We start from the raw sequence: 49385 nt of genomic DNA on the forward strand, positions 1-49385 counted from the left end.
CTGTGCAGCTTCTTCAAGCGCTCCTACAAGAAGCTCGGCGGCGAAATCGTGGCCGACATGAAGTACAATTCCGGCGACCAGGACTTCACGGCCCAGCTTACCGAAATCATCAATCAGAAGCCCGACCTCGTGTTCATGCCCGCCTACTTTGCCGAAGGCGCCATCATCATGAAGCAGGCCCGGGAACTCGGCGGCACCTTCGTCATGATGGGCGCCGACGCCATGGACAACCCCGACACCATCAAGATCGCGGGCAAGGCCGTGGAAGGCTTCCTGCACACCACCTTCCCCTATGACGTGAACATGCCCAACATGAGCGACGCCGCCAAGGCCTTCACCGCCGAATGGAAGGCCGCCTATCCTGAAAAGGATCCCAACGTGAACTCCGCCCTCGGCTATGTGTGCTACAACCTCATTCTCGACGCCATCACCCGCGCCGGTTCCGACAACCCCGAAGCCATCACCAGGGCCCTTGCGGAAACAAAGAATTTCGCCACGCCTCTGGGCACCCTTTCCATCAACGCCACCCACGACGCCGAACTGCCCGTGGGCATCATCCAGTACAAGGACGGCAAGCGCTCCTACATAGGCGAAGCCATCGCCGACTGACGGCCTGAACGGCCGGATTCCCGGCCCTGAAAAAAACGCTGACGCGCCGCCCGCGCCCTCTCCCGCGCGGGCGGCGCAACGCGGAAAAAGCCCGCACCTTTTACCACGGCCGAATCCCCCGCTCCCGCCCTTCGGCCGGAAAGGGTTCCCCATGAGTCTGGAATTATTCCTGCAACACTTTTTCAACGCGCTTACGCTGGGTTCGCTGTACGGGCTCATCGCCATCGGCTACACCATGGTGTACGGCATCCTGCGCCTCATCAACTTCGCCCACGGCGACATACTCATGCTGGGCGCGTACTTCGTCTTCTACGGCACCACGCTCTTCTGCCTGCCCTGGCCCGTGGCCGTGGTGGTGGCCATCTTAGGTTCCGCCGCCCTCGGCGTGCTCATGGACAAGATAGCCTACCGTCCCCTGCGCGACGCTCCGCGCATTTCCGCCCTCATCAGCGCCATTGCCGTTTCCTTCTTCCTGGAAAGTCTGGCCGTGGTGGTCTTCACCGGCCTGCCCCGCCCCGTGCATCAGCCTGAATGGCTCATCAGCATCATCACCATCGGCGGCGCGCGCCTCATGCCCCTCACCCTGCTCGTTCCCGGCGTGACGGCCATTCTCGTGGCCGCGCTCCTCTATGTGGTCTACCATACCAAGCCGGGCCTCGCCATGCAGGCCATTTCCAAAGACATCGAAACCACGCGCATGCTCGGCGTTTCCGTGGACAAGATCATCGCCCTCACCTTTGCCATAGGTTCCGCCCTCGCCGCGGCCTCGGGCATCATGTGGGCGCTGCGCTATCCGCAGATCAACCCCTACATGGGCGTGTTCCCCGGCTTCAAGGCCTTCATCGCCGCCGTGTTCGGCGGCATAGGCTCCATTCAGGGCGCGGTCATAGGCGGCCTGCTGCTGGGCTTCATAGAAATCATGGCCGTCGCCTTCTTCCCGGAACTTTCCGGCTACCGCGACGCCTTCGCCTTCATTCTGCTGGTCGTTGTCCTTCTGGTGAAGCCCACCGGCCTGTTCGGTGAAAAACAGAAGGAGAAGATATGATGACCGCTCAAAGGGAACCCTTCTCTCCGGCCCGCAACCGCACCTTCAACGTCATTGCCGTGGCGCTGCTCTTTCTCTTTCTCTGGTGGGCCGACGGCAGCATGGCCGCGGATCTCGGCATCTCCTTCCTCCCCGAACCCCTCAACGGCTATGAAGTGCAGATTCTGAACCTCGTGGCCGTGTACGGCATTCTCGCCATTTCCCTCAACATCATCTACGGCTTCACCGGCATGTTCTCCTTAGGCCACGCCGGGTTCATGGCCATAGGCGCCTATGTTTCCGCCCTGTGCGTGCTCACGCCCGACCAGAAGGAAATCATGTGGATCATCGACGAGATTCTTCCGTCCCTTGCCACGCTGCACACGCCCTTCTGGTTCTCCGTCATCCTCGGCGGCGTGGTGGCCACGCTCTTCGCCCTCGTCATCGGCATTCCGGTGCTCAGGCTCGGCGGCGACTATCTCGGCATCGCCACCCTCGGCTTTTCGGAAATCATCCGCGTGCTCATCGTGAACGCCACCCCCATCACCAACGGTTCCCTGGGCATCAAGGGCATTCCCTGCCATACCGACCTGTTCACCAGCTACATCTGGCTGCTGCTGGTCATCTACTGCACGGTGAGGCTGCTTTCCAGCAACTTCGGCAACGTGCTCAAGGCCGTGCGCGACGATGAAATCGCCGCCCAGGTCATGGGCATCAACGTGTTCCACACCAAGCTCTTCTCCTTCTGCCTCGGGGCCTTCCTCGCAGGCGTGGGCGGCGCGCTGCTCGGGAACCTCCTCACCACCATCGACCCGAAAATGTTCACCTTCCTGCTCACCTACAACATCCTCATGATCGTTGTGGCGGGCGGGCTCGGCTCCATTACGGGCAGCATCATAGGCAGCGTCATCATCACGGTGCTGCTGGAATGGCTGCGCGTGGTGGAAGAACCCATGGATCTCGGCTTCATGGAAATTCCCGGCATCCCCGGCATGCGCATGGTGGTGTTTTCCGTATGCCTGCTGCTCATCATTCTCTACCGCAGAGAAGGCATCATGGGTATGCGTGAAATCACCTGGGACGGCATAGCCGCCTTCCTTTTCCGCATCCGCGGCAGAAAGGAGAACAAGGCATGAACGGGAAGAACATCATTGAAGTGAGAAACGTGACCATGCGCTTCGGCGGCGTCACCGCCGTGAGCGAACTTGACATGAACATTCCCGAAGGGGGCATCGTGGGGCTCATCGGCCCCAACGGCGCGGGCAAGACCACGGTGTTCAACGTCATCACCGGCTTCTACAAGCCCACGGAAGGCGACGTGGTCTTTGCGGGCCGGAGGATCACCGGCATGGCTCCCCACGCCATCTGCTCTCTGGGCATGGCCAGAACCTTCCAGAACATACGCCTCTTCTACAACGAAACCGCCCTGGAAAACGTGATGATCGGCCGCCATGTGCGCCGGAAGAGCCGCTGGTGGGGTTCCGTGCTCGGCCTGCCCGGCACCATGCGCGAAGAGCGCGAGATACGCGAAAGCTCCCGGCAGCTTCTGAAGCGCATCGGCCTTTCCGCCTACGCCGGGGAAATCGCCTCGGGCCTGCCCTACGGCGCACAGCGCCGCCTGGAAATCGCCCGCGCCCTGGCCACGGAACCGCGCTTTCTGCTGCTCGACGAACCGGCCGCAGGCATGAACCCTCAGGAAAGTCTGGAGCTCATGAACTTCATCCGCCAGATACGCGATGAATTCCACCTCACCATCCTGCTCATCGAACACGACATGAAGGTGGTCATGGGTGTGTGCGAACATATCTGGGTGCTGGAATACGGCAAGCTCATTGCCGAAGGCGACGCCGAGGCCATACGCTCCAACCCGCGCGTCATCGAAGCCTACCTTGGCGAGGAAGTGAACCATGCTGCAGATTAAAGACCTTCATGTACATTACGGCGGCATCCATGCCGTCAAGGGCGTGTCCCTTTCCATCCCGCGCGGGAGCGTGGTCACGCTCATCGGGGCCAACGGCGCGGGCAAGAGCAGCATCATCCGCTCCATAGCCGGTCTGGTGAAGGGCGCGAAAGGCGAAATTCTGCTCACCAGAAACGAAGGCGACAAGCCCGTGAACCTCCTCGGCCTGCCTGCCGAGAACATGGTGAGAAACGGCATTGCCCTGAGCCCCGAAGGCCGCCGCATCCTGCCCCACCTCACCGTGGCCGAAAACCTCACCCTGGGCGCGTGGTGCCGCAAGGATGAAGACGGCATCGCCCGCGACCGGGAACTTGTGTACGACCTCTTCCCCCGCCTCAGGGAACGAAGCTGGCAGAAGGGCGGCACCCTCTCCGGCGGCGAACAGCAGATGCTCGCCGTGGGCCGGGCGCTCATGAGCCGCCCCGACCTCGTCATGCTGGACGAACCCTCCCTCGGCCTCGCCCCCCTTCTGGTGCGGGAAATCTTCGGCATCATCCGCCGCATCAATGAAGACGGCAAAACCGTGCTCCTGGTGGAACAGAACGCCTACGCCGCCCTTTCCATCGCCGACTACGCCTATATTCTCGAAACGGGTTCCGTGGTGCTGGAAGGCCCGGGCAGGGACATGCTGAAAAATCCCAGAGTGCGCGAGGCCTACCTCGGCGGCTAGGCCGCAGAAAAACGCAGAACGACATGCAGGGGCCGGAGTATTCCGGCCCCTTTTTTGTGCCTCACGCATCCGGTAAAAAAGCCGAAGGATCAACGCGTGTCGGAAAAGCCTGTACAATGACAAACGTCCCTTCAGGGAAGGCGCGTCCGGCATACCTGCCATCCCTGAAGGGCAGGGAATGCTCAGTTCCGAAAACCGGGAGCGCCCTGCTCTCTAAGAGAGGTATGGTCAGTTCCGTCCTTTTTGCAGGCGCCGGGCCCGTATGCGGATGCGCGCTTCCGTCAAGGCCCTTTTCGTGCAGCCACTCTTCCAGCATGTCGGCAATGTCGAGATTGTTCCTGTCCGCAAAGGGCGCGTGCGTATTGCCCATGATTCCTTCTTCGGGGAGCACGAGCAGCGTGGCGTCACCGCCGTGCCGGTTGACCGCCTCCACGAAGGCACGGGCGCGGGCCCTGGAAATACGCCACACCTCGACGTTGAAGACATCGCTCAGTTCCGTACTGATATTGTCGCCGTAAACAACCAGTATGGGCATACGCGTCAGTTTTTGAAACTCCCGTGCGGGAACGGGTATGCCCTGAAGCAGCTCCCCGGCCAGCGCATTTTTGAAGGGCACGTCAAGCATGGGTTCATCATCGGGAAAAACGAACTGCCCCGGCTCGTAGGCCACGATGGCCCCGACCTTGTCCGGGGCGATCATGCCCGTGAACCAGCCGTACTGCCCGCTGTTGGAATGCGTGACGAGAACGGCCGGTCCCGTGCGCTCCAGAAGCGCGGCCATGGTTTCCCCCATGAAGCGCCGGTGCTCGTCGGTCCGCGGTTCGTCGCCGGTATTCGGGGCCTGCTGGCGGAAAAACTGCTCGATGGACGCGGCGTCGCCCGGAAACTGACTGCCGGCAAACAGGGAAGCAGGCGCAGGGGGTACCCACACGCCGTTGCGGAAGGCATTCCATGCCGAGCTTTCCCGCGCCGTCGTGGGGACATCGCCGCTTCCTGAAGGAGAAACCTGCGTATAGCCGGCCCTGCCCCGACGCGGCTGATCGATGATATAGGTGGCCCAGCCGCGCCGGGGAAGAATGGCCTGATAGCCTTCGCGCCCGTCGGGCGTGGATTCCCAGCTTCTGCCGGACTGCCCGATGCCGTGCCAGAGAATGACGGGATAATCCCTGGACTTTTGCGGAATGTAGAACTGGGCATAGCCGTGATCGCCGTGGAAGGTGTCGCCGTCCTTTGCGTGCGTCACCGTACCGCCGAAAAACAGACTGCCCATGGTTCTGAGCGTGATGGGCCGGCTGTCCTCCCTGCCTGCAAGTTGCCCGGGAAAAAGCAGCACTACTCCCAGAAACATAACGTAACATAATGATTCCATGTACTTTTTCATATTTTCTCCCGCATGGGAAACCAAGGGAAAGGTCGCGCTTCACACGCGGGCCCGCTGCAATGCGACCACTTCTTTGCTCTTTATGTAAACGCATTTTCCTTGACGCGGAATGACCAAAAAAGATACATGCTTTTACAAAAGGTAAAAGCCGGAGGGCCCATGCTGAGCCGCCAGTTCCAGATCTTCATGCGGGTCGTTGAGTGCGGCAGTTTTTCCAGAGCCGCAAAAATAACGTATATGACCCCCGCTTCCGTCATGAAGCACATCAATGCGCTGGAAGAGCGTCTGGGACTGGTGCTGCTCGAACGCAGCAGCAGCGGCGTCAGGGTGACTTCTGCAGGAAAATCCCTCTATGAAGACGGGAAAAAACTTTTTTCAGAAGCAAATAATGCCGTAAAAAAGCACAACACATAAAAAATGACGTGATTATGCTGAGAATAGGCTCTTCACTTCTGAATCCATGCGAAACGTTGACGGGCATATGCGCAAGATATAAAGAATACTTTAAAAAATATAAATTCAGCATTGTGCCCTATGACGACGACAAGGACAATATTCTCTCCGTCATCGCCTCATTGGGAGAACGCATCGACCTGCTCGTCGGTGCGTTCAATTCCAGAAAAATGCACGCCTGTGCACATTATTTCATTCTGGGCAGTTACAGGCTGTGCGCGGCGCTTCCCGCAGGCCATCCCCTGGCAGGAAAAAAAAGCCTGCATCTCAGAGACCTGCACGGCGAACGCCTCATGATGGTGAAAACCGGGGATACGGAGCTCCTCGACGACTTCGCAACCATGCTGAAGGCGGAACATCCGCAGATCACCATAGAGGAAACGGATTACTACTACGACATGGACACCTTCAATCAGTGCGGGCAGAAGGAAGTTCTGCTTCTGACGCTGGATGCGTGGAAGCATGTCCATCCCGGCCTCGTCACCGTTCCCCTTGCCGTGAAGAGCAGGATTCCCTACGGTATTCTACATGCCCGGACTCCCTCCCGGAACGTGTCGGAATTCCTGGAAATTCTGAAAACGGTGCTCCATGAGCGTGAGGCGCACTGACGCGCGGCGAAAACAGGCGGCACGAGCTTTCCCATGACGGGAAGCAACCCTGGCCTCCGCAGGCTGCGCCTCTCCGCACACGGCCTTCAGCTTCTTTGCCCAGCCGAAGCAGGGAGGCACTTTTCCCGCAAAACACCTGCCGCCCGTATTCGGGGAAGGCACGGCGCAGGCGCCCTCAAAAACGCCGCCGTCCGCTCCCGCCGGAGAAAGGGAGCTCATGCCGAAGATTCCACGGCCCCCGTCGAAGAGCGGCCGTTCCGAAGCATCGGCATGGCGGGACCGCAAAAAAGCGCCGCCCGCCCCGGCAGGGGACGAACGGCGCATTACGCGGAAACGCTCTTTCCGCTCCGCACGCAGGGCGAACACGCGCCCGAAGTCTACATCATATAGAAAATGACGGCCTGGCCTTCCTGTGCGGCGGCCTCGAAAAATTCCTTCAGTTCCTCCACGGCGTCCCACACATAGTCGAAGAAATCCTCCTCGTCATCGTCTTCCGTCACGGGGTAGATTTCGTTCTCCAGCATTTCCTCCATGCTGAAGCGCTCGCGGAAATCCTCCCTTTTGAGCGCAAGGAGCGCAGCGGAGAGCGCCTTCACATCCTCGGGGGAAATGAGCATGGCGGAATATTCCTCGTCGCCCTCGATGAGCGTGTTGCCGCTCAGCACAAGACGGCTGAAAATATTGTCGTCTTCGCCGCCGTAGGCATTGCCGGTAAGGGTGAAGTGTATGGCGTGCCAGGCATTGTCGATATCCACGATATTCTCTTTCTGGGACTTATCGTAGATGAAGTCAGAAAGCGCAACCGCGCCCCGGCGTATATCGTCGACAGTACTTTCACTGGTTCTGAAGTAATTTCCCGACATTCCCATACCTGTTCTCCTTATCCTGAACCATGAAACCATGCAGGAAACGCTTTCGTACACGGAAGAATTCTCTTCAAGCCGTCGCCGCACGCGCCTCTTGCCGCCCTGAAGGCGGATGCAGAACGCGCTTCACAGGGCAAGGCTCATGCGGAAACATTCCGGCTCTTCGCTTTCCCTGACCCTTTATTTTCAATAAAACACTTATGATTTTCCCCGTCAATGCCTGTACCCCGCTCCCATGTAAGGCCCTTGCCCGCCGCTCCCTCTTCCGGGAGGCGGAAAACACGGCCATGCCGGAGGAAAAAGAGAAGGTTACGGAGCACCGCGCCCCCTCTCCCTCCCCTGCCGGGGCGGGAGGAAGGCTTGACATATTCGCCTGTTAAAGCTCTGCTGTCTTGCCGCGCATTTCACCCTCTTCCCGCCCCTCCGGCGGGCACGGCCCATTTCAGGTGACGTATGAAAACATTCCTTTCCCTTCTTTTCTGCCTTGTTCTCGGCCTCTTCTCCCCGGCGGGAGCCGCCGCCCGGGACGTGACGGCCTCCGTGTTTCCCGTATGGCTTCTTCTGCGGGAGGTGACGCGCGACGTGCCGGATACCGGCGTGTCCCTGCTGCTGCCCGCGGGCACGGGCTGCCCGCACGACTATGCCATGACGCCGCAGGACCGGCGCACCCTTGCCCGGGCGGACATACTCGTCATCAACGGGCTGGGGCTGGAAAGCTTTCTCGGAGAATCGGGCCGCGCAGGGGAACTCATGAAGAAGGGTTCCCTCATCATCGACCTTTCCCGGGGCATGGACGGACTCATTCACGACGATGCCGGGCAGGACGAACACAATCATCAGGGCGTCAACCCGCACATTTTCGCAAGCCCGGCCATGATGGAGCGCATGGCGCTCTCCCTTGCCCGGCAGCTTGCCGAGGCAGACCCTGAGCATGCCTCCCTCTATGAGGAAGGCGGCAGGCGCACGGCCGCACAGTATGCAGCCCTTGCCGCAGAGTGCCGGGAAACGGGCGCGCGCCTCAAAGACAGGGGCGTGCTCGTGCAGCACGACATCTTCAGCTACCTTGCCCGCGACATGGGCCTGCGCGTGGACGGCGTGATCCGTTCCCAGGAAGGGCAGGAACCTTCCGCAAGGGACATGCTGAACATGGTGCGTGCCATCCGCGAAAAGGGCACGGCCGCCGTGATCACGGAACCGCAGTACCCCGACCGCACGGGCCGCACCCTGGCTGCGGAAACGGGCATACCCTGCCTCAGTCTCGACCCCGTCGCCGGCGGCCCCGAAGACGCCGCCCCGGACTATTACGAACATGTCATGCGCGAAAACCTGCGCATTCTGGAGAATGCCTTTGGAAACTGATACGCCCGCCATCATTTTCGACCATGTGAGCGTGACCAGAAGCGGGCTGAACATCCTCGACGAAGTGAACGCCACCGTGCCGAAGGGAAGCTGCACCGTGCTCATCGGCCCCAACGGCGCGGGCAAGACCACGCTGCTGCTGGCCCTTCTCGGCGAAGTGCACTACAGGGGCCGCATCACCCTCTCCGGCGGCAGGGGCCTGCGCATAGGCTATGTGCCGCAGAAGCTCAACCTCGACAGGGGCATGCCCTTCACCGTGGCGGAATTTCTGGCCATGGGCGTGCAGAAGCGCCCGCTGTGGCTCGGCATTTCCCGCGCGGCACGGGAACAGGCCCTGGCGCTTCTGGAGCAGGTGCACGCCGCGCACCTCATCAAGCGCCGCGTGGGCACCCTTTCCGGCGGGGAAATGCAGCGCGTGCTGCTCGCCCTCGCCCTGCAGCAGAAGCCGGAACTGCTCGTGCTGGACGAACCTTCGGCAGGCGTGGACTTCGAGGGCGGCCGCCTGTTCTGCGAACTGCTGGACGATCTGCGCCGCACCAGAAAATTCACCCAGATCATGGTGAGCCACGATCTCGGCATGGTGGCCCATCACGCCACCTGCGTCATCTGCCTGAAGCGCCGCGTGGTCGCCCAGGGCGCCCCCCGGGACGTGCTCACCGGCAAGGTGCTTCAGGCCCTGTTCGGCATGCACATGGGCCTCATCTGCGCCCAGGACCACACCCACGCCATGCCCGGAACCGCCCGCCAGAACAAGGGGGAACATCATCATGCCTGACCTTTCGTGGCTTTTTTCCCTCGCCTCCCATTTCCCGCTGGACGGCATGGACATGCGCTTCATGCAGCAGGCCCTCGTTGCCCTGGTGCTGCTTGCACCCATGACGGCCGCCCTCGGCGTGCAGGTGGTGCATTACCGCATGGCCTTCTTTTCCGATGCGGTGGGCCATTCCGCCTTTGCGGGCGTGGCCATCGGCCTTGTGCTCGGCGTGGATCCGCACCTTTCCATGCCCCTTTTCGGCCTTGCCGTGGGGCTGCTCATCATGTTCATGCAGCGCTTCAGCGCCCTGCCCTCCGACACCGTCATCGGCGTGGTCTTTTCCGCCGTGGTGGCCGGCGGCCTTGCCGTGGTCAGCCGCAACAACACCATAGCCCGCGACCTGCAGCAGTTTCTCTACGGCGACATCCTCACCATGACGGAAACGGACATCGTCTGGCTCTGCGGGCTGTTCCTGCTCTTCGTGCTCTTTGAGTTTCTGGCCTTCAACCGCCTGCTCTATGCGGGCACAAGCGGCATCATCGCCCGGGCGCACCGCGTGCCCGTGGCCTTCTTTGAATACCTCTTCTCCGCGCTGCTCGCCCTTGTGGTCATGTTCTCCGTATGGGGCGTGGGCGTGCTGCTCGTCACGGCCATGCTCACCGTGCCCGCGGCCTCGGCCCGCAACTTCGCCAGAACCGCCGGAGGCATGTTCTGGTGGGCCATCGTGGTGGGCACAAGCTCCGCCGTCGCAGGACTCGCCCTTTCCGTCCAGCCCTGGATGGGCACCGCCACGGGCGCCACCATCATTCTTGTTTCCTGCTTCTGGTTCCTCATGAGCGTGGTGGCCGCCTCCGTCCGCAACGAACGCCAGTTCTGAATTCTCTTCCTTCCACAGAAAAAGGCCCGGAAGCGCACAGCTTCCGGGCCTTTTTCCTTCTCTGCCCGCACGCGCAGGACAAGGCGCCGGGCCGGACGCCCCCAGACATGCTCCGTGCCACCCATGCAGCATTCTTGATGTTTCTCTGCAACGCGCTACACTGGCTCTGTCACGCCGTGGGACTGCGCCGCCCCGTCACAGAACACATGCAGGAATTTTCCCCTTTCTTCGTGAGAGTGATGAGAAAAAAGCGCTCCTTCTTCCCCGAACATTGCCCGCGGCCCTCTTTTCCTCTATCCGCCATACGCAAAGGAGACTCTTGTGGGACATCACCTTATGCTGGAAAAACAGTCCGCCTACGGCCGCATGGTAGACAGGCTCAACCGCTTCCCTCAGGGCGCCCCCGAATCGGAAACGCTCTATTCCATCCTTAAAATGCTCTTCACGGAAAAGGAAGCCGGCCTTGTGGCGCAAATGCCCATACGGCCCTTCACCGCGGCCGACGCCGCAAAGCGCTGGAACATGTCGGAAAGCGAGGCGCACCGCATTCTGGACAACCTCGCCTCCCGCGCCATGCTCGTGGACATGGAGGTGAAAGGGGAACAGCGCTACTGCCTGCCGCCGCCCATGGCCGGATTCTTTGAATTTTCCATGATGCGCGTGCGCAAGGACGTGGACCAGAAAACCCTTGCCGAACTGTTCCACCAGTACATCAACGTGGAAGAGGATTTCATGCGCGAGCTCTTCGTCACCGGCGAAACGGGCCTCGGCCGCGTGTTCGTGCAGGAACCCACGGTGAAGGAACCCTACGCCATGGAAATTCTCGACTGGGAACGCGCCACCCACGTCATCGAAACCGCCTCACAGTGCGGCATAAGCATGTGCTACTGCCGCCACAAGAAGCAGCACCTCGGCACCGCCTGCGACGCGCCCATGGATATCTGCATGACCTTCAACACCGCCGCCCATTCCCTCATCAAGCACGGCCATGCCCGCGAAGTGAGCAAGAGCGAATGCCTGGAACTGCTGCATCAGGCCTGGGAACACAACCTCGTGCAGTTCGGGGAAAACGTGCGCGAAGGCGTGAACTTCATCTGCAACTGCTGCGGCTGCTGCTGCGAAGCGCTGGGCGCGGTGAAGCGCTTCCAGATGACGCAGACCATCCATTCCAACTTCATCATGCACATGGATGAATCCGCCTGCGTGAAATGCGGCCGCTGTGCGGAACTGTGCCCCGTGAACGCCATCACCCTGGTGCGCGATGCGGACGGCACCCGCCGCATGGACTTCAACGCCGAACTGTGCCTGGGCTGCGGCGTGTGCACGCGCGGCTGCCCCAAGGGCGCGCTCACCCTCGTTCCCCGGCCGGAACGCACCATCACGCCCCTCAACACCACGCACCGCGCCGTGGTCATGGCCACGGAACGCGGCAACCTTCAGGATCTCATCTTCGACAACCGCATGCTCTTCAGCCACCGCCTGCTTGCAGGCGTGCTCGGCTCCATCCTGCGCATGCCCGCGGTCAAGCGCTCCCTTGCGCAGAAGCAGCTCAAATCCCGCTTCATTGAAAAAATCTGCGAAAAAATCTGACGCAGGCCTTACCTGCGCATCCTCAGTTCCCGAACACGCCGGGCTGAGGATGCGCCATGCGGGCCAAACGCGGCGGAAAAGCCCCTCTGCTCCCGGAAAAGCCTGTGAAGCACAAAAGGCCCCCGGGCGCGGGAAAATCCCCCGCCTCAGCCGCGCAGAGGGCGCCCCTTCCCGCACGAAGGATACAAAAAAACGGACATGGATGACACCATGTCCGTTTTCTTTTCAAGGTGGTGGACCCGGCAGGCTTCGAACCTACGACAATCCGGTTATGAGCCGGGGGCTCTACCAACTGAGCTACGGGTCCAACAGCGGGAATATGACTCCATTCTCTTCATTTGGCAAGAGAAAAGATCGTGGCTCCGCCCAAAATGTTCCCCCGGAACAGGGCGCGCCGCCGCGTGCATCAAAGGCCTGCAAGGGGCAGCACGCACCCTTTTCCCCTTCCCGGAAGCAGCCGGAGCAAGAGCATGCGCCGGAAACCATGCGCCGCGTTTTCCCGGACAGGGAGCGCCCCCTTTCCGGGCACGCCTTCCCCCTCGCTTCCTTTCTCCCCCGGCGTTTCCCTTCCGGCATAAAAAAATCAGCCCGTCCCTGGGGTGGACGGGCTGACTGAGAAGAGGAGAGAAAGTATGGAACCGTTTCTGTCGTATGACTTTCCACGCCCTCTTTCTACAAAATGCCTGAAAAAAGTCACGTTTCAAACTCTTTCCCGTCCCGCAACACTTCGCAACGAAAGGCCGGGGCAGGCGGGCCTGCCGCACAGGGCGCTCATGTCCGCGCAGGGCCATGCCACCCCAAAACCATGGAGAACAGGGCGCAAAAAGGCCGGGCCTGCGCCGCCGAACATGCGGCCCTGCCAGGGGCGCAGGGGCTTTTTCCCCTTTTTTGCGGAAAAAGCCCGGGAAAAGGGCGTTTTTTCCAAAAAACAGGGCAGATACATAAAAAAAGAGGACCCGCCCGCGTTTTCGCGGACGGGCCGAACAAAGAAAGAGGGAAAAGGAGGAGAGTTCCCGACCATCCGGGGGAAGGACGGCCTCGATGTTTCCTTTATACACCTTACGCGGTTCAAGTCACGTTTCAAACTCTTTCCGCGCTGCAATATTGTGAAAGCTTTCTTTTAACAAGCAGCGATCCGTGGGAATTTTCTGTAAAAAAACGCCCTTTCCTCCCCTTTCTGCCGCCGGAAGCCCCATCCCCTTGCAGGGAAGCAATTGCCTTTTCATGCCCTCGCGGCTATGATGGCTCATATTCCGGCCCATCCCCGGCTTTCCACGGAACCTGTCACGGCCGGAATCTTCTTTTCTGGAAACGACAAGCACAGGAAGGAACGTGCCATGAAAAAACTCTATACTCTCGGACTCATCGCCACGCTGATGCTCGGCAGCGGCTGCGCCGGCATCCAGAGCAACACGGGCCGCGGTGCGGCCTACGGCACCGCAGGCGGCGCTGCGGCAGGCGCCATTCTCGGCCAGATCATCGGCGGCAACACCAAATCCACCCTCATCGGCACCGCGGCAGGCGCCGTCATCGGCGGCCTGGCCGGAACGGGCGTGGGCGCCATGATGGACAAGCAGGAAAACGACATGCGCCAGGCTCTGGCCAATTCCGAAGCCGTGGCCGTGCAGCGTCAGGGCGACGCCCTTGCCCTCACCTTCAAGAGCGATTTCACCTTTGCCGTGAACTCTTCCTCCATTCGTCCCGGCATGTATGCGGAAATAGACCGCATCGCCCAGGTGCTTTCCAACTACCCGCAGACCACCATCAGCGTCATCGGCCATACCGACAGCACGGGTTCGGAATCCTACAATCAGCAGCTTTCCGAACGCCGCGCTGACAGCGTGAAGAATGCGCTGGTGCAGCGCGGCATTTCGCCCTCGCGCATCACCGCCATGGGCTATGGCGAAAGCGCCCCCATTGCCGACAACAACACCGAGTACGGCCGCCAGCAGAACCGCCGCGTGGAAGTACGCATCAACCCCATGCAGCAGTAACCTGAAAAAAAGGCCCGCGGAGCGTCCGCGGGCCTTTTCATGCCGGCTTTCCTGCCCCCCCCTTCCGGGGCATGCCCCGCCTCCGCCCGGGGCGGACAAGTCTCCCCTCTTCCCCTCCCATGAAGGAATACGCCCTCATGTTTGCCGTGGCCTTTCTTGCGGCCACGCTCCTTCCCGCCCAGTCGGAAGCCGTGCTCGTGGCCCTTGTGGCGGAGGGCGACCATTCCCCGTGGGCGCTTCTGGGCACGGCCACGCTGGGCAACAGCCTGGGTTCCGCCCTCAACTGGTATCTGGGCTCTCTGGCCCACCGCTTCCTTCATGCCCGCTGGTTCCCCATCAGTGCGGAAAAGCTCCGCAGGGCCGAAGGCTGGTACCATAAGTACGGCCGCTGGTCCCTGCTGCTGAGCTGGGCTCCCTTCATCGGCGACCCGCTCACCTTTGCGGCGGGCGTGCTCAAAGAACCCTTCCCCTCCTTCATGGCCATCACCTTCGCGGCAAAGCTCGGCCGCTACCTCGTTCTTGTGGGCGTGTATCTGGCGCTTTTCTAGCCCCGCCCGCGCACAGCTTTTTTCCCTCAATCGCCCGTGCGGCCCTCCGGGGGCGCGGCCTCCTTTTCCGCCGCAAGAACCTGCGCGGAATGCCGCCCTTTCTGCGCGGGACACGGGCTTTTTTGTGCACAAAAAAAGGCCCCGCCTCCTTTTCAGGAAGCGGGGCCGGATGTGGTCTGGTGTCTTGCCGGAGGGCTTACTTCACTTCGGTGAAGTCGGCGTCGACCACGTCATCGTCCTTCTTGTCACCGCCCTGGGCCTGCTGGGTGCCCTGAGCGCCCTGAGCACCCTGCTGGGCCTGAGCGTTCTTGTAGAGCTGTTCCGCAAGCTTGTGGGAAGCCTGGGAAAGATCGTCGGAAGCCTTCTTGATGGCGGCGGTGTCGGTGCCTTCCATGGCCTTCTTCAGAACTTCGGTCTTGCTTTCCACATCGGCCTTGACCGCGGGATCAACCTTGTCGCCGAGGTCCTTGAGGGACTTTTCGGTGGCGTAGATGAGGGCGTCGGCCTGGTTGCGGGCTTCGATGTTTTCCTGCTTCTTCTTGTCTTCGGCCGCGTTGGCTTCAGCTTCGCGCACCAGCTTGTTGATTTCTTCTTCGCTGAGGCCGGAGGAAGACTTGATCTGGATGGACTGTTCCTTGCCGGTGCCGAGATCCTTGGCGGACACGTTCACGATACCGTTGGCGTCGATATCGAAGGTGACTTCAATCTGCGGGACGCCGCGGGGAGCCGCAGGAATGCCCGTGAGCTGGAAGTTGCCCAGAGTCATGTTGTCCGCGGCCATGGGGCGTTCGCCCTGCAGCACATGGATATCCACGGCGGGCTGGTTGTCGGCCGCGGTGGAGAAGGTCTGGCTCTTGCGGGTAGGAATGGTGGTGTTGCGGTCGATGAGCTTGGTGAACACGCCGCCCATGGTCTCGATGCCCAGGGAAAGCGGGGTCACGTCGAGCAGCAGCACGTCCTTCACGTCGCCGGTGAGAATGGCACCCTGAATGGAGGCACCCATGGCCACCACTTCATCGGGGTTCACGGAACGGTTGGGTTCCTTGCCGAAGAATTCGCCCACCTTCTTCTGCACCAGAGGCATACGGGTCATGCCGCCCACGAGCACCACTTCGTCGATTTCGGAAGCGGACAGGCCGGCGTCGGCAAGAGCCTTGCGGCAGGGTTCGATGGAGCGTTCCACCAGATCCATGACCATCTGTTCCAGCTTGGCGCGGGAGAGCGTCATCATGAGGTGCTTGGGGCCGGTGGCGTCAGCCGTGATGAAGGGCAGGTTGATCTGCGTTTCCAGAGAGTTGGAAAGTTCCTTCTTGGCGTTTTCGGCCGCTTCCTTCAGGCGCTGCAGAGCCATGCGGTCCTGAGAAAGGTCGATGCCGTACTGACCCTTGAACTCGTCCACCATGTAGCGGATGATGCGCTGGTCGAAGTCTTCACCGCCGAGGAAGGTATCGCCGTTGGTGGCGCGCACTTCCACGACATTGTCGCCCACTTCCAGGATGGAGATATCGAAGGTACCGCCGCCGAGGTCGTACACGGCGATCTTTTCATTGGCCTTGCGGTCGAAACCGTAGGCCAGAGAGGCGGCCGTAGGTTCGTTGATGATACGCTTCACATCCAGACCGGCGATCTTGCCGGCGTCCTTGGTGGCCTGACGCTGGGCGTCGTTGAAGTAGGCGGGAACGGTGATGACCGCTTCGGTCACAGGTTCGCCGAGGTAGGCTTCCGCGTCCTTCTTGAGCTGACCGAGAATGACCGCGGAAATTTCCTGGGGGCTGTAGTCGTGCCCGTCCACGCGCACGGCCGCGTCACCGTTGGCGGAAGCCACGATGGCATAGGGGGCGTGCTGCATCCAGTGCTGCACTTCGGGAGCGTCCGCGCGGCGGCCCATAAGGCGCTTCACGGCAAAAATGGTGCGGTCGGGGTTGGTGACGGCCTGGCGCTTGGCGGTTTCGCCGACCAGACGTTCCTTATCGGTAAAAGCGACGATGGACGGAGTGGTCCGGCCGCCATTGGGATTGGAGATGCACTTGGGCTCCTTGCCTTCCATCACATAAACGCAGCTGTTGGTGGTGCCAAGGTCGATACCAATAATCTTGCCCATACTATATTTCCTCCTCGATTCTTGCTTGGTTGGGTAAGGGGCGCCGTGCGGCGCTCTCGCTTACAGGCAATAGGTAATTCCGTTTTGTTCCCCGTCTAGGGGGAAAAGACAACTTTTTTGAAAAAAACGCCGCACAGAGGGCCGTTCCGGGCCTCCGGAGCGCTCTTTTCTGAAAAAAAGCGCCTCCTGCGGAAGGCAGGCCGTCACGCCCCCGCAAGGCATCCTCTCCCGCAGATCCGCCAGAGAGCGCTCTGCCCCGGAAAGCCCGCAGAGCAGGCAGAAACGCGCAGGAAAAGACGCGGGCCGAGCAAAAAAAATGCGGCCCGGAGGCCGCAGATTCATCAATAAAGGTAAGGAAAGGGGCTTTGCCGCCTTCCGGGAAAAGAGAATCAGGCCGAAGCCTCCTCCAGACGACGCAGCACCGCATCAAGGGCGCAGACATCCATCTGACCGGGAGCACTGGCCCTTTCCGCCGCGCCGAAGGTGGCGGCGCTGCCGAAGAAGCCGCCGCTTACGCGGCTTATCACGCCGAGAGGCCCCATGCTCATGGTGATGAGCGGCACTTCCGCCCGGGAAAAGGCCTCCTCCGTGGCGGACATGAGGGTGAGCACATCGGCCCGGCTCTGCGGCATGACGGCCATCTTGGCCACGTCCGCCCCGAGTTCATTCTGCATGAAGAGCAGGCGGCGCACGATTTCCTCCCGCGGGGGCGTGGCATGAAAATCATGGTTGCTCGCCACCACGGGCACACGGCAGGCATGGGCGCGGGCAATGATGTTCCGCGCCTCGCCGGAACGGAAAAAGGCCTCCACGTCCAGCAGATCCACAAGGCCGCTTTCGCAGAGCATGGCGCAGAGCGAGGCATAGCCTTCTTCCGAAAGGGGGCGGCTTCCGCCTTCATCCACGGTGCGGAAGGTGGCCAGAAGCGGCACGGAAAGCACCCTGCGCAGCATGAAAAGGGCCTCGCGCACGGCCGACTCGTCCACCGCGCCCGGGGCGCCGAACATGTCCACCCGCCATTCCGCCATGTCCGCAGGCAGGGAGGAAAGGCGCGCGGCCTCCTCTTCCAGCTCCTTCAGAGAGGAGGAGGTGAGCGGAACGATGATGCGGGGGCGTCCCCCGCCGATGACCAGACTGCCGACACGAATGCTTTTCACAGGCATTTGCGACAATACCCCATACCCCCGGCGCAGAAAGGCCGGAAAAGAAAACACGCGACGAAACAACCCTTCCGGCACGCGCAAAAAGCACGGCACAAAAGGAGCCGTTCTCTGCACGAAAGATGCGCAGAGAACAGACAAAGGCCCGGAAAGCACCCGCCCTCTCCCGGCAATGCGGGAAGAAGCGAAAGCACAGAGCCGGAAAGGCGCGCGTCAGAACGGCGCGTTTTCCGCACAGGCAGATTCGGGGTGCAGAAGCGCGGAAGGCTCAGAGCCAGAGTTCGTTGTCGGCCTCATCGAGGAATTTGTAGGAACGCACATAAATCTGCCGCTGGCCTTCTTCCATGACCTTGCACAGAAGTTCCACAGGGGAACCGACCATTTCGGCCAGATCCGCGCCGGCGCCGCGCGGAAAAATGGGCCATTCCTGTTCTTCGCCGTCAAGGAGCGCTACGCGGCAGGGGCCGCCTTCAAGGGGAGAAACTGTACCTCTGAGTGTGAGCGGAGCGGAACTCATGCAAAAAGCCCTCAAAACATCATGAAATCGTTGGCCCGCAAGGGCCTGTGGCGCTCTGCCGCATGGCAGGCATTCCTTGTACTGTGTTTGTTACAGTTCAGTTTTCTTGTCAAGACGGATGCGGCATAAAAAGCTCCCGGGGAACAAAATCTTTCCCCGCGCGGGCCGCCCGGCATTGACCTTTGCGTTCAAGGCGCGCTAGGAACGGAAAGGGCCCAAGGCCCGATGAACACAACCATGCGAGGGCGTATGATTACCACACAGGGCATATCCTCAAACCTTTCCTCCCTGCGCGAACTGCCCATAGGGCTTTTCGATTCCGGCGTGGGCGGCATGACGGTGCTGCGCGCCATGCGGGAACAGCTGCCCAACGAATCCTTTCTCTACCTGGGCGACACGGCCCGCATGCCCTACGGCACCAAGGGCGTGGAAACCGTGCGCAAATACGCTCTTGAAGCCGCGGCCAGACTGGTGGAACGCGGGGTGAAGCTCCTTGTCATTGCCTGCAACACCGCCACGGCGGCGGCCCTGCCCCAGCTTCAGGCCGCGCACCCCGACATCGACGTGGTGGGCGTGGTGGAACCCGGGGCCGAAGCGGCCTGCCGGGCCACCAAAAGCGGCCATATCGCCGTGATTGCCACAAGCGGCACCATACGCGGCCGCGCCTACGAGGAGGCCATACTGCGCCGCATGCCCGACGCGCGCATTTCCGTCAAGGCATGCCCGCTCTTTGTCTCCATGGTGGAAGACGGCCTGCTGGAAGGGCCGCTGGCCGAAGCGCTGGCCGCGCGCTACCTCGACCCCATTTTCCGCAATCCGCGGGAACAGGGGCTGGAAGTGCCCGACACGCTGGTGCTGGCCTGCACCCATTTCCCCCTGCTCAGAAACGCCATTGCCCGCGCCGCAGGCGAAGGCGTGACCATTGTGGATTCCGCGGGCAACACCGCGCGGGAAGTGCGCGCCCTTCTGCAGGAAAAGCACCTTGCACGCGGCTCCGGGCCCGACGTGGGCATGCCCCTCTGCCCCGGTTCCGTGCGCTTTCTCACCACCGACGACGTGCCCCGCTTCACCCGCATGGGCGAGCTTTTTCTCGGCATTCCCATTGCCCCCTGTACCGTGGAACTGGTGGAACTCTGATGCCGCGCCTCAAGCTTACCCTTGCCTATGTGGGCACCCATTATCACGGCTGGCAGATACAGGCATGGAAGGACAGGGAAGACCCGCCCACGGTGCAGGCCTTTGTGGAACAGGCCGTTTCCCAGGTGGCGGGCAGGCCCACCCATGTGCAGGCCGCGGGCCGCACCGACACGGGCGTGCATGCCGACGCGCAGGTGGCCCACTGCGACATTCCCGAAGAGCGCGCCCATGTGCGCTGGAAGCTGGCGCTGAACACGCTCCTGCCCCGCGACATCCGCGTCATGGACGCCTGCCTTGTGCCCGACGACTTCGACGCCTGCTTCAGCGTGAAGCGCAAGATCTACACCTATTCGCTGTGGCTCGATCACACCTGCACGCCGCCCAAGCTCTACCCCTTCGTGTGGGCCTGCGGCCCCTTCGACATGGACCGCTTCGACGCGGCCATTCCCTACCTTGTGGGGGAACACGACTTTGCGGCCCTGCAGAATGCGGGCACCCCGCACAAGAGCACGGTGCGCACCCTTTATTCCATTACGCGCACCCCTGCGCGCACGAAGGAGGCCGCCCTGCCCGAAGGCTGCCTGCAGGTGGATCTGCGCTTTGAGGGCAACGGCTTTCTCAAGCAGATGGTCCGCAACCTCGTGGGCCTCATGGTGGCCTGCGGCCGGGGAAGGTTCGAGCCGGAGAACATACCTGCGCTTCTGGCCTCGAAGAACCGGCGCCTTGCGCCCTTCACCGCGCCGCCCCAGGGCCTGACCATGACGCGGATATGGTATGAGGGCGAACCCATGCCCGAAGGATGGGAGGCATGAAACGCATCACCGCAACCGCGCAGGACGAAGGCGCAAGGCTCGACCATGTGCTGGAGCGCCTTGCGCCGGACATGGGGCTCAGGGGCCGCCGCCGCTTCTGCGAACTCGGGCTTGTTCTTGTGAACGGCCGCCCTGCCGCCGCCGCGCGCAAGGTGAGGGAAGGCGACAGCATCGAACTTCAAGACGAACAGGCTCCGCAGAACGCGCAGGCCCTGCCGGGAGCCGATGCGCCGCGCCTTGTGGCGCGCACGGCGGCCTTTGCCTTTCTCTACAAGCCTGCGGCCATGCACACCGAATCGCTGGCAGGAAAGCCGGGGGAAAGCCTGCAGGATGTTGTGGAATCCCTTGCCGGAGGGAAGGCCCGCCTGCTGAACCGGCTGGATTTCGCCACCTCGGGCCTTGCGGCCGCCGCCCTGAACCGTGCGGGAGAAGAGGCCTATCACAGCGCGCAGGACAGGGGACTCACGGAAAAGCGCTATCTTGCCCTTCTGGAAGGAGCGCTCACCCGCCCCGTGCTGGCCGACCGCAGACTTCTTCTGAAAAACCGCAGCCGCGTACTCGTGGAGCTTGACCGCCACCCCGACGTGCGCCGGCACACCCGCATCACGCCCCTTGCCGTCATGCCTGCCGCGCCCCTGTGGGAAAAACTCGGCCTCACCTGCCCGGCAAAGGGGCCTGAGCAGCTCACCCTTGCCGGATGCGTCATTCTGAAGGGCGCGCGGCATCAGATACGCGCGCACTGCGCCTCCTGCGGCTTCCCGCTGGCCGGGGATGCGCGCTACGGCGCGCAGAGCCGGGCCGCGGGGGATACGGAGCGCTTCTTTCTCCATCACGGCCGCCTCATCCTGCCGGAAGCGGAGGCGCTGTGCCTGCCGCCGTGGCTGGATGAACTCGGAGAGGATGCCGCCTACAGGGCAAGGCGCTGGCTTGAGGCATAAGCTTGCCCGGAAAACGACAAAGGCCGCCGCGACATGCGCGACGGCCTTTTTTCATGCGGAAAACGCTCGGTTACTGGCGTTCCTTCTCCCATTCCTCCTGGCAGGAGAGGCAGAGGCCCACGCCGGGAATGGCCTTGAGCCGGGCCTCGGGAATGGGTTCACCGCATTCGCGGCAGCAGGGCTTGCCGTCAATCCACTCCGGGCCTTCCTGATAGCCGACATTGGCGGCCTGCCGCAGTGCGGATTCACGTTCAATTCTTTCCAGTTCCGTAGCCTGATCAAACACATCCATAACTATGCTCCTGAAAGACTCTCCCGCACAAAGGCGGGAAAAGAGCGTAAGGCAAAGCGCGCACAAGGCGCGCACGGGACCTCGGAAAACTCTCCCCGGCCGGGTTTACACGGAACGCGGAGCAGGAAGAGAGTTCGCCGGTATCTTGACCACAAGCTTCTTCACCCTGCCGCTGGAAGCTCTGAGGCAGGGCATGTGGGCCTCCCCGGGAGTGATCAGCGCGAACATGCCCGGCGTAAGGTGAACACGGGCCGCGCACCCGGGCTTGTCCTCATAAAAGGCAAGATCGCGCGCTTCATCGACCATGGACTTTCTTTCCTCTCCGCTGAGAAAGAACACATCGATGAATTCATCGCCGGAAAGCACGGCCTGCACGTCGGCCATGCGTTCATGGCTTTCGTAACGGGCCTGATCTTCCTGCCGGGGTTCGTAGCTTTCCACGGAAACCGCGACGCCGCCCTTCTCCGGGCCTCCGGCCAGAAGATAACGGCCGTCCGGCAGGTTTCCGCCCTGGCGGACAAGTTCCATGAGCTCGGGATACAGGGCGCTCCAGCACGCTCCCAGATCGTACTGTGCACCACGCTCAAAGGTATCAACAATCATCGGGGCAAACTCCACAAAAGAACATGTGCCGGATCATCCGGCCATGCCTGGTGATGGGCGAGAATGCCTTGTGCGGCAGGCAATGTCAAGAGCCGTACAGCGCTTTCCACAGGGAAATGAACCCCGGGAAAAAACCCTGTTCCGGCTCCCGCCCGCACCGCGGCGCAAAGGGCGTGAACGGCGTTCTTATACGCCCGCGCCCAGAAAGCGCAACACCCTGCCGCGCCTGGGGCGGGGAAAAGGCTCCCGGGCGCTTCTCTTCCACACCATGCATGATTTTACCAAACTGTTCCGGTATGTTACCTTCTTATTTCCCTGCCACGCCGAAAAACACGGCAGAAAAGGAGCCTTGAACGACAAGCCGACCGGACGAGTGGCCCGGCGCGACGGCACATCTGCAGGAGCAACACAGTATGGGAAACATCTACGGATACATCCGTGTATCGAGCACGGAACAGAATGAAGACAGGCAGATTCAGGCACTGAAAAAAGCCCCCCTGACCATGGACGACATCTTCATGGACAAGATATCGGGCAAGGACTTTCACCGCCCGCAGTACCGGGCCATGCTCCGCAGGCTCAAAGCGGGAGACCTCGTCTGCGTGACCAGCATCGACAGGCTGGGCCGCAACTATGAGGAAATACAAAGGCAGTGGCGCACACTCACCAAAGAAAGGTGGATATCATGGTGCTCGACATGCCCCTGCTCGACACCCGGCGCGACAAGGACCTGCTCGGCACCTTCATCGCCGACCTCGTGCTTCAGGTGCTTTCCTTCGCCGCCCAGAACGAAAGGGAGAACATACGCAGACGCCAGGCCGAAGGCATTGCCGCCGCCAGGAAAAAAGGCGTCCGCTTCGGCAGACCGCCCAAGCCCCTGCCGGCGGAATTTTCCTCCGCGCTCCGGCTGTGGAAGGAAGGAAAAATCTCGCTGGCCGACGCCGCAAGATCCTGCCGCATGGCGAAGTCTTCCTTCCGTTACAGGGCTAAGAGGGAAATGAACTTCCGCTGAGGCAGAAAAGTGTACTTTTTTGCCCCTCAGGTTGTACAGGAACTCCGGCATGACAGTAATAAAAAACTATATATATTTCCAGAAAAAAAATTCATCCTTCCCGTAAACGTGTCATATTTTCTCTTGTACAAAAAAGTACACTTTTTTGATCGCCCCTATCCATTTCGTATTTATGACGGAGGAAGGCATGAAAAAATCAATAAGACGTTAACAAAATTTATACCTTATAATAAATATCGAATAAAAAAATATTTCATGACATCATTTCTATTTTTCATCATTAATATACTATCCGCTTATTCTTCCATGTCAGAAGAATATGATAATAAATCAAAAACTCAAATATTTGACATAACGGAAAGCAATATGACTCTCGAAGAAGAGTTTGCTTATCTTGCATATGACATTACGGATACATGGGTTTATAATGGTTCATACAAAATTCCTTCTCTTCCACCGCGGACAATTATATCATCAATATTCATCAGAATACTTTTATCGATTCCACATCTTCACGCCTTATCGACATCACGGCGGATACGCAGACCTATGGAGACAGAAACTTTCCCTTCGTCACGATTCAGGGTTCTGAAGACGCGACGCTGAGCGCCTCCATTTCCTACACCCCCTACGCCTACATCACCGACAACATCTATGTCGTCGGCGCACAGAACGGCTGGCTCAACCTGGATGTGCCCCTTAAGCTTCAGATGAACTCCCCCGGGGAATCGAGAGCGACGGACTCGTCATGAAATGCCGTGGAAGCGTATGCCAGCGGCGGCGTATATCTGAAAAAAGATGTTGATATTTCAGCCTTCATGAAAAAATCGGAAGATTACGGCCTGCAGTTTTCCGGCCTGCGGGTTTTCGGGTGGCAGGACTACTCGGACGGAATCCCCTCGCGCATTCAGGCCGACGGCAACATCACCATCCACGATTCCCATCTGAGCAGCGATACGGGAACCCTGCGCTTTTACGGGCTGCATGCAAGCCTGGGCGAATACCTGGATGAGCCTTTGGAAATCACCGCTTCCGGCGATGTGACCATTTCCGGCAACACTCTGGTATCCAACGGGGGAGACGCGCTCGCCACCGGCATCAAGGCGGCGGAATATTCCAGCATTTCCCTGAACAATCTTTCCATGGAAGGCAACAGCGTCACCTCCGGGGGCAACGCGGGCTTCATCGGCATCCATTCCGCCACGGACAGCCTGGTGACGACTTCCGGGCTTGTCGACATCGCCGGCAATCATGCGGGACGACATTATTCTTTAAAAGCCGAAGGCGGCGAAATAGACATAGCTTCAGGCGCGCACCGCATCGAAGGCGACATGACGGCCGTTCTGGGCCGCCTGTACGAGGACAACTACGGAGATTTGTACCACGAAGCCAGCCCCATTCTCCCCGGAACGGTGGACATGAGCACCCCCCTTTATGAAAATGCGGGCGGCATCAGGGCATCATTCTCCGGTGCGGATTCCTTTTTTTCCGGCTTCACCAGCGACGGCGAAGCGCTGACCGATCCTTCGGGCACGGGGCAGTACGCCTCGCGTACGGTCAGCTCCATATCGCTGGCGTTCACCGATCATGCGGTATGGAATGTGATTCCCTCCAACATCGTCGCGGCCGATGCACGGGGCAGCTATGTAAGCCGTCTGACAGAGCTCAGCCTCGATGACGCCGACGTTTATGTGGGCACGACGGAAAACGCATGGCGGAACGCCTGGACGGAAAATGCAGGCTTCGCCTCATCGTTCGCCACGCTTTCCGCCACGGACAGGCCCGTGGAACTTCTTGTGCAGAACCTTTCCGGCTCCGGAAACTTTTATCTGCGCACCGACCTGCAGAAGGATATTTCCGACAGCGTCCGCATCACAAAATCCCTCTCCGGTTCCCACAAGCTGTGGGTGAAGGCCGGCGGCAGCGAACCTCTCGTCATGACGCAGACGGGAAGCTATCTTGCCAGAACGGAAAGCACCACAGCCGCCACGGGAAATGAATTCTCCCTGAAAGGCGGCGCCGTCGTGGACGGCCAGGAAGTCATCGACCTGGGCCTCTACCTCTACCACATGGAAAACTCGGAACGAAACAACGGCCGGGAATGGTATCTGGTACGCAATGTCACCCTGCCTGAGCCGGGGCCGGAAAATCCTGAAGACTCTGAGAATGAAACGGAAGAACCGGAGACTTCCGCCCCGCTTTCTCCCACCGGAGAAACGGAAGCCGCTCTTTCCGGCCTCGCAGGGCATTACGCCATGTGGTACGGCTATCAGACCGACCTGAGAAAGCGCCTTGGAGAAGTGCGCTACGGTACGCATACCGGGCTGTGGGTACGCGGCTTTGCCGATAAAACCCGTCTCAACGGTCTCGGCGGAACCGGACTTACGCAGAACCTTGTGGGCGGCTCCATAGGCTATGACACCATCATGGACGTGGACGAAATGTTCCTGTGGATTGCAGGCTTGCAGATCCGCAGCGGACATGCCGATCAGGACACCTGCGGCAGATGGGGAGGATACGGCGAACTGAGCAGCCTCGGCGGCAGCCTGTATTCCACATGGGTGCATGCGGACGGCTGGTATCTGGATGCCGTGGCCACTGCGGACTGGTTCCACCATGAAATACGCTCCGCCATGCTGAACGGCACGAAGATGTACGACGACCGCTCCACCTGCGGGCTCGGCACCTCTCTGGAAGTCGGCCGTAACATGGACTTCGCCTTCAGCAACAGGGGGCAGGATTACTGGTTCCTGGAACCGCAGCTCCAGCTTTCCTGGTTCTGGGTGAAAGGCGGCGACTTCACCAGCAGCAACGGCATGACCATCGAGCAGAGCGACATGGCCTCCCTCACGGGCAGGGCCGGACTTGTGCTCGGCAAAAAATTCTCTCTGGAGGAAAAAAACGGGGTCCGCTATGTGCAGCCTTATGTGAAGGCCGGCGTCAACCATGAATTTCTCGGCGATCAAAAGGCCCGCATCAACGGCGTGAACATGCGTTCCGACCTGGACGGCACCCGGGTCTATTACGGACTCGGCGCAGACTGGCAGGTTACGGACAATCTCCGCCTCTACATGCAGGCCGAACGGGAACACGGCGAGAACTTCACCCGGGAATACAACGTATCTGCCGGCTTGAAGTGGCGTTTCTGACGCTGCTCCCGCCCAAACGCCGCCTTCCTTTACGGCAGAGGGCCTTTCTGACTGCGTCCCCCGCAGGGGAAGGCCCTCCATCAGAACCCTGCAAAGGTTCGATGCCTTTCAGAGCGTTTTCCGCGGGAAACCCGAAAAAAAAGAGCCATGCCCGCCCTTCTGCCGGAGAAACGGACGCAGGCCCTGATCTTCCGGCCCCATGAGGAACAAAAACAACGCGGCAGGATGAAAGCGGCGGCCCTGCCGGTACATGCGGCGTTCCGCACCGGACAGGGGGGCAGCCTCCTCCTTCCGCAACAACAGATTTCGCCCCCGGCCTGACCGGGGCTTTCTTTTAACCAAAAGGGCGGGCACGCCTTGCGCATGCCCGCCCGAACAGAAGCTTTCCGACAGACTTTTCCCGGGCGGCCTAGCGCTCTACGGGAGTGCCGGAAAGAGGCCTGCCCTGAAATTCCCCGGTGAGGGTGCGCAGGAAGGCCACGATGAGGCGGCGGTCGTTGTCGGAAACGGGAATGCCCGAGAGATACCTGCCCATGACGGCCACGCTTTCATCCAGCGTGGCCACGGTGCCGTCGTGCATGTAGGGATGCGTGAGCTCCACGTTGCGCAGGTTCGGCACCTTGAAGCGGTGCAGGTCGTCTTCCTTGCCGGTAAAGCCCATGAGGCCCCTGTCGGAATTCAGCGGCGCGCCCCGGTCGGCAAAGTAGTCGGCCTTGAGATCCATGTATTCAAAGGACTGCCCGCCCGCGCTGCGGCCCACATGGCAGCTTGAGCAGCGGTACAGCTTGAAGAGCCGGTAGCCTTCCGCCTCCTCGGCCGTGATGGCCGCATCGTCGCCGCGAAGCCACTTGTCGAAGCGGCTGTCCGGGGTGATGAGCGTCTTTTCATATTCGGCAATGGCGTCGGTGATGTTCGCCGCGCTCCAGCCGTCGGGGTACACGGCAGAGGCCTCCGCCGTAAGCGCGGCATCGGCGGCAAGCTTGGCGATGATCTGATCCCAGCCGGTGGAGCCCATTTCCACGGGATTCAGGGGCGGGCCGCCCGCCTGTTCCTGAAGATCCGCGGCGCGGCCGTCCCAGAACTGACGGGTGTTGAACACGGCGTTGAACATGGTGGGCGCGTTGATGTCCCCGAACTGGCCGCGTATGCCCTCGGAGAAGCGCGCATTGTCCGTGCCCGCCTTCTCATAGGCATGACAGCCCGAACAGGCCAGCGTGTTGTCGGCGGAAAGGCGCTTGTCGTTGAACAGCTTTTCGCCGAGGGCCGCCTTTTTCCCATCCACGGCAAGGTGCGAGGGCAGAGGCTGCAGAGGCTCGTTCGCCCTCTCCGCCGAGGCCGTACCCGTGGCGTAATGCGCCGCGCGGGTGCTCCTTACCCAGTGCAGGATGTTTTCCCTGTCCTCGTCCGTGAGACGGCTGCCCCAGTGCACCACGGTGAACTTGGCCGGGGGCATGGTGTCGTTGAGTATCACCCACTCCATCTTCGCAAGAGCCACCTCGCCCACGGGCCTGTCCTTTGCCGCGCCCACCAGCTCCTGATTCAGATCCATGGCGCGCAGGCCGTCGCGGTAGTCCTGCTCGATGATCTGCCTGATGCCCGGAATCTTCGCATAGAAGGGCAGATCGTAATCCCGGCTGTGGCAGGCCATGCACTTGTCGAGCACAATATCCGACACCTCCTGAAACTTCTCCATGGAAGGAACGCCGTTCACGGCTCTTCTGGTTTCCGCGCCGTACGCGCTCTGTGCGTACGGCATGCCCAGCATGGCGGCCGCGCACAGCACGGCCAGGGACAGCGATGTCTTGTTCATGGTCTCTCCTCCGCGCGGCCGGAGCCGCGCCTTTTCGCCCCGCATGGACTCCCTGCCGCATGAAGAACGGGGCGCTTTCATGCGGCATGGGCGGCATGATAAAAAAGAACAATTTAATAGCAATAGGTATTATTACTATTAATAAACTTTCTTTCCATACTGAAGGGCGCGGAAGACGAAGGCGCTTTCCGGCAATAATGTTCCGTCATCACGGCATGTTGCCTTTCCGGGGCCGTGCCTCTGCAAACGGCGTCCCGGCCGCGCCGGAAGAGGCCGCACAGGCGCAGAAAGGCCGCGCCCCGCCCCTCCGGCCGCAGAAATCTTTGCGGAAGGCGGCCATCTCTGCCGCAGGGCACGGGCTTTTTGATGCACAAAAAAACGCCGCGACCTCTCGTTTGCGGTGTTTTTTCCGGGCCTTCGACCGGCAGGGCGTTCTTTTCCCGGAGGGGCGCATCTGCGGCCCGCTGCACGGCAAAAATCATGCTTTGCGCCCATGAAGGCCGCGCTTTTCCGGCAAAAGGCCCTGTTCCGACGCCTTCCGAAGGGCGGCGCCCCTCCGGCTGCGGGGAACATCCGGCTTTTTACGGTGTAAGACGTACCTGGGGGGCAGTTGATGTCGGCCGCGGGGAACATCCGCTTTTTTACCAGGGCATGACGAAGCGCAGGCCTGTTCCCCGCCTGAGCAGGCGCCCCCCGGCCCGGGCCTTTCCCGGAAAAAGGGCGTTCTGAACGGAGCGGAAGAGCTGAGCAATGTATATTGACGTAAACTTGCTGTCCGCATTCTCATGCCGGCTGGAAAAAAACCTTAACCCGCATGCCCAAAGAAAAAAAAGCTCCTCCGCCCCGGAGAGGAAAAAATATCTCTTTTCCTCCTGCTGCACCCAAAGACGGAAACATCCTTGGAAAGCGCAATAAAATCAGCAAGGAAGCCGGAAGGCTGCACCCCGGGAAACGCCGCTCTGCCCTCACTGCGGAAAAAAATGACCTTTTACGCACAGCGTAATTCCGTAAATGACGAAAACACCATTGAAGATGGAGGGTTGATCCATGTTTTCTCCTGTTTTTCCTGCGGGAAGGTGCATGCACTGGCTCAGAGCTACTGGCCTGCTCTGCTTTGTGGTGCTCGTTCTTGTCTGCGAAGCATCCGCCTTTTCCTTTTCCCAGATGGAACTGCACCACATCTTTCCCCGCCAGTATGCGGGCTGGTTCATGGAACGGGACATCAATCCCGATCTGTTCTGCCTTCCCCTCACCCGTCAGAAGCACACGGGAAAAGACACGGGGATTCATCATCATACCTTCATGGTATCCGGCGGCCTGTCCTACAACGACAGCTGGGGGAAGTTCTTCATCCGCAACTATCCCGACGCCTCAAGGAACGCCTGCTTCAACTTTGCCGCAACGCTGCTGGCGGAGTTCGGCATTTCCGCCACGAAGGCAACCTTTTATGATTACAAGACCAAAAATCCGTCCTCCGGGAAATTTCCCAGGACCGGATTTCTGCAAAAAGCAGCCCCCCTCCTCAATAAGGTCGTGAAAGGAGCGGGAACCTCCCTGAAGACCGCTGCGAAATATGCTCCCTGCCTCTGGACGGCCTGCGAAGTCTTTTCGTTCTTCTCCGACATGGATGACGTCTATCATGTGGAATATCTGGAGAAGGCCCTCGATTTCTCGGAAAAGGCTCTCAGCCTCGACATGACGGCATCCCCTGAAGCCGTTCTGGAAGAAACCGCCGCAAGCTATTTTTTCACGGGCATGTTTTTCTACGACAACATCAGAAGTCATGTGGGAAGCATGTCCGGGGAACTCGCCCTGTACATGGATTCCCAAAAGGAAGAAAAGCTCCGGCGCGCCATCCATGCTTTTGAACAGACCGCTTCCATCCATGAAAGACTGGGGATTCAGTATCCCGACGTCTATCTGTATCTCGCCCAGAGCTACCTGCTGCTGAAGGACAAAGAACCTGCCGTCTCGTACTATCGCAAGGCTCTGGAGGCCTTCCGCGAAAACAACGACATGAGCATGGAAGAAAGCGTACGACAGTCGCTGAACCTTTTACCCGGAGAATAACCTGTGCAGCGCATGATTTCCCTTGTTCTCGGTGTGTTTCTCATCCTCTCCTCTCCCGTTGCGCACGCCCTTGAGGCCAATGCGGAGCTGCTGGCCTTTGCGCAGGAAAAAAGGGCGCAGCTGCAACAGGATGTCATTAACATCCCCAGGTTCATGGAACTGTCCTTCTGGGACCGCCATAAATGGAAAATCATCGGCGGCGCAGCCCTTGTCGGAGCCGTTGCCGTGTCGGCAGTCACCATGGGCGCGGCCGCCCCTGCCGCCGGTGCGGGAGCATCCGGCCTGGTCGGCACTGCCGCAGCGGGTTCCGCCCTCAGTGAGGCCACCTTCGCCGGAGCTGTGAGCATGCTCTCGCTCTCGGAGGATGGGGAACTGAAGCTTACCGACGACATGCGCGCCAAGGTTCTCGATTATTACGACGAGAACTACCGAAGCTGGCTCTATCTGGCCTCCTCGGAAAAGGAGTTTGCGGAAATCGCATGGAAGAACATCGCCTCCTTCATGGATCGCAACAGCCGGTGATGACCTGTCCGGGCCATGCCCTGCAGGGTGGCGCGGCAGGTTCCGATCCCCCGGGAACCGGCCCGGAACGGCGATGTCATGCCGGTATGGCAGCAGGCCTTCTTCCGGGAAAGGCCGGAACTTTCCCCCGGAAGCCTGGGCGCCCGGCGCACGTCTTTCTGACAAGGCACGGACGAACTGCATATTAACCAGACATGTTCAACGGATATGATGCTCCGGCATCATTCCGTACGGAGAAGGACCTTGGCCCGCATACTTAAGGAAGAAAAGCTCCTCCGCCCCGGAGAGGAAAAAAATATCTATTTTCCTCTTGCTGCCCCAGACGACAGAAAAATCCTTGGAAAACGCAATAAAATCGGTGGGAAACCCGACTGGCTGCACCCCGGAAAAACGCCGCTCTGCCCTCACTGCGGAAAAGAAATGACCTTTTACGCACAGCTTGATTCCGTAAATGACGAAAACGCCGTTGAAGACGGAGGGATGATCTATGTTTTCTACTGTTTTTCCTGCGGGGAGGTTCATGCGCTGGCTCAGAGCTACTAGCCTGCTCTGCTTTGCGGCGTTCCTTCCTGCCTGCAAAGCATCTGCCTTTTCCCGGAAGAAACTGCCACGTCTTCATGATCCTGATGTCTCTCCATATCCCGCCCGGAGTTCCCTGCTGCTGAAGGACAAAGATCGTCTCGTACCATCGCAAGGCTCCGGAGGCCTTCCGCGAAAAAACGACATGAGCATGGAAGAAAGCGTACGACAGCCGCTGAACCTTTTAACCGGAGAATACCCTGTGCAGCGCATGATTTCCCTTGTTCTCGGTGTGTTTCTCATCCTCTCCTCTCCCGTTGCGCACGCCCTTGAGGCCAATGCGGAGCTGCTGGCCTTTGCGCAGGAAAAAAGGGCGCAGCTGCAACAGGATGTCATTAACATCCCCAGGTTCATGGAACTGTCCTTCTGGGACCGCCATAAATGGAAAATCATCGGCATCACAGTCATTGTCGGGGCCGTTGCCGTGTCGGCAGTCACCATGGGCGCGGCCGCCCCTGCCGCCGCAGCGGGGGCACACGCCTTTGTCGGCACTGCCACAGCGGGGGCACACGCCTTTGCCGGCACTGCCGCAGCGGGTTCCGCTCTCGGTGAGGCCGCGGTTCTCGGAGCCGTGGGCGTGGGCGCGGGCGTGGCCTCGCTCTCGGAGGATGGGGAACTGGAGCTTACCGACGACATGCGCGCCAAGGTTCTCGATTATTACGACGAGAACTACCGAAGCTGGCTCTATCTGGCCTCCTCGGAAAAGGAGTTTGCGGAAATCGCATGGAAGAACATCGCCTCCTTCATGGAGCGCAACAGCCGGTGATGACCTGTCCGGGCCATGCCCTGCAGGGTGGCGCGGCAGGTTCCGCTCCCCGGGAACCGGCCGGAACGGCGATGTCATGCCGGTATGGCAGCAGGCCTTCTTCCGGGAAAGGCCGGAGCTTTCCCCCGGGAGCCTCTTCCGGCGGGCAGAAACGCGCCCTCCGGCCGCGGGGAACATCCGCTTTTTTACCAGGGCATGACGAAGCGCAGGCCTGTTCCCCGCCTGAGCAGGCGCCCCCCGGCCCGGGCCTTTCCGGTCGGATATACCTTTTACGCGAAAGACGGGACGCGTTACCCCCGGCCGGCCTTTCCCGGAAAAAGGGCATGAAAAAACGCCATGGAAGTCCTTCCATGGCGTTTTTTTCCTTTTGAAGGAGGCGCTCTCCGGGAAAGGCGCACCCTTCAGGCCGGGACTAATCCGCGCCCTTGGCCCTGCTTTCGCAGTAGATGCAGCGGTAGACGCGGTTTTCCCTGTCGGTGAGCTTGAAGATGTGGGGCAGTTCCTGCTCCGTGGAGGTGATGCAGCGCGGGTTCTTGCAGCGGATGACGTTCACCACCCGTTCGGGAAGTTCCACGCTGAACTTGCGGTCGAGCTTGCCGTCGCGCACGATGCTCACGGTGATGCCCGGGTCCACATAGCCCAGCACCGCGAAATCAAGGTCGATGATCTCGTCGATCTTGATGATGTCCTTGCGGCCCATCTTGCGGCTGGTCACGTTCTTCAGAACGGCCACGGAGCACTGAAGCTTGTCCAGCTTGAGAATCTGGTACAGCTGCATGCTGCGGCCCGCCTTGATATGGTCGAGAACGATGCCGTTGGAAATTGCGTCGATGACCATTTATTCCACCCCCAGCAGTTTCATGATGAGCGCCATGCGCATGTATTTGCCGTTCATGACCTGCCGGAAGTAGGCCGCGCGCGGGTCGTCGTCCACAGCCACGGAGATTTCGTTCACACGGGGCAGCGGGTGCATGATGCACATGTCGCTCTTGGCGCCGCTGAGCTTCTCCGGGGTGAGGACATAGCTGTCCTTGAGGCGTACATAGTCGGCTTCGTTGAAGAAACGTTCCTTCTGCACTCGGGTCATGTACAATACGTCGAGTCCCGGCATGGCGGCCACAAGGTCGGTGGTCTCTTCGTATTCCATGCCGTTCTTTTCCATCACGTCCTTGCGGATGTAGCCGGGCAGGCGCAGTTCCTCGGGCGAGATGAGCACGAACTTCACGCCCTTGTAGCGGGACATGGCCGCAATGAGCGAATGCACGGTGCGGCCGAACTTGAGGTCGCCGCAGAGGCCGATGACCAGATTCTCAAGCCTGCCCTTCTCGCGCCAGATGGTGAGAAGGTCGGCCAGGGTCTGGGTGGGATGGTTGTGCCCGCCGTCGCCCGCGTTGATGACGGGCACCGGGGACTTCATGGAAGCCACGAGGGGCGCGCCTTCCTTGGGGTGGCGCATGGCGATGATGTCGGCATAGCAGCCCACCACCTGCACGGTGTCGGACACGCTCTCGCCCTTGGAGGCGGAAGAGCTCTGCGCTTCGGAAAAACCGAGCACCTGCCCGCCGAGTTCGTACATGGCGGCCTCGAAGCTCAGGCGGGTACGGGTGGAAGGTTCAAAGAACAGCGTGGCCAGCTTCTTTCCCGTGCACTTGTGGGCATAGGCCTCGGGATGGGCGATGATGTCCAGCGCCGTGGACAGAAGCTTTTCGATGTCCTGCGTGGACAGATCGCGGATGTCGATGAGGCTTTTCATGTTACGCACCGATCCAGCTTTCGTCGGAAGGATTGTTGCGGAAGGCGATGAGGCGCGCCACGTCTTCGCTGCGGATATAGCCGGTTTCCGCCGCCACGGCGGCAATGGTGTCGAAGTTGGTGAGGCTCACGTTCTTTACGGAAGCTTCGGCCAGACGGTCAAGGCCCTTCTTCATGCCGTAGGTGAAGATGCTGGCCACGCCGAGCACGTCGGCCCCGGCTTCGCGCAGAACCTTGACCACGTCGAGCACGCTGCCCGCGGTGGAGATGAGGTCTTCAATGACCACCACCTTCTGCCCGGGTTCCAGGCGGCCTTCAATCTGATTGCCGCGGCCGTGATCCTTGGCGCTGGAGCGCACATAGCCCATGGGCAGGCCCATGATGTGGCCCACGATGGCCGCATGGGCGATGCCCGCCGTGCTCGTGCCCATGAGCACTTCACATTCGGGGTATTCCTCGCGCACCACGGCGGCAAGGGCGTTTTCCACGTCGTTTCTCACTTCAGGCGCGGTGAGGGTGAGGCGGTTGTCGCAGTACACGGGGCTTTTGATGCCGCTGGCCCAGGTGAAGGGTTCGTCGGGGCGGAAAAACACGGCCCTGATGGAAAGCAGATCCTTGGCGATGAGTTTTTCGCGGGATTCCATGCTGGTGGCTCCTTCGTTATGTTGATGCTTGTTCATTGCTCTTGTACGCGGCCGGACCATTGCCGGAAGCGCGCCGGAAAAGACCGGTCTTTTTGCCTGAAGCGGCGCGCCGCCGCGTTTTTTCTGCCGGAAAAAGGGGAAGCATTCAGCCTCCCCTCGACATACCTCAGCCCAGAAATTCCTTCACACAGCGGCGGTAGGCCGCCACGGGATCGGCGGCCTGGGTGATGGGACGGCCCACCACGATGAAGTCGGAACCGAGTTCCCTGGCCCCTGCCGGAGTGGTCACGCGCACCTGATCGCCCTTGTCCCCTTCGGCAAAGCGCACGCCGGGAGTCACGGTAAGGAAGGAGGAACCGCACACCTCATGCACGCGGCCCGCTTCCAGCGGAGAACAGACCACGCCGTCCAGCCCGGCGTCGCGGGCGCGGGAGGCATAGTGCATGACCACCTCTTCCATGGGGCGTTCGATGAGCAGATCCTCGCGCATTCTCTCCTCGCTCGTGGAGGTGAGCTGCGTCACGGCAATGAGAAGAGGCCGCGTGCCGTCCGGCCGGGTAAGGCCCTTCAGCGCGTCCTGCATCATGGCCACGGTGCCCGCGGCATGGAGGTTGCACATGTCCACATCCAGTGCGGAAAGCACGGCCATGGCCTTGCGCACGGTGTTGGGAATGTCGTGCAGCTTGAGGTCGAGGAATATCCTGTGACCCCGGGCCTTGATGGCGCGCACGATGTCCGGCCCTTCGGCGTAGTAAAGCTCCATGCCTATCTTGACAAAGGGCTTCTCCTCGGTGAACAGGTCGAGAAAATCCATGACCTCGCGCTTTCCGCTGAAATCGCAGGCCACCATCACGTCTTTTTTCGGCAAGGTCATCAGTGCGCTCCTCCGATGATGTCTTTGAGGGACTCTATGCCGTACCGTTCCATGACGGCGGGCAGTTCTTCCAGAATATGCGGGCAGGCCCACGGGTCCACAAGGTTTGCGGAACCGATTTCCACGGCCGTGGCCCCGGCCAGCATCATTTCCACCACGTCGCAGGCGCTCGTCACGCCGCCCATGCCGATGATGGGCAGTTTCACGGCCTCATACACCTGATAGACCATGCGCAGCGCCACCGGGAAAATGGCGCTGCCGGAAAAACCGCCCATCTTGTTGGCAATGACGGGCTTTTTCGTGCGCAGGTCGATGCGCATGCCGAGCAGCGTGTTGATGAGGCTTATGCCGTCGGCCCCGGCTTCCGCCGCCGCGGCGGCAATGGGCACGATGTCCGTCACGTTGGGGGAAAGCTTCACATACACGGGCTTCGAGGTGGCGGCCTTCGCGGCCTTCGTCACGGCGGAAACCCCCAGAGGATCGGTGCCGAAGCTCATGCAGCCGTTGTGCACGTTGGGGCAGCTCACGTTGAGCTCGATGAGGCCCACCTGTTCCACCTTGTCGATCTTCGCGCAGCACTCGGCGTATTCCTCCACGGAAAAACCGCCGATATTGGCAATGACCTTCTTGTGGAAGCAGCGCGCAAGCTTCGGCAGTTCCTCGGAAATCACCTTGTCGATGCCCGGGTTCTGCATGCCCACGGCATTGATCATGCCCGAGGGCGTTTCCGCAATGCGCGGCGTGGGATTGCCGAAGCGCGGTTCCCTTGTGGTGCCCTTGAAGGAAAAGGAACCCAGCATGTTGATGTCGTAAAGCTCGGCGAATTCGTACCCGTAGCCGAAGGTGCCGCTTGCGGGAATAAGCGGATTGTCCAGTTCCCAGCCGCTCAGCGTGACTTTCAGATCTGCCATGCAAGCTCCTCCTTCTCAAAGACGGGCCCGTCCTTGCAGACGCGGCGGCTGCCCTTCTTCGTCATGATGCTGCAGCCCATGCAGGCGCCGAAGCCGCAGCCCATGCGCTCTTCCAGGCTGAATTCTCCCGCCGTGCCCTGCGTGGCCGCATACAGCGCCCGCAGCATGGGCATGGGGCCGCAGCTGTACACATAGCTGTATGCATCGGGAAGCGCTGCGGTGACAAAGCCCTTCACCCCCGCACTGCCGTCCACCGTGGTGACGGTCACCCCGGCGCCGAGAGCGGCAAATTCCTTTTCGTAGAAGATTTCCTCCGCCTTGTTGAAGCCGAGGATCACCTCGGGCCTTGCGCCCTGCGCCACAAGGCGCTTTGCCAGGTGATACAGCGGGGGCACGCCCACGCCGCCGCCCACGAGAAGCGGCTTTTCCCCGCCCTTTTCCGGCGAAAAGCCGTTGCCGAGGCCGGTGATGACATCGAGCTTCTCCCCTTCCTTCATGGCGGCCATGGCCTCCGTGCCGCGACCCACCACCTTGTAGATGATGACGAGCCCGGAAGCGTCGTAATCGCACACCGAAATGGGGCGGCGCAGGAAAAAGCCCGGCAGGCTTATTTCCACGAACTGCCCGGGCGCGCTCATGGCCGACGTGTCGCCGGCAAGGGCCATGCGGTACACGTCCTTCGTGAGGGCTTCATGCCCGGTTATGGTGAATATTCCCTGTTTCATGCTGGCTCCAGATGTTGCATTGCGCGCCCGGCCCGGCGGGCGGGAGCGTGAAAATGTTCCGGCAGAGGCGGGGCGCTTCAGCCCCTTTCGCTCCACACTTCTCTTCCGCCTGCAAGGGTGAGCACGCAGCGGGAGGAAAGCTTCATGCCGGCAAAGGGCGTGGCATGTCCCATGCTGAGGAAGTCTGCAGGGTCCACCACCCACTCGCGGAAAAGGTCGAAGGCGGCAAGGTCGGCCGGATCGCCTTCCGCAAGGCCGGTCTTCAGCCCGAAGCGCACGGCGGGACGCACGGCCATGAGTTCCACCAGCTTTTCCAGAGAGAGCACGCCCGTCTTCACGAAATGGGTGTACATGACGGCAAAGGCCGTTTCCAGCCCCACCACGCCCATGGCGCTGCCTTCCAGCCCCCGGGCCTTCATTTCGGCCTCATGGGGCGCGTGATCGGTGGCGATCATGTCCACGGTGCCGTCGAGAATGCCCTCGATGAGGGCGGCACGGTCTTCTCTGCCGCGCAGGGGCGGATTCATCTTGAAGCGGCCGTCTTCCTGAAGATCCTCATCACAGAACACAAGATAATGCGGACCCGTCTCACAGGTCACGTCCACGCCCGAGGCTTTGGCGCGCCGTATGATGTCCACGCTCTCCTTTGTGGAGATGTGGCAGACGTGGTATTTCGCCCCGGTTTCGCGCGCAAGTTCCACATCGCGCGCAATCTGCCCCCATTCGCTTTCGGAACAGATGCCCCTGTGGCCGTGGGCGCGGGCGTAGACACCGTCGTGGATATAGCCCTTGTTGAGCAGCGCGTTCACCTCGCAGTGCGCGGCGATGATCTTGTGAAGGCGCACGGACTCTTCCATGGCCGCGCGCATCATGGACTCATCCTGCACGCCCCGGCCGTCGTCGGAAAAACCGGCCACGTCCTTCGCCATGCCCGCCATGTCGGCAAGCTCGCGCCCCTTCTCCTCCATGGTGATGGAGCCGTAGGGCACCACGCGGATCACCGCATCCCTGCGGATGAGGGCAAGCTGCTCCTCCAGATGCTCCGGGGTATCGGGCACGGGGTGCAGGTTGGGCATGGCGCATACCGTGGTGTACCCGCCGCCTGCGGCGGCCATGGTCCCGGAACGGATGGTTTCCTTGTGGGAAAAGCCCGGTTCGCGCAGGTGCACATGCACGTCGATGAGGCCGGGCATGAGGTGAAGGCCCGAAAGGTCGCGCTCCTCTGCGCCCTCCACGGGGGCAATGTGCGGCGCAATGCGCGCAATGCGGCCTTCGCGGATGAGCACATCGGCCTTTTCAAAGCCTTCCGGGCGGTAGACCACGGCGTTTCTCAGGATGAGATCCATACAGACTCCTTGGGAAAAACCCGGCCCCTGCAGGGGCCGGGAAGACATCACGCGACTTCGCGCAGCACCTTTTCCAGCGCTTCGGTAAAGGCCACGAGGTCGGCCTCGTCGATGGTGAGGGGCGGCAGCAGGCGCAGAGTGGGGCCGTAGGTGAGGTTCAGGATGAAACCGCGCTCCATGAGCGTGAGCCACACCTTGCGGGCCTTTTCGTCGCTCATGTCGAGTTCCACACCGATGAGCAGGCCCATGCCGCGCACATCGCGGATCACGCCGCCGAGCTTCTCGCCGAGAGCGCGGAAGCGGGCCCTCGCCCTGTCGCCGAGCAGCGCCGCGCGCTCCACAAGGTGGTCGCGCTCCATGATTTCCAGCACCTTGCGGCCCACGGCCGTGACAAGGGCGCCGCCGCCGAAGGTGGTGGCGTGGCTGCCGTAGTCGAAGCCCTGCGCCACTTCGTCCGTGGCCATCATGGCGCCGAGGGGCAGGCCGTTGGCCATGGACTTGGCGCTGGTGAACACGTCGGGCTTCAGGTTGAAGTTCTGGAAGCCCCACCATTTGCCGCTGCGGCCCATGCCCGCCTGCACTTCGTCGCACATGACGAGCACGCCGTGACGGCGGCAGATCTCCACGATGCCGTCGGCATATTCCTGCGTGACGGGAATGATGCCGCCCTCGCCCTGAATGGCCTCAAACAGCACGGCCGCCGTGGTGGGCCTGATGGCCTTTTCCAGCGCGTCGAGATCGCCCCACTGCACACGGCCGAAACCGGGGGTTTCCGGCTCGAAGCCTTCGGTGTGCTTGCCCGTGGCCGCAAGCGTGGCCAGGGTGCGGCCATGGAAGCAGTTGGACAGGGTGATGATCTCCCAGGCGTCGCGGCCCTTCACCACGCGCTGATAGCGCCGCGCTATCTTGATGGCGGCTTCGTTGCTTTCCGCACCGGAATTGCAGAAAAACACCTTGCCCGCATGGCTGGTGGAAAGCAGCTTTTCCGCATAGTCGAGCTGCTCTTCCTGATAGAAAAGATTGCTCACATGCACGAGCTTTCGCGACTGTTCGGCCATGACTTCCGCGATTTCCTCATTGCAGTGGCCGAGGCCTATGACGGCGATGCCGGCCAGAAGGTCGACATACTCCTTGCCGTCCACATCCCAGAGTCGGGCGCCCCTGCCCCGGACTATGCCCAGCGGATACCGCGAATAGGTCCGGCACATCAGGGATTTTTCCCTCTCCTTCAGTCTTTCCAAAGCTTCGCTCATGATCGTGTCCTTATGGAACTTAATGGTGGTCCCGCGTAACATGACGCAGGGAACGCGGGGAATGATACTCCATTTGCGCGCGATAGCCAAGAGCGGGCCCGCCCCCTCTCCTGCTTTCCCCTCCCCTCCCGGAAGACGGGAGAGCACGGGGCATGTTCCCCGTTTCCGCGGCATGGCGGCCTTCCCCATATACCGCGGCCCCTTCCCTGTCCGTGACCGGATACGCAAAAAAAACTGCCCGGGCGCAGGCGGCGCTCCTCCTCTGCCGTTTGCACGCCGGAAGAGTTAAGCGTACCCTGCCCGCATCACACGCCTCCCTTCCGGAGGCAGTCTGCAACATCACGGAACCCTCATGAAACACGCCTTTTCCATGCTCCGGCCCCTTGTGCTCGCCTCCGGCTCCCCCAGACGCAGAGCCTTTCTGGAAAGCGCGGGCGTCAGCTTCACCTGCATGCCCGCATCCTGCCCCGAACCCCGTCCCCTGCCCGGGGAGGAACCGCGCGCCTACGCCCTGCGCAGCGCCGCTTCCAAGGCCCGCTCCGTGCTCGAATCCCTCCCCGGGAACCTGAAGGGCGCGGCCGTGCTCGCGGCGGACACCATCGTCATCCTGCCCGGGGAAGACGGGCCCTCCATTCTGGGCAAGCCCCGCGACGAAGAGGAGGCCCTTGCCATGCTCTGCCGCCTTTCCGGCCGCAGTCACGAGGTGGCCACGGCCTGCTGTCTGGCCATGGATGAGCACATCGAATGCTTCGACGACATGACCAGGGTCACCTTTGCGCCCTGGCCGCGCTCCGTGCTCAGAGCCTATGCGGCAAGCGGCGACCCGCTGGACAAGGCCGGGGCCTACGGCATACAGGATGGAGGGGCCTTTCTTGTGCGCGGCATAGAAGGTTCCTGGTCCACCGTGGTGGGCCTGCCCCTCGACCTTGTGCTGGAACAGCTGCTCCGGCACGGCGTGCTTGCCCTGAAAGAGGAAAAAAACCGCGCCGTTTTCAAGTAAGACGGCCTGTGCGCCGCCGAAACATTCCCAAGGAATCATGATGAAGGAAAAGATTCTCGCCGCCATAAGCGCCGTTTATGCCAGAAAGCCCCTCGTGCACAGCATCACCAATTTCGTGGTCATGCAGGTTTCGGCCAACGCCCTGCTTGCCGCGCACGCCTCGCCCCTCATGGCCCATGCCGCCGAGGAAATGGACGACCTCACCAGCATCGACGACGCTCTTGTGCTCAACATAGGCACCCTCGACCCCGACTGGCTCTCCAGCATGGAACTTGCCGGCACGCTCATGAAGAAAAAGGGCAAGCCCGTGGTGCTCGACCCCGTGGGCGCCGGCGCCTCGGGCCTGCGCACCCGCGCGGCGCTCCGTCTGCTGGATCTGGTGCGGCCCGACATCCTGCGCGGCAACGCCTCGGAAATCATGGCGCTGGATGCGGAAATCCGCGCCGCCGACAAGGTGCTCACCAAGGGCGTGGACAGCCGCAACGAAAGCGCGGACGCGCTCTCTTCCGCCCGTAATCTGGCCCTGCGCTTCGGCTGCACGGTGAGCGTGAGCGGAGAAACCGACTTCATCACCGACGGGCACGAAACCCTTGCCGTGGAGGGCGGTTCCCCCCTCATGCCCCTCGTCACGGGCATGGGCTGCTCCGCCTCCGCCATCACCGGGGCCTACGCCGCCGCAGGCGATCCCCTCACGGCGGCCTGTGCGGCCATGGCCGTCATGGCCTCCGCCGGAGAAAAAGCCGGGAAAAAGGCCGCGGGCCCGGGGAGCTTCCTGCCCGCCTTCCTCGACGAGCTGTACCTGCTGGATGCCGAAGATGCGGCCCGGCGCGTCCGCAGGGTATGACGGCAGAACGCCCCTCCGCATCCGGCATCCCGCCGTGCGGAGGGGAAAAGCATGGAGGAGAACACCATGAAAAACTGGCGGGCATACCGCAATTACGGCGTGTACCTCGTCACGGACAGGGAACTTTGTCTGGGAAGGCCCCTCGATGAGGTGGTGCTTGCCGCCGTGCGCGGCGGAGCGGGCGCCGTGCAGCTCCGGGAAAAGCACGCCGACTCCCGGGAATTTCTCGCCCTCGCCCGGGCGCTGGTTTCCCGCCTTCAGCCCATGGGCATTCCGCTCATCGTGAACGACAGGGCCGACATCGCCCTTGCCGCGGGCGCGGCCGGGCTGCATGTGGGCCAGAGCGACCTTCCGCCCGAAGACGCCCGCCGCCTCATGGGGGAAAACGCCATCATCGGTCTTTCCGTGGAAACGCGGGAGGAACTTCTTGCGGCGGAGAAGCTCGACATCGACTATGTGGGCATAAGCCCCGTATTCGCCACGCCCACCAAAACCGACACCCTCGCGCCCTGGGGACTCGACGGCCTGCGCTGGGCCAGGGAACATTCCCCCCTCACGCTGGTGGCCATAGGCGGCATTCACAGGGAAAACGCCGCCGCCGTGCTGGAGGCCGGTGCCCACAGCCTTGCCGTGGTGTCGGAAATATGCTCCGCAGACAGCCCGGAAGAGGCGGCGCGCGGCCTGAAGGCCCTTTTCCGCTAGATCCCCTTTTGCACAGGACCGCAGCGCTCTGCCCCGGCATGCCGCCGGAACAGGCCGAACCATGAAGGAATGCGCCGTGAATCATCTTTCCCCGCACGCTCCCGGACACATTCTCATCCGGGGAGCAAGAGTACACAACCTGAAGAACGTGGATGCGGACATTCCCCTGAACGCCGTGGTGGCCGTGGCCGGGGTGTCGGGCTCCGGCAAGTCGTCGCTGGCCCTCGGCGTGCTCTATGCCGAAGGTTCGCGCCGCTATCTGGAGGCGCTTTCCGCCTATACGCGGCGGCGCATGACGCAGGCGGCAAAGCCGCAGGTGGACGAGGTGCTGTATGTGCCCGCCGCCCTGGCCCTCAGGCAGAGGCCGGGCATTCCCGGCATACGCAGCACCTTCGGCACGGGCACGGAGCTGCTGAACAGCCTGCGCCTCATGTTCTCGCGTCTGGCAAGCCATGTGTGCCCGGCCGGACACCATGTGCCGCCCTCCCTGGCCGTGGCGGCGGAAAAGCCCCTGGTCTGCCCGGTGTGCGGGGCCGTGTTCCACGGGCCGGCTGCGGAAGATCTGGCCTTCAACAGCAGAGGAGCCTGCCGCACCTGCGAAGGCACGGGCCTTGTGCGCACCGTGGACATGGCCTCCCTTGTGCCGGATGATTCCCTCACCATCGACGAAGGGGCCGTGGCCCCGTGGAACTCGCTCATGTGGTCGCTCATGACGGACGTGTGCCGCGCCATGGGCGTGCGCACCGACGTGCCCTTCCGCGACCTTACGGAAGAGGAAAAGAACATCGTCTATCACGGCCCGGCGGAAAAGAAACATATCTTCTACAAGGCCAGAAGCTCCAATCAGGCCGGAGAGCTGGACTTCACCTATTACAACGCCGTCTACACCGTGGAAAACGCCCTTGCCAGGGTCAAGGACGAAAAGGGCATGAAGCGGGTGGAAAAATTCCTGAAGCAGGACATCTGCCCCGACTGCGGAGGCACGCGCCTTTCCGCCGCCGCACGGGCGCCCCTGCTCCACGGCCTCACCCTGGACAGGGCCTGCGCCCTGCCCCTTTCCGAACTGGTGCAGCGCGTGGCCGAAGTGCCCGGCACCCTGCCTGCGGACATGGTGCCCATGGCGGAAAGCATCTGCACCGCCTTTCAGGATACGGCACGCCGGCTGCTGGAACTGGGACTCGGCTACCTTTCCCTCGACCGGGCCGTTTCCACCCTCTCCACCGGGGAGCGGCAGAGAATGCAGCTTGCCCGCGCCGTGAAAAGCCGCACCACGGGCGTTCTCTATGTGCTGGACGAACCTTCCATAGGCCTGCACCCCTACAATCTCGCAGGTCTTTCCGGCGTGATGCGCGACCTTGTGGCGGACGGCAATTCCGTGGTTCTCGTGGACCACGACACAAGCCTTCTCGCCGGGGCGGACTGGCTCATCGAACTCGGGCCGGGAGCGGGCGCCGGGGGCGGGCGCATCATTGCCGAAGGCACCGTGGATGACGTGGCAAAAAATCCTTCCTCGCGCATAGGCCCCTTTCTTGCCGATGCGGAAAAGGTGGAGGAAAAACGCAGTGACGAAGCGCTCTTTTCCCAAGGGCGCATACACCTGCGCACCTCTGAGATCCATACGGTGAAGCCCCTCGACGTTTCCTTCCCCCGGGGCAGGATGACCGTGGTCACCGGCGTTTCCGGTTCGGGCAAGACCACCCTCGTGCTGGAAAGCCTCGTGCCCGCCCTTCAGGCCGCCATACAGAAAAGCCCCCTGCCCGCCCATGTGCTTTCGGTGGAAGCCGGGGACATCGCCCATGTGAAGCTCATCGACGCCGCGCCCATAGGCGTGAACGTGCGCTCCACCGTGGCCACCTATGCCGACGTGCACGACGACATGCGCAAGCTCTTCGCCCGCCTGCCCGAAGCGAAGAGGCGGGGATACAAGGCCGGGGATTTTTCCTACAACACCGGAAAACTGCGCTGCCCCACCTGCGACGGCACGGGCACGGTGAGCCTCGACGTGCAGTTTCTGCCCGATGTGGACATTCCCTGCCCGGACTGCCGGGGAAGCCGCTTCGCCCCCGAAGCCGGAGAGGTGAAGTACACGGACTCCCGGGGCCGGGAATACTCCCTGCCCGAGCTCATGGCCATGGACGTTCATACCGCACTGGAGGCCTGTGCGGACATGAAGCTGGTGCGTCAGCGCCTTTCGGTGCTGGAACAGCTGGGACTCGGCTACCTCACTCTCGGGGAGGGCACGCCCGGCCTTTCCGGCGGCGAGGCCCAGCGCCTCAAGCTGGCCGGTGAAATGGGGCGCGGGCAGGCCGATGCCGTGTTCGTGTTCGACGAACCCACCACGGGCCTGCATCCGCTGGATGTGGAAACCCTGCTTTCCGTGTTCCGCGCCCTCATGGACAGGGGCGCCACCGTCATCGTCATCGAGCACGACCTTGCCGTGATGCGCAGCGCCGACTACATCGTGGACATGGGCCCGGGCGGCGGCAGGGACGGCGGAACCATCGTGGCGACGGGCACGCCGTGGGAAATCACGCAGGTGCCTTCGAGCCTCACCGGAGCCTGCCTTGCCGGACGCCTGAAGACGGACGCATAAGCCCCGCGCTTTTGGGGAAGGCGGCCGTGCAACAGCCCGGGGAGCCTTCCCCTTTCCTCCTCTGCCGTCGTCTTCTCCGGCAAAAAGGCCCCCCTTCGCCGGGCACGAGGCCCGGAAAAGGCAGAAAACAAAAACAGGGCGGATGCGGCATCACACCGCATCCGCCCTGCATGCTTTCAGGAAAGAATCAGTACTTCTTGGGCTTGAAGAAGTTCGACGGCGGCCTGCATTCCGGGTCGCCGGGCATGCAGGTATTGTCTTCCGCACGAAGGGCAAGGAAGAGGAACACGGCCGCCACCGTGCAGCCCGTGAAGTCGGCAATGGGAATGCTCATCCACACGCCGTCCAGCCCGAAGAACAGGGGCATGATGAGCAGCGCGGGCACAAGGCATATCATCTGACGGCAGAGGGACACCACGCTTGCGATCTTGGCCTGACCTATGGACTGGAAATAGGTGCCGATGATGATCTGCGGCCCCACGAAGATGAACAGGCCGCCGGTGATGCGCAAGGCTCTTGCCGAAACCTGCGTGAGTTCGGCGTGATCGGTGAAGATGCGCACCAGAAGTTCGGGGATGAACCAGGCGCCCAGCATGCCCGCCAGGGTGATGATGGTGGCGCTGATCATGCCGTACTTCAGGGCGAGGCGCACGCGGTCGGGCCTTTTGGCGCCGAAGTTGAAGCCGATGATGGGCTGCATGCCCTGCCCCAGCCCGATGACGCTCAGCGCAAAGAGCATGAGCAGACGGTTCAGGATGCCGAAGGCGCCGATGGCCATGTCGCCGCCGTACTTCTGAAGGGCGCGGTTGATGACCACCACCACGATGCAGGCGCAGAAGTTGATGAGAAAGGGCGCCATGCCTATGGCCAGAATCTTGCGTATGCTCTTCATCCTGAGCTTCCAGATATCCTTCTGGAAATGGATGAGGGAACTTTTGCGGGCGAAATGCGCCACCAGCCAGATCACCGACATGGTCTGCCCGGCTATCTGCGCCCAGGCCGCGCCGTACATGCCCCAGCCCCACCAGAAAATGAAGATGGGGGAAAAGGCCACGATGCCCAGAGCGGAAAGCAGGGCCGTCATCATGGCCGTCTTGGGGTAGCCCGTGGCGCGCGCCAGGAAGTTGAAGCCCAGCATGAGGAAGCCTATGGGCGAAAGCACCACCAGAGGCAGCATGAACTCGTGGGCATAGCGCAGCGTGTCGCCGCTTGCGCCGAAGAACATGAGCAGCGGATCAAGGAAAATCCAGAACAGCACGCCGAAGATCAGGCCGAAGATGATTTCCAGCATCACGGAATGCCCCAGCATGCTCCGCGCCTTGATCATGTTCTTGCGCCCGAGTTCTATGGAGCACAGCGCCGCGCAGCCCACGGCCACCAGCTGACAGAAGGCCATGAGCAGGTTGATGAGCGGAAAGGTGACGGCCATGGCCGCAAGGGCCAGATGCCCCACGCCGTGGCCGATGTAGATGGCGGAAATGATCTGGTTGAGGGCCACGATGATCATGCCGAGAATGGCGGGAATGGAATATTCGAGAAGAAGGCGGCCCACGCCCTTCGTTCCCATTTCATTGGCTTTGTCGTTGGTCTGCGTCACTGTCCCCTCCCCGGTCCGCTCGCAGGACCGGCCCGGGAATACAGGCCCCGGATACCCCGCCTCAGGGAACCGGCTCCCCCTGCGCAGCCCTCTCAGGGCGCGCCGTGAAGCCGATGCTCCGGCGAAACACATTTTTTCTGAAAAACGCACGTTCTGAAGCCGCGCGGCAACATGCCGCCGAAAACAAAGGCGCAGGGCCTGCGGCCGCACCGCGGCACTCGGCGGCCGCCCGCACAGCCCGGGGAGCCTTCCCTCTCGTGCGCGGGCGTCTTACTTCCGCCCTTCACGGCCGCACGAAACGCGCACAGGCCGGAAGTGCTCCATGATTATTCCATAATCACAGGCTCAGGAAAAAAAGCAAGTCCTCACGCCTCTTCCGGAGCAGATTCCTCCTTCTCCTCCCGGGCTTCTTCCTCGGCGGGAGCCTCGGCGGAAGCAGCCTTCCGCGTCGTGCGGCGGGGGCTTCTGCGCACGGCCGCAGAAGCGCGCCTCTTTGCGCGCGGCTCCTCATTAAGGAAGGGCATGGGCGCATCCCAGTCCAGCAGGGAAACGCCGATGAGGTACGAAATCCAGGCCGCGTATTCCTCAGGCTCCCAGTTGAGCACCTTGGTCAGCCTGCGGTGCATGCCCGGCGTGGTGATGCTCCAGTAAAGCTCCGTGGCGCGCTCTTCGGAAAGGCCGGGACGAAGCATGCCGTCCTCCGCCATCTTGTGCACGGACTTGCGGCACTTTTCCAGCAGCATGAGGCTCTGATCCCTCTCCTGCTCGGCAAATTCCGGGGAAAGCACGCTCATGCCCCGGATGATGTCGAACACGGGCATGGCGTCTTCCATGAGCAGGGCCGTGAAATGGCCTATTTCCTGCACCCGCTCCTTGCCCGTCATGATCTGCGGGATGGAATCGCGCAGCTTGTCGTAGCGCTTGGCCTCCACGGTGGTTTCCAGTATGGCCGCCAGTACGCCCTTCTTGGAACCGCACACGGCATACACCGTCTGCGGCGCGACACCGGCTTCCCGGGCTATGGCTTCCAGCGTCATGTCGGCGTAGCCCTTTTCCTTCATGAGCTGCATGGCGGCCGCGACGATACGCGCCTTCGTCACATTTGCCTGTTCCTTTCTGCGGGGCGAATGGTAGGAGCGCGTCTTCTTCACGGATTCCTGGACGCCGTCTGCGGCTTTTCTGGCCATGTGGAATTCCTCAATATTGAATAGAATTTAATAAGATAAACTGACATTACCCTATCCATTACCGATAGGCAATGTTAAAAAATGTCTTTGAAGCGGCAGAGAAAAACAGCGCGCCGTGGCAGAAAAAAATGGCGCGTCGCCGTGGACTCATACGCCTTGACTTCGTTCCCTGCAAGTCCCCCCGAAGGTGGGGGAAAAGGCGGCATCCGGGGGACGAAGCGGCCGGAAACGCTTCCCCCGTCTGCAAAAAAGGACGGACCATTCCTCCGGTGAAGCGGTGAACGAGCCCGGAAAAAATCGCAGGCGCACGGAAATTTCCGCCCCTACCCCCGTTTTTCCGTGCGCCCGGGCCTTCTCCGGCAAAAGGCCCGTTTCCGCCCCCTGCCGGAAACACGGCGCACAGCATGGAAAAAACGGCCCCTTCCCGGCGTGTGCCGCGCGGAAAAAAAGCCCTGCGCGCCCCTCCGGCAGAGGCGTTTCCGCGCCTGACGAATCTTGACAGGAGAGGTGATTTTCACTAGAATGAAAATCTATTAAATATGTTTTCCCCAGAAAGGGAAAAACCGGCCTTCCGTTGCCATATTCCCTGTTTTCTGGTGAAATACCGCGCAGGCCGCAACCTTTCCGCCGGGCATTCCGGCAAGGCCGCTTTTCCGGCCCGGACATACAGAATTTCTAACCGTTATGGAGTTTTGCCATGGCCATCACTCTCTACAGGGCTCCCAACTGTATCCGTTGCCGCATCACGCATGAATTCATGGATGCCAGGGGCATCAACTACGGCAGCTATGACCTCGAAGCCGACAAGGACATTGTGAACGGCTTTTACCGTGCCAACCGCAAATACCTGCACCGCAACGAAACCGGCGTGGAATTCCCCATGTTCCATGACGATGACGGCGACGTGGTGCTTCAGGGCACGGGCGTCATCATAGCCTATCTTCTTTCCGGCAAGGCCCTCGGCGACGCCGGCGCCGTTTCCGAAAGCAAGATGCTGCACGGCTGGATTTCCGGCCTGAACGTCTCCAAGGTTCCCGCCGGTGAGGAAGATCACTTTGTGGAACTCATCACCGCACTGTCCAAGGGCGGACTTCAGGTGGTGCTCGACAGCGACGGCCGCAATGCCGACCTGCTGGAAAGGCTCATCAACACCGGCTGCCTCACCCGCATCCGTCTGAACATCCCCGGCCCGGCCTCCGTGTACCCCGCCGCCGTGGGCGGCGAAGCCCCCTCCAGGGAAGAACTCGGCAAGAGCATCGCCCTTGTGCGCGCCTTCAAGGACAACGTCATCCGCCTCTACCTTGAGCCCATTGCTCAGGCCGACGGCTCCCTCGCCTGGCTTTCCCCCGCCGACGCGGCCCTGGCCGGCAAGATGGTGGCCGAAGCCTGCGGCGACATGATGCTGCCCTTCGGCATTCAGGCCAGCACCGAACCCGTGAAGGGTCTGGATGCGCTCACCAACCTGCTGCCCTACCGCTCCAAGGTGCGCGCCGCCCTTCCCAAGACCGACATCATCAAGAGCGAATAAAAGGCGCCGCTTCCTCCCCACAGGCGGAAGCAGCCCGGAACCGGCCGCCCGAAAGGCGCTCCTTTCCCCGAAAGGGCGGCCGTCCCGGATGAAACGGGCCCGCAAAGCCGGGCCTGAAACATAGTTATCAAGGCAGGCAACAAATGGCTCTTCGCATCACCGTCATCGGTGCAGGCCCCGGCGGCTACACTGCCGCCTTTGACGCCGCAAAGCGCGGCGCGGAAGTCACCCTCGTGGAATCCACCTGGCTCGGCGGCACATGCCTCAA

46 protein-coding genes, 1 tRNA gene and 1 pseudogene are annotated in these 49385 nt (G+C 61.4%); 28 read left to right on the top strand and 20 right to left on the bottom strand.

Annotated elements, in window-relative coordinates; all coding sequences use genetic code 11:
• The 5 genes from Q0K07_RS05835 to Q0K07_RS05855 form a co-directional block, all read left to right on the top strand.
• Nucleotides 1-609, top strand: a 609-nt coding sequence (locus tag Q0K07_RS05835; RefSeq protein WP_294557668.1) for an ABC transporter substrate-binding protein, incomplete at its 5' end; no start/stop codon positions are given.
• 151 nt (nucleotides 610-760) lie between these two features.
• Nucleotides 761-1654: a branched-chain amino acid ABC transporter permease gene (locus Q0K07_RS05840; protein ID WP_294557671.1), complete on the top strand. Its 894-nt coding sequence runs from the start codon at nucleotides 761-763 to the stop codon at nucleotides 1652-1654.
• The gene (locus Q0K07_RS05845; protein ID WP_294557674.1) at nucleotides 1651-2769 is read left to right on the top strand and encodes a branched-chain amino acid ABC transporter permease; all 1119 of its coding nucleotides are present in this window, start codon (nucleotides 1651-1653) and stop codon (nucleotides 2767-2769) included. Before Q0K07_RS05840 ends, Q0K07_RS05845 begins: the two co-directional genes overlap by 4 nt.
• Nucleotides 2766-3554 carry an ABC transporter ATP-binding protein gene (locus tag Q0K07_RS05850; RefSeq protein WP_294557677.1) on the top strand — a complete coding sequence of 263 codons (789 nt, stop codon included), beginning with the start codon at nucleotides 2766-2768 and terminating at the stop codon, nucleotides 3552-3554. The genes Q0K07_RS05845 and Q0K07_RS05850 overlap by 4 nt, the downstream gene beginning before the upstream one ends.
• Nucleotides 3541-4263 carry an ABC transporter ATP-binding protein gene (locus Q0K07_RS05855; protein ID WP_294557680.1) on the top strand — a complete coding sequence of 241 codons (723 nt, stop codon included), beginning with the start codon at nucleotides 3541-3543 and terminating at the stop codon, nucleotides 4261-4263. The genes Q0K07_RS05850 and Q0K07_RS05855 overlap by 14 nt, the downstream gene beginning before the upstream one ends.
• A gap of 61 nt (nucleotides 4264-4324) precedes the next feature.
• On the opposite strand, the gene Q0K07_RS05860 is transcribed toward Q0K07_RS05855, so the two are convergent.
• Nucleotides 4325-5644 carry an alpha/beta fold hydrolase gene (locus Q0K07_RS05860; protein ID WP_294557683.1) on the bottom strand — a complete coding sequence of 440 codons (1320 nt, stop codon included), beginning with the start codon at nucleotides 5642-5644 and terminating at the stop codon, nucleotides 4325-4327.
• 159 nt (nucleotides 5645-5803) lie between these two features.
• Between Q0K07_RS05860 and Q0K07_RS05865 the strand changes: the two genes are divergently transcribed.
• A complete protein-coding gene (locus Q0K07_RS05865; protein ID WP_294557686.1) occupies nucleotides 5804-6058 on the top strand; it encodes a LysR family transcriptional regulator in 255 nt (84 codons plus the stop codon).
• Between the two features lie 14 nt (nucleotides 6059-6072).
• On the top strand, nucleotides 6073-6705 hold the full coding sequence (locus Q0K07_RS05870; protein WP_294557689.1) for a LysR substrate-binding domain-containing protein: 633 nt from the start codon (nucleotides 6073-6075) through the stop codon (nucleotides 6703-6705).
• A gap of 377 nt (nucleotides 6706-7082) precedes the next feature.
• On the opposite strand, the gene Q0K07_RS05875 is transcribed toward Q0K07_RS05870, so the two are convergent.
• The gene (locus Q0K07_RS05875; protein ID WP_294557692.1) at nucleotides 7083-7574 is read right to left on the bottom strand and encodes a YfbM family protein; all 492 of its coding nucleotides are present in this window, start codon (nucleotides 7572-7574) and stop codon (nucleotides 7083-7085) included.
• A gap of 450 nt (nucleotides 7575-8024) precedes the next feature.
• Between Q0K07_RS05875 and Q0K07_RS05880 the strand changes: the two genes are divergently transcribed.
• The 4 genes from Q0K07_RS05880 (at nucleotide 8025) to Q0K07_RS05895 (ending at nucleotide 12151) form a co-directional block, all read left to right on the top strand.
• A complete protein-coding gene (locus Q0K07_RS05880; protein ID WP_294557695.1) occupies nucleotides 8025-8930 on the top strand; it encodes a metal ABC transporter substrate-binding protein in 906 nt (301 codons plus the stop codon).
• Nucleotides 8920-9705, top strand: coding sequence for a metal ABC transporter ATP-binding protein (locus Q0K07_RS05885; RefSeq protein WP_294557697.1), 786 nt, complete (start codon nucleotides 8920-8922; stop codon nucleotides 9703-9705). Before Q0K07_RS05880 ends, Q0K07_RS05885 begins: the two co-directional genes overlap by 11 nt.
• Entirely contained in the window at nucleotides 9698-10561 is an 864-nt protein-coding gene (locus Q0K07_RS05890) for a metal ABC transporter permease (RefSeq protein ID WP_294557700.1), read from the top strand. Before Q0K07_RS05885 ends, Q0K07_RS05890 begins: the two co-directional genes overlap by 8 nt.
• Nucleotides 10562-10882: 321 nt before the next feature.
• A complete protein-coding gene (locus Q0K07_RS05895) occupies nucleotides 10883-12151 on the top strand; it encodes a 4Fe-4S dicluster domain-containing protein (protein WP_294557703.1) in 1269 nt (422 codons plus the stop codon).
• A 231-nt stretch (nucleotides 12152-12382) separates the two neighbouring features.
• Here the strand turns inward: Q0K07_RS05895 and Q0K07_RS05900 are convergent.
• A tRNA-Ile gene (locus Q0K07_RS05900) sits at nucleotides 12383-12458 on the bottom strand.
• A 1030-nt stretch (nucleotides 12459-13488) separates the two neighbouring features.
• On the opposite strand from Q0K07_RS05900, the gene Q0K07_RS05905 reads away from it, so the two are divergent.
• Both Q0K07_RS05905 and Q0K07_RS05910 read left to right on the top strand, forming a co-directional pair.
• Nucleotides 13489-14145, top strand: coding sequence for an OmpA family protein (locus tag Q0K07_RS05905; RefSeq protein ID WP_294557705.1), 657 nt, complete (start codon nucleotides 13489-13491; stop codon nucleotides 14143-14145).
• A gap of 119 nt (nucleotides 14146-14264) precedes the next feature.
• Complete coding sequence (locus tag Q0K07_RS05910) at nucleotides 14265-14693, top strand: YqaA family protein (protein WP_367178870.1); 429 nt, start codon at nucleotides 14265-14267, stop codon at nucleotides 14691-14693.
• A gap of 196 nt (nucleotides 14694-14889) precedes the next feature.
• On the opposite strand, the gene dnaK is transcribed toward Q0K07_RS05910, so the two are convergent.
• The 3 genes from dnaK to Q0K07_RS05925 form a co-directional block, all read right to left on the bottom strand.
• Entirely contained in the window at nucleotides 14890-16794 is a 1905-nt protein-coding gene (gene dnaK / locus Q0K07_RS05915; RefSeq protein ID WP_294557710.1) for a molecular chaperone DnaK, read from the bottom strand.
• 389 nt (nucleotides 16795-17183) lie between these two features.
• The gene (gene aroD / locus Q0K07_RS05920; protein WP_294557712.1) at nucleotides 17184-17951 is read right to left on the bottom strand and encodes a type I 3-dehydroquinate dehydratase; all 768 of its coding nucleotides are present in this window, start codon (nucleotides 17949-17951) and stop codon (nucleotides 17184-17186) included.
• Between the two features lie 271 nt (nucleotides 17952-18222).
• Nucleotides 18223-18471: a hypothetical protein gene (locus tag Q0K07_RS05925; protein ID WP_294557715.1), complete on the bottom strand. Its 249-nt coding sequence runs from the start codon at nucleotides 18469-18471 to the stop codon at nucleotides 18223-18225.
• 249 nt (nucleotides 18472-18720) lie between these two features.
• Between Q0K07_RS05925 and murI the strand changes: the two genes are divergently transcribed.
• The 3 genes from murI to Q0K07_RS05940 are packed head-to-tail and all read left to right on the top strand — an operon-like array spanning nucleotide 18721 to nucleotide 21358.
• Nucleotides 18721-19608, top strand: coding sequence for a glutamate racemase (gene murI, locus Q0K07_RS05930; RefSeq protein ID WP_294557718.1), 888 nt, complete (start codon nucleotides 18721-18723; stop codon nucleotides 19606-19608).
• A complete protein-coding gene (gene truA, locus Q0K07_RS05935) occupies nucleotides 19608-20420 on the top strand; it encodes a tRNA pseudouridine(38-40) synthase TruA (RefSeq protein WP_294557720.1) in 813 nt (270 codons plus the stop codon). Before murI ends, truA begins: the two co-directional genes overlap by 1 nt.
• The gene (locus Q0K07_RS05940; protein ID WP_294557722.1) at nucleotides 20417-21358 is read left to right on the top strand and encodes a pseudouridine synthase; all 942 of its coding nucleotides are present in this window, start codon (nucleotides 20417-20419) and stop codon (nucleotides 21356-21358) included. The genes truA and Q0K07_RS05940 overlap by 4 nt, the downstream gene beginning before the upstream one ends.
• Nucleotides 21359-21428: 70 nt before the next feature.
• Here Q0K07_RS05940 and Q0K07_RS05945 read toward each other — a convergent pair whose 3' ends face one another.
• The gene (locus Q0K07_RS05945) at nucleotides 21429-21650 is read right to left on the bottom strand and encodes a TraR/DksA family transcriptional regulator (protein ID WP_077073165.1); all 222 of its coding nucleotides are present in this window, start codon (nucleotides 21648-21650) and stop codon (nucleotides 21429-21431) included.
• Nucleotides 21651-21755: 105 nt separating this feature from the next.
• Complete coding sequence (locus tag Q0K07_RS05950; RefSeq protein ID WP_294557725.1) at nucleotides 21756-22253, bottom strand: YhcH/YjgK/YiaL family protein; 498 nt, start codon at nucleotides 22251-22253, stop codon at nucleotides 21756-21758.
• Nucleotides 22254-22666: 413 nt separating this feature from the next.
• Here Q0K07_RS05950 and Q0K07_RS05955 point away from each other — a divergent pair.
• Both Q0K07_RS05955 and Q0K07_RS05960 read left to right on the top strand, forming a co-directional pair.
• A pseudogene (locus Q0K07_RS05955) lies at nucleotides 22667-23265 on the top strand (recombinase family protein).
• 818 nt (nucleotides 23266-24083) lie between these two features.
• Nucleotides 24084-26414 (top strand): autotransporter outer membrane beta-barrel domain-containing protein, encoded by a 2331-nt coding sequence (locus Q0K07_RS05960; RefSeq protein WP_294557727.1) that lies wholly within the window; start codon nucleotides 24084-24086, stop codon nucleotides 26412-26414.
• Between the two features lie 409 nt (nucleotides 26415-26823).
• Here the strand turns inward: Q0K07_RS05960 and Q0K07_RS05965 are convergent, their stop codons facing one another.
• Nucleotides 26824-28224: a cytochrome c peroxidase gene (locus Q0K07_RS05965; protein WP_294557729.1), complete on the bottom strand. Its 1401-nt coding sequence runs from the start codon at nucleotides 28222-28224 to the stop codon at nucleotides 26824-26826.
• An 86-nt stretch (nucleotides 28225-28310) separates the two neighbouring features.
• Between Q0K07_RS05965 and Q0K07_RS05970 the strand changes: the two genes are divergently transcribed.
• The 3 genes from Q0K07_RS05970 (at nucleotide 28311) to Q0K07_RS05980 (ending at nucleotide 30816) form a co-directional block, all read left to right on the top strand.
• Nucleotides 28311-28721: a hypothetical protein gene (locus Q0K07_RS05970; protein WP_294557730.1), complete on the top strand. Its 411-nt coding sequence runs from the start codon at nucleotides 28311-28313 to the stop codon at nucleotides 28719-28721.
• Nucleotides 28722-29304: 583 nt separating this feature from the next.
• Complete coding sequence (locus Q0K07_RS05975) at nucleotides 29305-30294, top strand: DUF2380 domain-containing protein (RefSeq protein WP_294557731.1); 990 nt, start codon at nucleotides 29305-29307, stop codon at nucleotides 30292-30294.
• Between the two features lie 3 nt (nucleotides 30295-30297).
• The gene (locus Q0K07_RS05980) at nucleotides 30298-30816 is read left to right on the top strand and encodes a hypothetical protein (RefSeq protein ID WP_294557732.1); all 519 of its coding nucleotides are present in this window, start codon (nucleotides 30298-30300) and stop codon (nucleotides 30814-30816) included.
• Nucleotides 30817-31014: 198 nt separating this feature from the next.
• Here Q0K07_RS05980 and Q0K07_RS05985 read toward each other — a convergent pair whose 3' ends face one another.
• Nucleotides 31015-31338, bottom strand: coding sequence for a hypothetical protein (locus tag Q0K07_RS05985; protein ID WP_294557733.1), 324 nt, complete (start codon nucleotides 31336-31338; stop codon nucleotides 31015-31017).
• 202 nt (nucleotides 31339-31540) lie between these two features.
• On the opposite strand from Q0K07_RS05985, the gene Q0K07_RS05990 reads away from it, so the two are divergent.
• A complete protein-coding gene (locus tag Q0K07_RS05990) occupies nucleotides 31541-32161 on the top strand; it encodes a hypothetical protein (protein ID WP_294557734.1) in 621 nt (206 codons plus the stop codon).
• Between the two features lie 412 nt (nucleotides 32162-32573).
• Here the strand turns inward: Q0K07_RS05990 and Q0K07_RS05995 are convergent, their stop codons facing one another.
• The 8 genes from Q0K07_RS05995 to Q0K07_RS06030 form a co-directional block, all read right to left on the bottom strand.
• The gene (locus tag Q0K07_RS05995; protein ID WP_294557735.1) at nucleotides 32574-32999 is read right to left on the bottom strand and encodes an aspartate carbamoyltransferase regulatory subunit; all 426 of its coding nucleotides are present in this window, start codon (nucleotides 32997-32999) and stop codon (nucleotides 32574-32576) included.
• Nucleotides 33000-33914 carry an aspartate carbamoyltransferase gene (gene pyrB, locus Q0K07_RS06000; protein ID WP_294557736.1) on the bottom strand — a complete coding sequence of 305 codons (915 nt, stop codon included), beginning with the start codon at nucleotides 33912-33914 and terminating at the stop codon, nucleotides 33000-33002.
• 1 nt (nucleotide 33915) lies between these two features.
• Nucleotides 33916-34557: an orotate phosphoribosyltransferase gene (pyrE, locus tag Q0K07_RS06005; protein WP_294557737.1), complete on the bottom strand. Its 642-nt coding sequence runs from the start codon at nucleotides 34555-34557 to the stop codon at nucleotides 33916-33918.
• A 166-nt stretch (nucleotides 34558-34723) separates the two neighbouring features.
• On the bottom strand, nucleotides 34724-35431 hold the full coding sequence (gene pyrF / locus Q0K07_RS06010; protein WP_294557738.1) for an orotidine-5'-phosphate decarboxylase: 708 nt from the start codon (nucleotides 35429-35431) through the stop codon (nucleotides 34724-34726).
• Nucleotides 35431-36342, bottom strand: coding sequence for a dihydroorotate dehydrogenase (locus tag Q0K07_RS06015; RefSeq protein ID WP_294557739.1), 912 nt, complete (start codon nucleotides 36340-36342; stop codon nucleotides 35431-35433). Before Q0K07_RS06015 ends, pyrF begins: the two co-directional genes overlap by 1 nt.
• Nucleotides 36330-37067, bottom strand: coding sequence for a dihydroorotate dehydrogenase electron transfer subunit (locus tag Q0K07_RS06020; protein ID WP_294557740.1), 738 nt, complete (start codon nucleotides 37065-37067; stop codon nucleotides 36330-36332). Before Q0K07_RS06020 ends, Q0K07_RS06015 begins: the two co-directional genes overlap by 13 nt.
• Before the next feature lie 77 nt (nucleotides 37068-37144).
• Nucleotides 37145-38413 (bottom strand): dihydroorotase, encoded by a 1269-nt coding sequence (locus Q0K07_RS06025; protein WP_294557742.1) that lies wholly within the window; start codon nucleotides 38411-38413, stop codon nucleotides 37145-37147.
• 47 nt (nucleotides 38414-38460) lie between these two features.
• A complete protein-coding gene (locus Q0K07_RS06030; protein WP_294557743.1) occupies nucleotides 38461-39666 on the bottom strand; it encodes an aspartate aminotransferase family protein in 1206 nt (401 codons plus the stop codon).
• Nucleotides 39667-40018: 352 nt separating this feature from the next.
• Here Q0K07_RS06030 and Q0K07_RS06035 point away from each other — a divergent pair, with 352 nt between their 5' ends.
• From Q0K07_RS06035 to Q0K07_RS06050, 4 genes are all read left to right on the top strand, one after another.
• On the top strand, nucleotides 40019-40666 hold the full coding sequence (locus tag Q0K07_RS06035) for a nucleoside triphosphate pyrophosphatase (RefSeq protein WP_294557744.1): 648 nt from the start codon (nucleotides 40019-40021) through the stop codon (nucleotides 40664-40666).
• Between the two features lie 37 nt (nucleotides 40667-40703).
• Nucleotides 40704-41510, top strand: a complete 807-nt coding sequence (gene thiM, locus Q0K07_RS06040) for a hydroxyethylthiazole kinase (RefSeq protein ID WP_294557745.1) — start codon at nucleotides 40704-40706, stop codon at nucleotides 41508-41510.
• A 66-nt stretch (nucleotides 41511-41576) separates the two neighbouring features.
• Nucleotides 41577-42212, top strand: a complete 636-nt coding sequence (thiE, locus tag Q0K07_RS06045; protein WP_294557746.1) for a thiamine phosphate synthase — start codon at nucleotides 41577-41579, stop codon at nucleotides 42210-42212.
• Nucleotides 42213-42288: 76 nt separating this feature from the next.
• Nucleotides 42289-44805, top strand: coding sequence for a hypothetical protein (locus Q0K07_RS06050; protein WP_294557747.1), 2517 nt, complete (start codon nucleotides 42289-42291; stop codon nucleotides 44803-44805).
• A gap of 187 nt (nucleotides 44806-44992) precedes the next feature.
• Here the strand turns inward: Q0K07_RS06050 and Q0K07_RS06055 are convergent, their stop codons facing one another.
• On the bottom strand, nucleotides 44993-46402 hold the full coding sequence (locus Q0K07_RS06055; RefSeq protein ID WP_294557748.1) for an MATE family efflux transporter: 1410 nt from the start codon (nucleotides 46400-46402) through the stop codon (nucleotides 44993-44995).
• 365 nt (nucleotides 46403-46767) lie between these two features.
• Nucleotides 46768-47589 carry a TetR/AcrR family transcriptional regulator gene (locus tag Q0K07_RS06060; RefSeq protein ID WP_294557749.1) on the bottom strand — a complete coding sequence of 274 codons (822 nt, stop codon included), beginning with the start codon at nucleotides 47587-47589 and terminating at the stop codon, nucleotides 46768-46770.
• Between the two features lie 697 nt (nucleotides 47590-48286).
• On the opposite strand from Q0K07_RS06060, the gene Q0K07_RS06065 reads away from it, so the two are divergent.
• Both Q0K07_RS06065 and Q0K07_RS06070 read left to right on the top strand, forming a co-directional pair.
• A complete protein-coding gene (locus Q0K07_RS06065) occupies nucleotides 48287-49117 on the top strand; it encodes a hypothetical protein (protein WP_294557750.1) in 831 nt (276 codons plus the stop codon).
• Between the two features lie 143 nt (nucleotides 49118-49260).
• Nucleotides 49261-49385 (top strand): FAD-dependent oxidoreductase (locus Q0K07_RS06070; protein ID WP_294557751.1); only part of this gene is annotated, 125 nt, incomplete at its 3' end.

This window comes from uncultured Mailhella sp., assembly GCF_944324615.1.
Lineage (GTDB): Bacteria > Desulfobacterota > Desulfovibrionia > Desulfovibrionales > Desulfovibrionaceae > Mailhella.

Bases quoted from the DNA above. Each gene is read 5' to 3' on its own strand.
- Q0K07_RS05840 (WP_294557671.1), top strand. From the start codon at position 761: ATGAGTCTGGAATTATTCCTGCAACACTTTTTCAACGCGCTTACGCTG.
- Q0K07_RS05845 (WP_294557674.1), top strand. From the start codon at position 1,651: ATGATGACCGCTCAAAGGGAACCCTTCTCTCCGGCCCGCAACCGCACC.
- Q0K07_RS05850 (WP_294557677.1), top strand. From the start codon at position 2,766: ATGAACGGGAAGAACATCATTGAAGTGAGAAACGTGACCATGCGCTTC.
- Q0K07_RS05855 (WP_294557680.1), top strand. From the start codon at position 3,541: ATGCTGCAGATTAAAGACCTTCATGTACATTACGGCGGCATCCATGCC.
- Q0K07_RS05860 (WP_294557683.1), bottom strand. From the start codon at position 5,644: ATGAAAAAGTACATGGAATCATTATGTTACGTTATGTTTCTGGGAGTA.
- Q0K07_RS05865 (WP_294557686.1), top strand. From the start codon at position 5,804: ATGCTGAGCCGCCAGTTCCAGATCTTCATGCGGGTCGTTGAGTGCGGC.
- Q0K07_RS05870 (WP_294557689.1), top strand. From the start codon at position 6,073: ATGCTGAGAATAGGCTCTTCACTTCTGAATCCATGCGAAACGTTGACG.
- Q0K07_RS05875 (WP_294557692.1), bottom strand. From the start codon at position 7,574: ATGGGAATGTCGGGAAATTACTTCAGAACCAGTGAAAGTACTGTCGAC.
- Q0K07_RS05880 (WP_294557695.1), top strand. From the start codon at position 8,025: ATGAAAACATTCCTTTCCCTTCTTTTCTGCCTTGTTCTCGGCCTCTTC.
- Q0K07_RS05890 (WP_294557700.1), top strand. From the start codon at position 9,698: ATGCCTGACCTTTCGTGGCTTTTTTCCCTCGCCTCCCATTTCCCGCTG.
- Q0K07_RS05905 (WP_294557705.1), top strand. From the start codon at position 13,489: ATGAAAAAACTCTATACTCTCGGACTCATCGCCACGCTGATGCTCGGC.
- Q0K07_RS05910 (WP_367178870.1), top strand. From the start codon at position 14,265: ATGAAGGAATACGCCCTCATGTTTGCCGTGGCCTTTCTTGCGGCCACG.
- dnaK (WP_294557710.1), bottom strand. From the start codon at position 16,794: ATGGGCAAGATTATTGGTATCGACCTTGGCACCACCAACAGCTGCGTT.
- Q0K07_RS05925 (WP_294557715.1), bottom strand. From the start codon at position 18,471: ATGAGTTCCGCTCCGCTCACACTCAGAGGTACAGTTTCTCCCCTTGAA.
- murI (WP_294557718.1), top strand. From the start codon at position 18,721: ATGATTACCACACAGGGCATATCCTCAAACCTTTCCTCCCTGCGCGAA.
- truA (WP_294557720.1), top strand. From the start codon at position 19,608: ATGCCGCGCCTCAAGCTTACCCTTGCCTATGTGGGCACCCATTATCAC.
- Q0K07_RS05940 (WP_294557722.1), top strand. From the start codon at position 20,417: ATGAAACGCATCACCGCAACCGCGCAGGACGAAGGCGCAAGGCTCGAC.
- Q0K07_RS05945 (WP_077073165.1), bottom strand. From the start codon at position 21,650: ATGGATGTGTTTGATCAGGCTACGGAACTGGAAAGAATTGAACGTGAA.
- Q0K07_RS05950 (WP_294557725.1), bottom strand. From the start codon at position 22,253: ATGATTGTTGATACCTTTGAGCGTGGTGCACAGTACGATCTGGGAGCG.
- Q0K07_RS05960 (WP_294557727.1), top strand. From the start codon at position 24,084: ATGAAAAAATCGGAAGATTACGGCCTGCAGTTTTCCGGCCTGCGGGTT.
- Q0K07_RS05965 (WP_294557729.1), bottom strand. From the start codon at position 28,224: ATGAACAAGACATCGCTGTCCCTGGCCGTGCTGTGCGCGGCCGCCATG.
- Q0K07_RS05970 (WP_294557730.1), top strand. From the start codon at position 28,311: ATGGGCGGCATGATAAAAAAGAACAATTTAATAGCAATAGGTATTATT.
- Q0K07_RS05975 (WP_294557731.1), top strand. From the start codon at position 29,305: ATGCACTGGCTCAGAGCTACTGGCCTGCTCTGCTTTGTGGTGCTCGTT.
- Q0K07_RS05985 (WP_294557733.1), bottom strand. From the start codon at position 31,338: ATGAACCTCCCCGCAGGAAAAACAGTAGAAAACATAGATCATCCCTCC.
- Q0K07_RS05990 (WP_294557734.1), top strand. From the start codon at position 31,541: ATGAGCATGGAAGAAAGCGTACGACAGCCGCTGAACCTTTTAACCGGA.
- Q0K07_RS05995 (WP_294557735.1), bottom strand. From the start codon at position 32,999: ATGGTCATCGACGCAATTTCCAACGGCATCGTTCTCGACCATATCAAG.
- pyrB (WP_294557736.1), bottom strand. From the start codon at position 33,914: ATGAAAAGCCTCATCGACATCCGCGATCTGTCCACGCAGGACATCGAA.
- pyrE (WP_294557737.1), bottom strand. From the start codon at position 34,557: ATGGAATCCCGCGAAAAACTCATCGCCAAGGATCTGCTTTCCATCAGG.
- pyrF (WP_294557738.1), bottom strand. From the start codon at position 35,431: ATGACCTTGCCGAAAAAAGACGTGATGGTGGCCTGCGATTTCAGCGGA.
- Q0K07_RS06015 (WP_294557739.1), bottom strand. From the start codon at position 36,342: ATGGCAGATCTGAAAGTCACGCTGAGCGGCTGGGAACTGGACAATCCG.
- Q0K07_RS06020 (WP_294557740.1), bottom strand. From the start codon at position 37,067: ATGAAACAGGGAATATTCACCATAACCGGGCATGAAGCCCTCACGAAG.
- Q0K07_RS06025 (WP_294557742.1), bottom strand. From the start codon at position 38,413: ATGGATCTCATCCTGAGAAACGCCGTGGTCTACCGCCCGGAAGGCTTT.
- Q0K07_RS06030 (WP_294557743.1), bottom strand. From the start codon at position 39,666: ATGAGCGAAGCTTTGGAAAGACTGAAGGAGAGGGAAAAATCCCTGATG.
- Q0K07_RS06035 (WP_294557744.1), top strand. From the start codon at position 40,019: ATGAAACACGCCTTTTCCATGCTCCGGCCCCTTGTGCTCGCCTCCGGC.
- thiM (WP_294557745.1), top strand. From the start codon at position 40,704: ATGATGAAGGAAAAGATTCTCGCCGCCATAAGCGCCGTTTATGCCAGA.
- thiE (WP_294557746.1), top strand. From the start codon at position 41,577: ATGAAAAACTGGCGGGCATACCGCAATTACGGCGTGTACCTCGTCACG.
- Q0K07_RS06060 (WP_294557749.1), bottom strand. From the start codon at position 47,589: ATGGCCAGAAAAGCCGCAGACGGCGTCCAGGAATCCGTGAAGAAGACG.
- Q0K07_RS06065 (WP_294557750.1), top strand. From the start codon at position 48,287: ATGGCCATCACTCTCTACAGGGCTCCCAACTGTATCCGTTGCCGCATC.